Below are 57,671 nucleotides of genomic sequence, written 5' to 3' on the forward strand. Positions count from 1 at the left end.
ATAAGCACCGAGGCCTTCGCAAACACTTTAGCTGAAACAGCATAGTCGGGCAGAGTTTGCGCAACTAAATCCAGCATTTCTCGACTCGCTGTTACATCCTGCTCCAGAATATTAATTGTTATAGCGAGAGGGGCAGTGCGCTGTTTTCCCATAGTTCGGGGGCCTCTTTTTATTCGTTTCAAAGCAGCACAAGCTCTACACAGTTGAATCAGATGGGCTTGCGTTGGTACGAACATTTTGTTGCAAACAGGGTTAACAAGTTCTTATTAGAATGTGTTCACGACACCTCTCAGGAATTAATGTTGTTAATTACAGTGTAAATATTCTCGCAAACTGAGGGGCTTAGTGTCTGATGGTGGCCCTTTTATAAAAGTGCAATCTGCAATCGCGTAGGTGCGATTTATATAGATTATTAATTTTCACCTAGTCCTATTAAAAGTGAATGCATGAATACAGGAAAGTGTCAGTTTGGAACAATTGCTGTTTTCTGTGGTTTCCTTTGGGCAAACCGCCAAGAAATCCCATAATTCCTAATAATCAATTGCCTTAGGTTTCACAGGGCACTAATGATGCATGTACAGTATTGCAATTTAATTCTGTTTTGAAAGAATGAGAATCATAGAATTAATGCCTTCTACGCATTACTGAAAACTATCAATGTTCAGAGAGTACCACGTTCGGAATGAAGCGCGCTGCAACTACCATAATCGTCCTTAGTATGGTGATAATCTCCACTAGTATTGGAATCATTTTATCGACGCAGCTCGGCCGCCCTGCATTCGAGGCCATTGCTATGGCTATGGCTATTTTCTGTACGATGCTCATCATTCAACTGATGCTCACCCGAAGCCATGATGCCCAGGAAGTTGCCCGCAATCTCAATCGAATCGAGAGCCGTGTCGGTGAAATCGATGACGATGTTCTGAATCTTGAAGGCCGGGTGAATTCGGTGGAACTTGAGGCTCCACGACAATTGCAAAAAGAGGTTGACCCCTTGTATGCAGAGGTCGAGGTTATTGGCTCGCTTGTAAAGCAAATGGCGGAAGCCATGGCGGATATGGAAGAGCAGATTGAAGACCAAGGGCTGAGCCTTGAGGAAACACGTCGGCGGCAAATGGCCCTCCCCGCTCAACCCCAACAACAACTTGGCTTATCTCATTCAGCCAGTTCACAAGGTGTCGAGCCAAGCCATTTACAGAGCAGGAGTAGCGTAGATTCTGCGCAACAACCAGTACAGCAACCGGCAAGCCAGTCCGCGGCCTATTCGGCCATGCTGGAAATGGATGCGGATGCGACTCTTGAAGATATGGCACTTAGCAACAACAATCAAAGTGAGTTTAACATGGCAAGCGATATTCGCTCTGCCATTGATGCCAGCCGCATTGACCTTTACTTGCAACCAATAGTTAGTTTGCCGCAACGTCGTGTACGATATTACGAAGCACTAACGCGGTTGCGCACTGTGGACGGGCGTATACTTGAGCCAATCGACTTTTTAAGCGAAGCTGAACGTATAGGCCAGATGCCGGCAATCGACAATGTTTTGTTGTTCCGCTCACTACAAATATTGAAGCGCTTATCATCACGCAATCGCGAAGCAGGCCTCTTTTGCAATCTTTCGCCCAGTACGCTTGTTGATGACAGTTTCTTTCCCGGTTTTCTGGAGTTTATCAAGGCGAATGAAGCGTTTAGTGACCTTTTGATCTTTGAATTCACACAGGCAAATGTGGCTGCCATGGGCTTGCTGGAGCACGAAAGCCTTGCTGCCTTGGCCGAATTTGGTTTTCGCTTTTCAATAGATCACATAACGGATTTGCGAATGGACTTTAAAGGGTTGGCTGATAAAGGTTTCCGGTTTGCCAAGCTTAATGCTGCCCGCCTGTTGCAACAGGATGAAACATTAACACACGGCAATATTCACCCTGCTGATTTTGGAAGCTTATTAAAGCGATATGGTATCGAACTGATTCCGGATCATGTAGAAGTAGAGAGCACCGTTTTAGAGTTGTTGGATCTGGATATTCGCTGTGCGCAAGGTTTCTTATTCTCACCGCCCCGTCCGGTTAGAGCTGAAATATTGCAAGGAGCGCCAAGTCCACGTGCTCGCACAACGGCATAAGGCCCGCATTGCTACGGGCCTTCCAACTACATTTTCTAACTAAATAGCAACCTATTGTTTTTGCGCTTCTTCCTTAAACGGATTTTGCGCCCCAACAGCGACAATTGTTGGTTTTGTGTTGGCGAATAAATCCTTTGCAACTGCATTTACTTGCGCCAAACTCACCTTTGCAATGTTATCATTGCGCGTGGTTACATAGCTACGGTCAAAGCCAACCATCTGTATACCAAGCAGCTGACTTGCAATGGCTGCTGAGCTATCGAAAGAAAGCGGATAAGAGCCAATCATATAGTCCTTGGCTTTTTGCAGTTCTTCAGTACTCGGGCCTTGGTTCGCCATGCGGTTTATTTGCTCAAGCATTACTTTTATTGCGGTTTTTGTTTGTGCGGTGCGTGTAGAAGTAAACGCATTCCAAACTGCACTATGATCACGCGGGAGTTGATAACTCCCAACGGAATACGTTAGCCCACGCTTTTCGCGTACTTCCTCAAACAACCAAGAGGAGAACGTCCCCCCACCTAAAATATGGTTCATCACTTCCGCAGGCACATACTCTTTAGTTTGACGTTTATACGAAGGTACCGACATCATTACGGTTGTTTGCGGAATATCCATTTTTACGAATATGTGTTGCCCCGCTTTTGCTTTCACTTCAGGTATCGTCTTCAGGTTGGCTTTTGCTGGTAAATCCGCAAATGTTTTATCTAAGAGCTTCGAGAGCTCTTGCGGGCTTATTGCACCAACAACCCCAATATACATGTTGTCACGGGCGATTACATTTTTAAGATAAGCCTTAAGGTCATCGGCACCAATACGTTTGAGCGTTTCTTCTGTTCCCCGCAAGGGCAATGCATATGGGTGTTTGCCATATACTGCTTTGTTCATGGCCAAAGCAGCTTGATAACCGGGCTTTTTAACAGACTGACGGTAGCTTGCGATAAGAGTGGACCGCATGCGCTCTAATGCTTCACTATCAAATCTTGGCTGTGTTAATGCGAGGGATAGCATGGCAAACGATTGTTCTTTATTGGCTGCAAGTGTACGCAGGCTGCCAGAAAAACTATCTTTACCGACCGAGAAGCCCATGGACATGGTCAACTCTTCTTCACGGGTTTGAAAGGCTTTCGACTTTAACTCCCCCGCACCTTCATCAAGCATTGTACTTAAAAGGTAGCCAAGGCCCTGTTTATTCTCGGGGTCTTGAGCAGCACCACCTTTCCATGCAAAATTCATTGCAATAATTGGTACGGTGTAATCTTCTACCAGCCAGGCCTTGATACCTTTTTTAGAGGTTACTTCTTGTATCTCAAATGCTTGAGCCTTGATTACAGTAGCAACCAGCAGAGATATTAATAGGAGCAGAGATAAGAAAGAGCGAGAGAGTTTTGCTGGACTTATCATTATTTTACGGCCCCTTGCTCTTGATTAGTATTGGCTTTTTCAGGTTGCAGCAAGCTGATAACCGGTTGCTTTGCAAACAACTGTTTTGCCACGTCCTGTATGTCCTTAGTACTTACCGTTGCAATCCTTTGCGGATAGCTTTGTATTTGCTCAACAGTTGCGCCGGTGCTGAGAGATGCACCGAATAACTGAGCCAAGTTTCTTTGATTATCTTGCGCATAAATAGTAGCAGCCAACTTTAAACGCTTATTTCTCTCCAGCTCTGCCTCTGTCACGCCGTTTTTGGCAATCTCAGCTAAAATCCTATTGGTTTCTTGTTCAACCTGCGCTTTTTGGGTGTCATCTTTCAAGCTGGCATAGATAACGAATTCACCGGCATCCAAGTTTGTTGCTCTGTAATAACTCCCAATTGATGTTGTAATAGGATGTTTTACGGCTAACTCTTGATAGAGCCGTGATGTTGCGCCACCACCCAAAATATCAGAGAGCAAGTCCGCTGCGGCGGCTTTTTGAAGACCGAATTCACTCATTGATGGGACGAGCCAACCAGCTTTATACTTTGTTTGCCCTACTTGTTTATCGTGAAGAATAACTTCGCGCACGCCTGGCAAATATTGCACTTGTGGGCGTTGTCGTTTACCTGGCTCGGCGCGTCGCTCCAACTTTCCATAGGTCTTATTGGCCAGTTCCATAACCTTGTCGAAAGTTACATCGCCTGCAACAACCAGTGTAGCGTTATTTGGGGTATAATACTTATTGTAGAAACTTATTGCATCATTAAGAGACAATTGCTTGATTTCATTTTCCCAGCCAATAACCGGAGTGCCATACGGGTGGTTAACATAGAGCATCTGGTCAAAACTCTCCGAGAGGCGAGCGGCGGGGTTTTTGTCGGTTCGCAATGCGCGCTCTTCCAACACAACTTCGCGCTCCGGGTCCACCTGTTTTTTTGTCAGCACTAGATTGGCCATGCGGTCCGCTTCGTACTTCATCACCATTGGTAGGTACTGGCTTGCCACTTGCTGGTAATAGGCTGTATAATCTTGCGAAGTAAAAGCATTTTCCTGACCGCCGATATCCGCGACCTTTTGCGAAAATTCTCCTTCTGGTGCATTTTTAGTGCCTTTGAACATCAGGTGCTCTAAAAAGTGCGCAATACCAGATTTGCCAGCAGCTTCATCTGCGGCCCCCACATGATACCAAACCATGTGTGTTACTACCGGCGCTCGATGATCGGGAATCACAACAACTTGCATACCATTGGCAAGGTGGCCCGATTTTACCTGATCTCCGCCCAAACGCGTTTTTGCAAGCTTTTCTATTGAGACAAACTGGTTATTTGTTGCTGCCTGGACATTCACTGTTGCAACACTGAGACCCATAATAAACGCTGAGCTCATGCATAATCTTGTCAGGGTATTCACAAAGATGCTCCCTTAAATAGATGCCTAGCCTTGGATTAAGCCATTGCGGCCAATACCATACTGCTTCTATATCCTAGGTAAATACACGATATTGTATTAAACCTATAACTGCATATTCGCAGTTCATGGCAAAGAAAAGGCGCGGAAACCGCGCCTTAAAAGAATACGAATATTGACTAGCCGATTTTGCGGCCTGTTATGTCGCCTTAATACTTGCTCATATCAATGCGCTTGCCTTGGTCAATTTTTTGCTCTTCACGCTTTTTTTCAGCTTCTGCCTTTTTATCGGCTTCACTTTCACCCACAGGATATCCCGGCTCTGGTGCGCTGTAGCTTAATGGTGGCTCTGTTAAATAGCGGCGCTGTGGCAAACATTTTTCTTTATCTACAGCACATTCATCGCCCTGATCTTTTGCAATTTGGGCTTTTGCTGCACGATATTTTTCTTGGAGTGCACGCATTTCACTTGGTGAGAGTTGTTCACCATCAGCGATCTGTGCTTGACGCCTTTCGGCTGCGAAGTCCCTATCGCGTTTTTGTTGCCTGGCCTTCATAGCGCGTAAAGCTGGGTGGCCTTTTGCCTGCTCTGGCGAGAGCGGTTTACCGTCTTCTGTTTTGTAGAAGTCCTGAATTTCTTTAAGCTTTTTGGCCCTTTGGTCCACTGGCCAGTTTGTCGCCAATTCCACCAATGCTCTTTGATCGGGTTCAGGTAGCTTGGATAGATCGGGTGGCATGACCAATGGCGCACGTTTTTTATAATCTATCTTATCTTGCGAACCACTTTTACCGACAAGAAAGCTCATGAGAGCGCCGGTAGTTTCGCCTTTCGCCGTGCTTTGTGTCCCGTCATCGAAGCTATCAACCGCACTGGCACAGGCTGAAAGCGACAGAGCCACAATAACTGCGGAAATAATTTTGCTATTTACAATCTTTGTTTTCAAAAACATCATCCCTGCGCCGATGCCTCAACTTCATCTTTACTTCAGATCTGTAATTTGCCCTTGGCAGATCATACCTATGACCCTGACACTTTGCCGGTTCCCAACTTAATGAGAGGCCATAGATACCTTCCTAGCTATATGGCGTTATAGACCAATAAAACCATTTATTTACCTTGCGCAAAGCTTACCTTAAGCATTCATAATGAGCAAGGTCAAGCAATAGCAAAGTTTTAAGCGCTTTATCGTGCGAGCTAGACCATTTTAAGGCAATTTTATTTTATGTTTTTTTCGTTTTGCCAATAATTAAGCTTTCAAAGATAAGTCCTGCCGCACCAAGAACAATCCACACATCAGCCGCATTAAAGACATACCAAGAAAAATTACCAACGTGAAAATGAATGTAATCGACAACCTGACCGTACACGGCACGATCTACACCATTTCCCAAAGCACCGCCCAAGATAATGCCTAGGCACCATGCCTCAAACCTATTATCGCTTTTGGCGGACCAAACCCATATGGCAATGGAAGCCAGTATCGTGAAGCCAACCAAAGCCCATTGGCCAAAGGCTGAATCTTGTTGGAACAATCCGTAGGAAACACCTTTGTTCCATACCAACACAATGTCTAAAAACGGCGCGAGAGAGATAGGAGCATTCTCAGCCATATTGTAGGCATGCACCAACCAGATTTTTATTGCCTGATCAATAATCAACCCGATAATCGCCAGTTTGGCAACTACCGGGCTGTGTGCACCCCAAAGCTTTTTCAGCTTCAGCACTTTGTTTTTCCTTTATTATGCAACCGCATCCAGCTCACGTAGCGCTGCAGCATCGCGCAATGTGACCTCTGGATAATCGGCATCTTTTCCAACTTCTGGCAATATTTTCCAAGAGCGTGCGCACTTATTACCTTCAGCAAGAGCTGGTACAACACCAACACCCGCAACATCTTCCAGTAAGAAAGCTTCAGCTGGTGCGACTTGTGAACTCAAATCCAATTGTGAAGTAATGGCAATTTCAGCCATATCTAAACCTTCAAGCGCCGCCATCAATTCAGCATCGCTGACAAAGACTTGCGGATGTGCTTCCAGTGACGAACCAATGCGTTTTTCGCGACGCTCTATTTCCAGCGCACCGGTGATAACACGGCGAACTGTCTTTACCTTATCCCATTTGGCGGCCAGCTCATCGTTGCGCCACTCGGTTGGGATCATGGCAAATTGCTGCAAGTGGATAGAAGCGGCTGCCTCACCGTAGCGATAACCCCAAGTCTCTTCCATGGTAAATGGCAGGATTGGTGCCATCCAAAGAGAAAGATTGCGATAGAGTTGCTCGATAACAAACAGGCAAGCTTTGCGCTTTACGGATGATGGTGCGTCACAATAGAGCGAATCCTTACGCACATCGAAGTAGAATGCGGAGAGTTCAACAGTCATAAAGTTGAACAGCGCGGCAAACACTTTCTTGAAGTTAAACTCGCCATAGGCTTCACGTACCAACACATCCAGTTCGGCCAAGCGGTGCAGCATCAACTGCTCCAGCTCTGGCATATCTTTCAGTGCAACTTCCTCACCCTTGTAATGACCAAGGGAGCCGAGCATGAAGCGCAGGGTGTTGCGCAGTTTACGGTAAGCGTCCACATTTGTTTTGATGATTTCGTTACCGATGCGCTGATCTTCGGCATAATCGACAGAGCCAACCCAAAGGCGCAGGATATCGGCACCATATTGCTTGATGACATCTTGAGGAGCCACTGTATTGCCCAAGGATTTGGACATCTTGCGGCCCTGCTCGTCCATGGTGAAACCGTGGGTCAAAACCGCATCATAAGGGGCGTGGCCACGGGTGCCGCAGCTTTCCAGCAAAGAGGAATGGAACCAGCCGCGGTGCTGATCGGTGCCTTCCAGATACAACACATAGTCGTCACCACCGAGGCCCTTACGGCTCGGGTTGAGGTCTTCGCGTTGTTCCATACAAAATGCGTGGGTTGAACCGGAATCAAACCACACATCCAAGATGTCGCGAACCATTTCATAATCGTCAGCGGCGTAGTCAGCGCCCAAGAAGCGTTGCGCGGCTCCTTCGGCGAACCAAGCGTCAGCACCTTCTGCACTAAAGGCTTCGAAGATACGGGCATTGACGGCTTCGTCTTTTAAGACTTCGCCATTCGCCTTGTTCACGAATACAGTGATTGGCACACCCCATGCACGCTGACGGGACAGCACCCAATCCGGGCGGCTCTCGATCATGGCGTTGATGCGGTTTTGGCCTGTGGCTGGTACAAAGCGGGTTTGCGCAATAGCATCCAGCGCCCGCTTGCGCAGGGTATCCCCTTCGTTTGCCAATTCCTTGTCCATATAAACAAACCATTGCGGCGTATTACGGAAGATCAGCGGGGCTTTCGAGCGCCAGGAATGCGGATAGGAGTGTTTGACTTTACCACGTGCGATCAGGCCGCCCACTTCCGCCAGTTTTTCAATCACCGCGGTGTTGGTGCTGCCTTCACCACCTTTGCGGTTCAAGATATAATGGCCTTGGAACAGTGGGACGTGCGGGTAGTAAGAGCCATCTTCCTGAACGGTGAGCGGCACTTGCTCGGTACCTGCCTTGGCAAACACATCGCGGTTGTCAAGGAACACCTGAAAGTCATCGGCACCATGGCCCGGCGCGGTATGCACAAAACCAGTACCGGCATCATCGGTTACATGCTCACCGGCAAGCAGCGGCACGTGGAAATCGAAGTAGCCATCAGTGCCTTCAACGCCGTTAAACGGGTGCGCACAATATTCGATATCGGCAGGGTTGATATCCCCCACGCGTTCATAGGTATCAACACGCGCGGCCTTAAACACATCTTCGGCCAGTTTGTCGGCAAGAATCAGCTCGTCGCCTACCTTGGCCCAGTTGTCGTCTGCGGCCTCGGTTACCTTATAAAGCCCGTAGTTGATCGAGTTGGAGAATGAGATGGCGCGGTTGGCAGGAATTGTCCACGGGGTCGTGGTCCAGATCACCACATACTTGCCTTTAACCGCATCAGAGCCGGAAGTTACCTTAAAGCGCACCCAGATCGTGTGCGAGGTGTGGTCTTGATACTCCACCTCGGCTTCAGCCAGCGCGGTTTTCTCAACAATCGACCACATCACCGGCTTGGAGCCGCGATAAAGCTGGCCCGACATGGAGAACTTCATCAGCTCTTTGGCGATATACGCCTCGCTGTCAAAGTTCATGGTCAGGTATGGGTTATCCCAATCGCCCTCGATGCCAAGACGCTTGAATTCTTCGCGCTGCACGTCAATCCACTTGCCAGCAAAATCACGGCATTCCTGACGGAATTCGTTGATCGGCACTGCGTCTTTGTTTTTGCCTTTTTTGCGGTACTGCTCTTCGATTTTCCATTCGATCGGCAGACCATGACAGTCCCAGCCCGGCACATAGTTGGAATCAAAGCCCTGCATCTGCATTGAACGGGTGACGATATCTTTCAGCACCTTGTTGAGTGCATGGCCGATATGGATGTTGCCGTTTGCATAGGGAGGGCCGTCATGCAGGATAAATTTCGGCTTACCGTTCGCCTCTTGACGCATTACGCGATATAGATCGGCGTCTTGCCATTTTTTCAAGATTTTCGGTTCATTTTTGGGCAAACCGGCACGCATCGGAAAGTCGGTTTTAGGCAGGTTCAGGGTTTGGGAATAGTCGCGTCCCGCAGTCTCAGTCATGATAGTATCCGTAGGTCTGGCCATTTAATCCGCATGGCCGAGTATGTTCTTTGTCGCAGGCTGCAGGCTTGTCATCATTACACAAGTATGCAGGCCAGCCATTATTTGCTGGTTATTCCCGGTCCTTCAGGGCGCTTTACAGCGTCTCAGCCGAAGGCCGGGCCAATAATTCGCCGTATCTTATGAGCGTAGGGCATGGCCTGTGCGCGATCGAAACTCGTCATCTGCTTTTCATTAGTGCAATATGCAGGATATACCCAGCGGTGGCCGCTGAATAATGAGTGTTGCTTTTAAAATAGAAATCCGCTGCTGCCAACTGCATTTTTAAAAGATTGCGCAACTATTGAGTTTTTTTGGCTATTTTTGCTCTGTACGCTCTGCCGGTAAGCAACAACACGGTTCACAATTATTCTTAGGGTGCGCATAACTATACACCTTAGTATTGTGGTGAGGCCAAAAGCGTTCTACGCGAACCTTGGAAGTTGATGGGCAAGCTTCGCAATACGCCGGTGTTCGGATTTTCTTCTCATTATGCAAGTAATTATCCAGGAGGCATTGCAAAGTGAAAACTCAGCTAGAAGTATGCGTTGATACTGTTGAAGGTATTCAAGCAGCTGTTCATGGAGGGGCTGACAGGATCGAGCTTTGCAGTGCTCTTGCTTTAGGTGGCCTATCACCAAGCCACAGCTTGATTGAAGCCGCGCGGCGCTTTGCATTACCACAAGGCGTCCAAGTTTATGCCATGGTTCGGCCGCGTGCTGGTGACTTTTGCTATTCTAAAAACGAAATCGATTGCATGAAACTTGAAATACAAACAGTTGCTCGGGCTGGCCTTTCCGGTGTTGTGCTCGGGTGTTCCAAGGCTTTTAAACAACAGCAATTAACTGGTTGCATTGAAAGGGAGCTGTGCTCTTATGCGGCGTTGGATACGGAAGTATTACAGCAATTGCAGGAGGTTACACAATCATCGGGTTTGGGAAGCACTTTGCACCGCGCCTTTGATCTGGTCTATGACTTTGAGGAGGCACTTTTACAAGCTATCGAGTTGGGCTTTGAGCGCATATTAACCTCAGGCGGTGCACCCAAAGCCATTGATGGTTTGCAGCGCTTAATAAAACTACAAGAAATCGCAGGAGATCGCATTGCCATTATGCCCGGCTCAGGTATCAACTGTGAAAACATTAGAGCCTTTACTGAAGCAGGGGTATTTTTGCAATTTCACGCCTCTTGCCGAGTACCTTTTGAAGAAGAGGCATTACTAACCAAATTTGGTTTTACCGCGACTAACGGCTTTCGAACAAACGCCAAGAAAGTAGAACTATTAAAGGCACGCATTTGACCTAAGGCAATACACCGGATCAAAACAAATACATTTAAAGCACAACAGAAGATCATAAAGTGAACATTGTATTTCTTTCCTAAACTGATATGTTTGAAGGCAGCTCAGCAAGAATCGCAATTGTGCATCCATTCTATTATTTAAGGTTTTTGTGATGTCAGAAAACGACGGACTTTATCGAGATGATGAAGGCGCCTGCACCTGCTGGTGGCATGGAGGTGATGCCTTTTACAAAGACTACCACGATAACGAATGGGGCCGCCCGGTTTCGAGCGATATTCGATTATTCGAAAAGATATGTCTTGAGGGTTTTCAGGCAGGGTTGTCCTGGCTCACCATTTTACGAAAACGCGAGAATTTCCGCGCGGCTTTTGCCGGCTTTGATTTTGAAGTAATCGCCCGATTTACGGAAGATGATGTGGAGCGCCTTGTAAAAGACGCCGGGATTATTCGCCACCGCGGGAAAATTACCGCTACCATTAATAATGCTCAACGTGCTTTGGAAGTGCGAAAGGAGTTTGGAACGCTTGCGACTTATTTCTGGTCATTTGAGCCAACAAGTGCGGATAGACCGCAACAGTTTGATTTTGAGACCTTGCGCAAAATAGCCACAACCGAGGCTTCAGCCGCCCTTTCTAAAGACCTTAAGAAACGGGGATGGCGCTTTGTAGGACCGACAACCGTTTACGCATTTATGCAAGCAATGGGCATGGTTAACGATCATCTTGAAGGCTGTGTTTTTCGAGAGGTTGTTGAAAAAGAGCGCAACGCATTCATACGCCCCCTTAAGGCCCCTGCTCTTTCCTAATTATTTATTCGCGTGCAGCGGCTCTACCGCTGCACATTGTTGTTATCACAATATACCGTTCCATAGGATTTGCTGATTAACCTATTCTACGCTCCGGCTTTATGCACCTTATTGAAGAGCGGATTAAACAGGATATTCTCTGGCGCAAATACATAGTCTAAAGCGCTAACTGTGACCATAACTGCGCCCTGCTGACGCAAGAAATCGGCACATTCTGGCGCTGTACTGGCCGGACAATGCAAGGTAAGCGGTACGCCTTGGCTTGTTGGCACCCCGAACGGGGCGTGTGCACCAAACTTTTCTTGCAACTCAGCAAGTTTATTCTCTGGCCCAGCCATCATCAAACGCAGTTCTTTCACCTTCTGCGCTTGTTGGCGCGAAGAAATCCGGTCCAGCATCAAGCGAGCCGCTTCCATTGCCCCTTCATCCCAGTTGGCCGTTGTCGAAGCCACCAAGTGCGCTTGGGATTTAAAAATCACTCCATCATGAGGAATTTTCAGATTGTTTGCCTTCAAAGTTGAACCGGTTGAGGTGATATCTACAACCAGCTCGGCAGAGCCTGCCGCCGGAGCCCCTTCTGTCGCGCCAGCACTTTCGACAATGCGATAATCGGAGATGCCGTGATCTGCGAAGAATTTACGGGTGGTATTGATGTATTTGGTGGCTATACGCAGCCTTGAGCCATGGCGGGCGCGAAAATCGGAGGCAACATCTGCCAGATCGGCCATAGAGTGGACATCAATCCACGCAGAAGGCACAGCAATCACCACATCTGCATGACCGAAGCCAAGTGGGGCAATGACATGGGTTTTCTCTTCTGGCTGATCAATATTTTCCATGATCAAATCGGTGCCAGTCACACCGAAATGCACTGCACCCGAAGCAATTTCACGGGCGATTTCCGAGGCAGAAAGGAACGCAATTTCAATGTCTTCAACACCCGCTAAAACCCCCCGGTAATTTCTATCACCGCCCGGGCGCTTAACTGTTAAGCCTGCTTGCTTGAAGTAGGCATGGGTGAGCTCTTGCAAACGCCCTTTTGAAGGGATCGCTAGAATTAACTTGCTCATTGGCCGGCCCCTTTTTGAATACGATCTAACCAGATGGTGAAGCCAACGGCTGGCACGCGTTCCGGAGCTCCCAAGCGCTCGATGAGCCGATCATAGCGACCGCCACCCATCACTTGCTCACGTCCTGTTGCGTTTTGGTGGTGCATTTCAAACACAAAACCGGTGTAATAATCGAGACGGCGGCCAAAATCACCCGAGTATTCAAGAGAAGCAACATCAATACCGCGCTCAGCCATGAGCGACGTTCTCTTGGCAAGGCGCTCTATCGAGCTATCCAAGTTAAGACCGGTTTCACGCGCAAAGGCATGCAATGTTTCTACCGCGCGCAACGGTGGTGGTCCGGAGATATTCAAGTAGGCTGATAAGCGGTTGGCAGCATCTTTGCTTATGCCATCACCTGAAGAAAGCGCGGCTTGCTCCATAAAGCGCTCGGCGATCTCATGGGCGCTGCGGCCCCCCACTGCGGCAATACCAGCAAGCGAGAGCACATCCTCGATGATAGCCACGGCTGCCTTGCTGTCTTGACCTTCCAGAGCGGATAGTAGGCCTGTCTGAGATGCCTGCGGTGTTTTTTCCCCAGCCATACGCGTGATCATTGTATCAATGCGTTCTCGCTCACCGAAAACATCACGCAGGCGGCGCTGCCAAACCTTGGGGATTTCCAATGCCTGCATTACGGCAGTGAACAACCCCTCATCGCCGATGCGAACACGAAGGTTACTTGCACCAAGTACATCCGCACTGGTTAAAGCTAAGGACAGCATATCTGCATCAGCCGCTTCGATATCTTTACGGCCAATGGATTCCACACCTGCTTGCATGGTCTCACCTGTATGCCCCGACTTTTGCCGAAACACAGGTCCTGCATAAGAATAGGCGGCAATTCGACCCGTAATTCCCGACTGCACATAATGGCGTGCAATCGGAATAGTGAAGTCCGGGCGTAAACATAGCTCTTGACCGTCTTCTCCCGATGTCAAAAACAAACGCTTTTTTAGGTCTTCACCTGCCAAATCCAAAAAGATATCCGCAGATTGTAAAAGCTGTGGACTGGTCTCTTCATAGCCCGCATCGGCATAAAGCTTTGCCAATTCGGTTTGCTGTTGATCGTAACGCCCCATTCTTAGCCCTCGTCTTGACGGTCAGCAGCCTGTGCGGACAATAGTTTTTGTACTTCACTCACCAAATCTACACGTTTTACCGCAAACTGGGCCGGACGGCTTTCACGCCATGTTTTGTTGTCTTCAATTTCTGCAGATAAACGCTTGCCTTCAATAAGGTCTTTAATTTGCACCTCACCAGCATCGCGCTCTTGCGAGCCTTGAATGATGGCACATGGGGCATCGCGTTTGTCGGCATATTGCAGCTGCTTACCAAACTGTTTTGGGTTGCCCTGGAACATCTCCGCCTTGATACCGGCAGCACGAAGCTCCTGAACCATCTTCTGGTAATGGCCGAGGCTTTCGACATCCCTATCCATCACGCAAACCACAATGGGACCGGCAATGGCTTCATCGCCAAGCTTACCCAGTACTTTGAGTGCAGCCATCAAGCGAGAGACACCAACAGAGAAACCAGTTGCAGGCACCGGCTGGCTCATGAAGCGGGAAACGAGACCATCATAACGGCCGCCGCCGCCAACCGAACCAAAGCGAACAGGACGCCCCTTCTCATCTTTCACTTCAAAGGTGAGCTCTGCTTCATAAACCGGTCCGGTATAGTATTCCAACCCGCGCACCACTGAGGGGTCGATCAAAACGCGGTCATCCTCATAACCAGCTGCTGCAAATAGTGCTGCCATATCGGCAAGCTCTTGCACACCTTCACTGCCTGTTTTGCTGTCTGCGACCAGTTGGCGTAGATTTTCAATGGTTTGCGCGGTTTGCTCTGCCCCAGCGCCAACAAATGCCAGTACGGTTTCTGCAGCTTGGTCTGATAAGCCAGCGCCCTTGGTATAGTCGCCGCTCTCGTCCTTACGGCCTTCACCCAAAAGAAGCTTTACCCCTTCCATGCCCAAACGGTCGAGCTTGTCAACGGCACGCAAGACTGTCAGGCGTGTTTCGGCATGTTCGTCACCAGCAAGGCCGATAACTTCCATGACACCATCCAGCACCTTACGGTTGTTTACTCGGATCACATAGTTACCGCGCTCAATACCCAAGCGCTCCATATTATCAGAGGCCATCATGCACATTTCGGCATCGGCTGAAACACCTGGCGCGCCAATAGTGTCGGCATCGAACTGCATAAACTGGCGGAAACGACCAGGACCGGGCTTTTCATTACGGAACACATAACCATTGCGGTAACTGCGGTATGGTTTTGGCAATGTTTCAAAATTCTCAGCTACATAGCGGGCGAGTGGCGCGGTGAGATCGTAACGCAAGCTCATCCATTGCTCGTCATCATCTTGTAGCGAAAACACACCGGCATTCGGGCGATCCTGATCTGGCAGGAACTTGCCCAGCGCATCGGTGTACTCAAACAATGGCGTTTCGACCGGCTCAAAACCGTATAGCTCGTAGGTCTGTTTAATGACGGAGAGCATATGATGCAGCGCCTGAAGCTCAACCGGTTCGCGATCGACAAATCCGCGTGGCAGGCGGGCTTTCAACTTGGCGCTTTTCTTTTTTGCCATGACTCCGTCTCAATCCTAATTTACTGCGTATAACTACATTTAGCGATATGGCCTGCAACGCAATTCTCATTGGCCATCTTCGCCGAATTTACAGAGCAAGTTCCTAGACCATTGCGCTGCTTTGGGCAAGATGCGAAGGCGCGGCAATCTACGGCATTTCCCAATCAATACTTGCAATGAAAACAATTGAGACTATGTTCGCAAAATTAAATGAGAGAATGAATAAAATTTCAACTAACGCGGAGACACTCCATTGAGCTCAACACTTGTGGCTGATTCAATTCGTAAAGCCGATAGCCAAGAAGGGCAGACTTCCTTGGAACTTGATGCTGTTGAGCTTTCTCTGGTCCTGCCCACTTATAATGAAGCTGAAAACATTCCGCTTGTTGTTGATCTTGTTGGCCAAGCATTGGCAGGCGTGAACTGGGAAATCATCGTTGTTGATGACAATTCCCCTGATGGAACCAGCCAAGTGGCGCGGCATATTGCCCAAGAAAATCCACGGGTGCGGGTGATAAGGCGTATTGGTCGCCGCGGGCTTTCCGGTGCTTGCATTGAAGGCATGCTGTCTTCTTCTGCCAAGTATGTGGCCGTGATGGATGCGGATTTGCAACATGATGAAAGTTTACTGCCGCGAATGCTCGCGGCCATGCGTAGCGGTCACTACGATATCGCTGTTGCCTCGCGCCATGTGGAAGGCGGCGATGTGGGCGACGGTCTTTCTAAAATCCGTAGCTGGGGCTCTGACTTGGCAAACAACTTGGCGCGCAACCTTTTGAAAGTAACCCTTTCTGACCCTATGAGCGGTTTTTTCATGGTGTCGCGCGAGAAAGTTGATGCTTTAGCTCCGCAGCTTTCATCTCAAGGCTTTAAAATCCTACTGGACCTTGTTGCCAGCGCTAAAGGTTCCATGCGCATTAAAGAGTTGCCTTTCGTTTTTCGTGAGCGCCAGCATGGCGAGAGTAAACTGGATACGTTGGTGACACTGGACTATCTTGGTCTGTTGGTAGCCAAACTATTCAATGACATGATTTCTGTGCGCTTTTTGATGTATTCAGCAGTTGGCGCAACAGGTGTTGTTGTGCACTTGATTGTTTTGAAGCTACTTCTTGCCTCTGGCGGTTTTGTTTTTAATCAAGCACAGTTAATGGCAACCGTTGTGGCAATGACGTCGAACTTTATTTTGAATAACAGGCTTACCTATCGCGATCGACGCTTGAAAGGTTTTGCCTGGCTGAAAGGGCTATTGACCTTCTATTGCATTTGTTCGGTTGGTGTGCTTGCCAATGTGGGCGTTGCCAGCTTTATTTATGACGCCAGCCCGATTTGGTGGTTTGCCGGAGCGGCCGGTGCCGTAATGGGGGCTGTATGGAACTTTGTTGCCAGTAATGCGCTCACATGGCGGCGGGCGTGAATAGAAATGCACAGTTTGCTGGACACGGTTATAAGCCGATAATCATATAGAACACCTTTGCCGGAGACTTTCTTGCGCCCTCAACCTAATCTCTCTCTTCCTTCGTTTTTGCGCCCTACTAGCTTATTTTGGATCGTTACGGGCTTAACGTTGCTGCGTCTATTTACGGCCAGCCAAGCCAACTTCGTAGAAGATGAGGCCTATTACAGATTGTGGGGGCTTTATCCGGCTTTAGGTTATTATGACCACTCCCCGATGGTAGGTTGGTGGATTTGGCTGGGGCAAACGCTTTTTGGTGACACAACTCTTGGAGCTCGGTTTTTATCTGTATTAAGCGCTGCTATTGGCTCTGCCATTATCTGGCGCAGCGCTACTTTGCTTTATGATCGGGTTATTGCTGGCTGGACAGTTTTATTTTTCAACGCCACCCTACTCATCGGTGTGGGTGCTGTTTTAATTACCCCCGATTCACCTGCGGTCTTCTTTTGGGGGCTCACGTTTTGGGCACTTTGCGAGTTAAGTGCTTCTAAAAACGCGAACTGGTGGCTTTTGGTCGGGGTTGCTGCGGGCTTTGGCTTGCTTTCCAAATACTCCCTCTTCTTTTTAGGGGGCGGAATAGTGTTATGGCTGCTCTATGTACCAGAGAATCGGCGCTTCTTTACAAGCTGGCAATTATGGGCTGGCGGCCTGATAGCGGTGGTGATGTTTTTACCGGTCGTTTACTGGAATATGCAGCATGATTGGGTGTCATTTAGCAAACAGTTTGGCCGTGTTGCTGCGAGCCACTACACCTTCAAGTACATTGGTGAATATATCGGTGCAGTAGCGGGATTGCTTAACCCGTTTGTTTTTGTGCTGGTTGTAGCTGGCAGTATTCCCTTACTAAAACAGTTTAGGCAACGTGAAGCATCTGCCAGCTTGATCGTTTGTACCGGTCTACCCTTTTTCTCTTACCTGCTGTTTCACTCGTTCCATGACCGTGTACAAGGTAACTGGCCTGCTCCGCTCTACCCCAGCTTTGCCATGATCGCGGCCGTATTTTTGGCTGATAGGATTCACTTGACAAAAACCTGGGTGCGTGGGTGTGGATACAGCGCACTAGTTGTAGGGTTATCGGCAAGCGTTCTGGTCCTTAGCCACGCGGTTTGGCCGATTACGACCAGCTTTGGCCGTAAGGACCCAACCCACCAAATGCGGGGCTGGCAACAGGTTGGAAAAGAAATAGAAACGATTGCTAAAAAAGAAAATGTTCACTGGGTTGTCACCACAAGCTATGGGCTTACCGGGCAACTCAGTAATGCACTGAAGGGGAGCGGTATTAAGGTAACACAGCTTAACCAACGCATGCGTTATGCAATGGTTCCTACCTTCGAGAAATCCCCCGGAAGTTCACCCGTTTTATACGTGGCAGAATCACGGCGCAATAATATAAATGGTGTTTCGAAGGACTTCAGCTCTTCAGATTTACTAGCTGAAATACCGAGGAGTAATGGCAACAATATCCTTGAAAATATAATGGTTTATCACATGGGTGCCCCTTTAAAACCCATAGGAAAGCCATAGTTACCATTGCTTATTCTGCACGATCGACGTTAGCCTGACCACGTTTCTTAGAATTTGGTTTCGGAGACGTATGCTATGAAACGAATTATGCTAACCAGTCTGAGTTATGGCAGTAGTGAAGCAGAAAACCGTGCCATTAATGATTTGATTATGGCTGGCCGGTTATCTGCCGTTGGTTGTTTGGTAACAACCCCGTTATGGGAGCAAGAATACTACCAGCTAAGAGATGTCGCTAACTGGGCCAACAAATCACCACAAGTTGGCCTTAGCCTTAGCTTTACTGCTCCTTTCTCCCCATTAAGCCAGTTTGCCCAACAAAACTACGGAAAAACATTCCCGCCTCCTTGGTATGTTCAATTTTGCACGTTAAGCAGACGCCTGCAAAAGCAAGTGGTGGAAGCTGAAATTGCTACACAAATTGACAGGTTTGAGGAGATTTACGCCCAAGCGCCCCAGTTTCTGGCAATACATCCGCAGACACCAAAGAGCAGTATTTTTTATGATGCTATAATTAAAGCAGCACTCTTAATGTCCGATAGGCAGCCCTATATTATTTTGCCAAGCCAATCGCATCATACCGCAAAATATCGAAAACTCGCCCAAGTCTTAGATATTTCCTTATTGTTTAGCCGGTTTAGCTTACCCGTGCACAAGGCAAAGGCAGGATACAAAACCGTTCTTTGGGAGGCATTAAACCATTGCCAAAACGAAGAGGTGGTTTATTGCTCTCCTTCCTACGAGCACCTTTATAATGGCTATGTTCCCAAGCCACGTCCCAAGGCTGTTCAATTTGAACAACTTAACTTCTTAATGAGCGATCAATTTCAAGAGCTTTTGAATGAAAAGGACATTTATTTATTCTAAGCCCACCTAGCCCTTACTCTATGGTAAAAACGCTAAATTCCCAGTCTCTGATCAATAATAGAATGACAAATTACGTTTTATTTTCTTGTCTAAGGTTTAAATCATTGAATTTTCAACAGTCCTTTGCGTTTTAATGATGTATTTCAAATTCGACACAGTTTTTTCTTTTTTTAGCCTTGAATGATGTTTACATGCCTCACGTAAGAAAATATTAAAATACTCAAGGTCACACCCTGATGCGGGACTTTAAAGAACTACTCAAAAGCAGTTTTTCGCTTTCAGCGCTTAATGATAAGCAAGTAGAGCAGCTTGCAGGCATTGCCCAACAAATGACCTTGAAGGCGGGCGCAACGCTTTTTGAAGCTGGCGACCCGGCAAATGGGTGCTACGCTATTTTAGATGGGTCGCTTAAAGTTTCTGTCATTTCTATTGATGGCAGCGAGCAACTGCTTGCAGTGCTTGGCCCAAACAGCTTGGTAGGTGAGTTGGCCTTGCTGGACGGGCGAGATCGCTCTGCAACCGTTACTGCCCTAAAAGCTAGCCGACTGGCTTTCATTTCTAAATCACAATTTTATAAGTTTGCCGATGCAAACCCTGAGGTCTATCGTCACATGCTGTCGATCGTTACCAGCCGGTTACGCAACGCAAATGATGCCTTGGCAGCACGCTCATTTTTGCCTTTACCGGGCCGCGTTGCACAAACTTTACTACAGTTAGCTGAAACATTTGGCATGGAAGTAGATAATCGTAAACTATTGATACATTATAAAATATCGCAGACAGAGATTGCCAATATGGCCGGTGGTGCACGTGAAAATGTTAGCCGAATTCTGAATAGTTGGAAACGTGAGGGCGTTATCACCCGTCTGTCAGGCTATTACTGCCTAGAGAAACCCGAGGTGCTACGAGCTGCCGCAGAGCTCTAAGTAAAATAGGCAGTATAGTTACCAAACCCCCAAATAAGAAAGGCACGCCAATAATGGCGCGTTTGGTAAAATGTACTATACACTCTATGAAATCAGACCGGAACACGAAGCAAACCCGGTTCACCCTAGCATAAATCACGCCCATGTTCGTGAACTTGTTAATCAATTATATCAAGAGCTGCAAGAAGATCCCTTGCTAGAGCCACACTATACTCGTGAACTTGGCAATGATTGGCAGGACGATCTAGAGCGCGCTATAGACTTTTGGCAATGCGCCCTTTGCAAAACTCCAAGTTACCAAGGACGCCCAGTGCCGCGCCTGCTCGCACAAAGAGACCATATCAGTGAAAGCGAAGTTGATCGCTGGCAGGAGCTTTTTGCAAAAGCTGCACAGCAAAGTGTACCAGCCGAGGCTGTTATGCCTGTGATGAATGTCGCAAACTTGCTAAGCGATAGCATTCGTCAAGCCATGAAGGCTGCATAAGGCATCTCGTTTTTGCATAGTACATGTGCTGTTCGGTCTCTTTTTAATTCTTTAGAAATGCCTTAGAAAACTTGTTAGTTTCAAATTGCGTGTTTGTATTTTTGCGCATAAAGAATAATAGAATGGAGACTGGCGAATGGCACAACAAAGCTTGCCAACAGAGGATAAAGAAGCTCCTCAGGGTGAACTAACCACAAGAACAATGGCAATGCCAAAGGATACAAATGCAGCCGGCGATATTTTTGGCGGCTGGGTTGTATCTCAAATGGACATTGCCGGCGGCATCTGCGCTAGCCAATGTGCGCTCGGCCGTGTCGTTACCGTTGCCATTGATTCTATGACTTTTATTCGCCCGGTCAAAGTTGGTGATGTTATGTGCGTGTACACTGATGTACAGCGCATTGGTAAAAGCTCAATGAAAATTGCTATTGAGGCCTGGGCATTGAGAAACAGAACCGGACTACGAGAAAAAGTCACAGAGGCCATTTTTACCTTTGTTTCAGTTACCGACGAAGGTGTGCCAATGGCCATTAGTGAAGAGCGCCACGCAGCCTACCCTAACGCCACCAGATAACGAGGGGGGCATTTTGCCCCTTTCCTTCTACTTGAGAGTACTTCATGCAAGAGACACTTCCCATTCGGCCAGTTGGATCACGAGCCCCCGTTGATGAGAGCATAACCATTCCACAAATCAATGAACTGGTTGATAGCTTTTATAATGAAATTCAAAAGCACGAAAGTTTGGGACCTATTTTCGCGCGTGAAATTCAAGGGGATTGGGGACCACATCTTCTCAAAATGAAACACTTTTGGGCTTCTGTCCTGTTAAAAACAGGGAGCTATAAGGGGAAGCCAGTTCCAGCCCACTATAGAATTCAAGGATTAACAGACGCGCATTTTCATCAATGGATGGATTTGTTCTACATTGAAGTTCAACGAATTTTCGCAGCAAGCGCTGTTCCTGCAATTATGACAATTGCACAGCGCATAGCACAAAGCCTTTGGCTAGCCATTTTTGCAAGCCCGTTCAGTCAGCCACCAAAACAGTTTGGAAGCTACAAGCTAGATCGTTAGCTCGCCTTTCCTCACACTCTGTTTGCAATAGCGCTGCTTTAATGCACTGTATTCATTCGGACGGCGCATAACTGTGTCCCAAAAAAGCTGTTCGTTAATAGCCATTTTTGCTCCTGAAGACCACAATGCCAAAAGCTCTGAAACAAGTTCTTGTCGTTGTTGCTGATTGAGAATAGCAGCGCGGGGCTTATGAGCCTTAGAAGAGAGGCGACTTTGTATTCCACGCTCTAATATGAGGCAATCTAGCAGGTAGTTTGAATTTACATCCTCAGCCAAGTGAGCAACCACTTCTTTTATTGCTGTTGTTGCCTGATGCGGCAAATGGGGCCAAACTGACTGTGACACTTGTGCTTGATCCAACAAAAAATCCTCCACCGGTTTCCCGAGGAGGACTGGCGCAAAATCTATGTTACATACCGCTTTGTTATTGCAGTTGGCTTTACAATTGCCAAGCTTGCAATCACATCCCTTAATGCGGAAACCACCTTGCCCGGTTTGGCAGGTTGGCGAGGGCGCCAGCCCTTCTCTTGATGATGTTGGATATTTGGCACGAAAATAAGGCAAATGCAAGCTTTCTATTTGCTTTCATAGTTAGAAAAGCTCAATATTATGCTTACATATAAAAAATGATAATTCGTTAAGCCGGGTGCTTTGATCGTGGTATGCGCTCAGATTACTCCTGAGCGCACAACGGATGATGCCAAACCATTATATGGCTTTATTCCAACATGTATTAAGCGAACAAAGCGTCAATATCATCTTGTGTTACAACACCATCATCAGTATCCCGCGCAGGACCATTTAGCAAAGAGCGCTCATCGTGTGGTTCGTACTCTGGAGGAACATCGATGGTCTTGAATGTATCAATTCCACCCCAAATCTCCATCATACGTACAATACGCTCTTCAACAAAGTTAAGTGTGCTTACAACCTTCGTGATACGCTGGCCTGTCAAATCCTGAAAGTTACAGGCCTCGAAAATAGATACCACACGCTCGTGGACATCAGAGGCCAAGCCCTCGTGTTCTGGAGGCAATAAAGACCCTATTGTTGCAACAGCCTGATCGATTTCCTCGGTAGCGGTGAGGATTTGCTCAGTCGCTTTTTCAGTGCCGGAGACAATTTCATCCAGTTCATAGGCAGCACGCCCCTTGGCGGCACCAAATTCCCCACTAGCTTTGTGATGTAAAGCAGCTATTTCGGTTTTCGTCTCACCTATTGCATCATACATAGCATCAAGTTCAACCTTGAGCTTAGCTGCCTCGCCAATTTCACTGCGCAGCTCGGCTGCAATTTTTTCTGATAGATGTGCGGCATTCGACTGCTGCGGGTCGAGCATTCGTTTGAGTGCCGTAATTTCCTGGATAATTTCGTAGTGTCGGAGCTCATCAACATTTGCAGGATCAACGCTTTCAAGTTGACGCTTGCCAAAGTGTGCTTCTGCGCGAAAAACTTTCTTTGCTGTTATCATCCTAACTCCGTATGCCCAACACACCTAAAGTGGTGCTAGCGAAAACTCTATATAGAATAAGCAGTAGTCACTTGCTACAACCAGATACTCGAAAGCACAAGTAGAGAATCGTGTTTACTATCATTTTTAATAGCGTAATTTTTTTTATTAATTATGATTAGTAAGCAATGAATAATATATATACCCCATCGAACTTAAGCCAGCAAAGCTAGTTTCTACAGCCTCATGCCTTAGGCTTACTAAAAGTGACTATCTCTAAATATGAATAAATATCGTTTATAAAAGTATTGTTCACTTTAGTATTAATAATCATTTCGCAAGTGCGATAAAAAGCAAAGTTTTTAATCTAACATAAGCAATAGTTCACCAATTAATGCAATATTTACAAATTTAATTATTTATAATTCATAGTGATTATTTTAACTAATTGAGTGATGAGATGAAAACTTGTTCTAGAATTACTTTTGTGCTTGGTGGTATATTATCTGCCGCCATAGGCCATTCAAGTGCAGCTGAACAAGCTAGACGTTTAGCACCAGCTCCGCCCATCATTTTAAGTCCCGATATTCCAATTTACTCCCAGCAACAAGTTGAAAGACAAAGTGCGATTCTCAATAGGGAACGCAAAAAGAGACGTACTAATGATAAGCAACAGCGAAAGGTTGCGGACAGGTTTTTGCCAAAAATTATTCGGATCGATACAGCTCAAAAGGCTGGCACGATATATATCGATAGTCCCAATAGATACCTTTATTACTATTTAGATACCAATAGAGTAATAAGGTATGGAATTGGTATTGGGCGACCGGGTTTTGAATGGTCGGGACAACACAAGGTAACAAAGAAGCGCGAATGGCCCGACTGGAATCCACCAAGCGAGATGTTAAAACGCCAACCTGATTTACCTAGATTTGTACCTGGCGGCCCACAGAACCCACTTGGCGCGCGCGCACTTTACCTTGGCTCTACACTCTACCGAATTCACGGCTCAAACCAGCCTTGGACTATTGGCGGCGCTGTTTCTTCGGGCTGTATCCGCATGCGTAACCAAGACATCATTGACTTATACGAGCGCGTTTCCTTAGGTGCGACGGTTATTGTGCGATGAAGAGAAATTGGTATGAAACTAATTGCGAAGAATTTGTAACTGGCAAAGCTAATAATTTACATATATTATATCTATAGAGCCTCAATAAAATCGCCAAAACGAAATAACTGTGCACGCTAAACATCCTTTTACATTAAGGGGGAAATTCGCGTGTTTTGTAACAACGCCACTCAAGAGCCGACAAAAGAAGAGGTACTTGATGCGTTAAAGAGAGTTAGCGTATCGCAAAATTTTCTACGCTCACCAAAGTTAAACAAGTTTCTTGATTTTATTGTAAAGAAGAAATTAGATGGAAAAAGCAGCGAACTAAAAGAAACCATTATTGCCCTTAATGTATTCAATCAGGACAATACATTTAAACCAAAATCAAACCCCGTTGTTCGCGTGAATGCTTCAAGATTACGTAGTTTGTTAAAAAACTATTATAAAACACAGGGTGCTCATGACAAAGTAATCATCAAACTGGCAAGCATTGGTTATATACCTTCATTTCAGTATAATAATAATGCCATTCAGGATGATGATAAAACCCCAGTTGATGCTGAGCTTTTGCTCGTAAGCGAAACTGATGTCAAAGAAACGGAAGTAGTCCAGCAGCAACCCGCGAGTAATAGCCATTCTAGATTTAACAAGAGCGCCAGGCCGCATTTGAGCGCTCACCTCGTACATGTGGCATTGCTTTACTTGTTTATTTTGGCATTAGGTCTAACAGTTGCTCTTTTAAGCTCAAACAGGCTTAAGGAAAGTAGTGAAGCACAAATGGCTCGCCAACCAATAAAGAGCATAACCGCCAAAAAGCGTATAGTTTGCAACTATTCCTTAATTGAAGGAGGCAAAGCCATACTCACTTGCCCCCCAATTATGCCCAATAGCTCTCACTCCCAAGTCAACTAGTTTGTGCGCTTTTAGGCTATATTGTTGCTTTCTTTAAAGTCGTTTAGTGACTTAGGCTTCTCACCTCCGTAAGCCCAATTCAACAGTTCGACACTATGAACAATTGGCGCATCAACCGCATCTTTTAGTTGGGCTATACAACCCAGATTACCCGTTGCGATAACCTGGGGGGTCTGACTGTTGATGTTATTTGCCTTCCGCTTTTTAAGCTGCTCGGCAATGTCAGGCTGTAAAATATTGTAGGCTCCAGCTGAGCCACAACACAAATGCCCCTCGGCAATCTCTCTTAATTCAAGTCCTACTGCAGTTAAAAGTTGGCGTGGCTCTTTGTCGATTTTCTGTCCATGCTGCATTGAACATGCAGAATGATAGACGGCCGGGATTTCAACTTTCCGCGTTGGCTCTGGCAGTTTAATAGAACTGAGAAACTCCGTTATATCTTGCGCTTTGGCGGCAACTTCGCCAGCTTTTTCGGCATAATTTTCATCATTTTCAAGCATGTGAGCATAGTCTTTAATTGTTGTACCACAACCTGATGCGGTAATAATGATAGCTTGTAGCTGGTTTTGTGTTATTTCCTGATGCCAAATATCAATGTTATGTCGCGCTTGGTCTAAAGCTGAATCCTGTTTACCCATATGTAACAGGAGAGAACCACAACAGGCCTCTTTCGCAGGTTGACTAACCTCGTAGCCCAAACGTGTTAGCAAGCTAATTGTAGCGTCATTGATTTCCGGATTTAGGACAGGTTGAGCGCAACCTTGCAAGACAACAACGCGACCTTGTTTTTTATCTTTCGCGCTCACCAGTTGCTGCGCACGAAAACGAGATTTAGGTATATTGCTCTTGGGTACCAACGAAAGCATCGCAGCCATCTTTTTAAATGGCCCACCCACTTTTCTTAGAATAGGTGTAAACGGCCTTGCAATCCGGCCAAGCTGTAAAGCCCAAGCAAACCGTTTAGGGTAAGGTAGAATAGAAGCCAGTAATGCACGCATCAAACGATCACTCAGTGGTCGTTTATATTCACTTTCTATTATGCTTCGCGCATGATCAATCAAGTGCATATAATGCACACCTGAGGGGCAAGTTGTCATACACGAAAGACACGATAAACAACGATCAACGTGCTTAACAAACTTGCTATTGACTGGCCGGTTGTTTTCCAAATGATCTTTTATCATATAAATCCGGCCACGCGGACTATCTAGCTCATCTCCCAATACCGCAAAACTAGGGCAAGTTGCAGTACAAAAACCGCAGTGGACGCACTTGCGAAGGATTTTTTCAGAATGCGCAATTGCATTATCCGATAATTGCTGCTGCGTGAAATTGGTCTGCATATCAAAAACTCGCGTTCATACGGCCAGGATTTAGAATGCCAGCGGGGTCAAATTGGTGCTTTAAACTACGTGATAAGGCTTCCAGTGGCTGCAACTGCGGCTGGAAAACAGGTACTTGAGACCTAATTGCCGCGGAGGCTCTCACTAGAGTTGCATAGCCCCCACCTGATTTATCTAAATATTCACGTATGGGAGTGGCATAATCATCATCGCCCTCAACGCTAAGCCAGAGCAGCCCCCCTGCCCAATCGCGCAGGATTTGTGCTGGTAAATCACTGCGAATTGCTTCTACAAAATTCTGGGCATGTGAAGGTGCCATAGATATCCGCCATAACGGATTGCTTTCACGTGCAAAAACAGAGGCATTGCTGATTTCATTCCATAAACTTATTGAGTTTTCAGCTTCCATGACTTCAATTTGCGCATAATGCTTTAACTCATTTATCAATTTATCACGGCGGTAGCGCACGGAAAGTGGCGTTCCCTCAAGGCGCAATAACGTGCTTGAGCCATATTCTGCAAGTGGGTTGCCACGGCATAGCTCTGCCAGTTTGCTTGTTAAATATGCCGCTGACGACACCTCGCAAGTACTTGCCATAGCTTGTGACATGGCGCTTGTTGCTAGCTGGCCACTTAAACCTAGAAGTGCCAAAGTACATTCTGTTTCCGGCTTTGGCAGAACTTTGAAAGTGATTTCAGTTGCAACAAACAACGTTCCCCAGCTACTGCAAAACCCTCTTGCAATATCATAGCCGGTCACATTTTTTTGTACTTTGCCACCTGCCTTAAATCGTTCTCCACGCCCCGAAACCGCTTCCAAGCCTAAAATAAAGTCACGGGCCGCTCCTGCTTTCAATCGCCTTGAACCAGATTGGTTGGTTGCAAATATGCCTCCAATGGTACTTGGTCTGGTGGTCTCATGCCAAAAGTGGCACGCCTGCAGGGGCTCAAAAGCCAACATTTGATTGTGTTTATCTAAGAGGCTTTCTATTTCCGAAACAGGCGTCCCCGCCTTTGCAGTCATGATTAGTTCATCCGGCTGATAATCAACGACACCGCTCAGCTGGTCAGTCGAAAGTAAATGTGCCGCTTGAACCGGACGCCCCCAATTGCGTTTCGTGGCATTGCCTATTATTTCAAGTGGCTCATTCTCTGCTGCGGCCCAAGCGATTACTTTTTCCAAGTCGCAGCTTGTTTGCGGGTGATAACTTTCTTGGGTGGCTGTCATAACAGCTCCTGATTAGCGTAATTTATTATGATCCGACTGAATGTCTCTGGCTGCACACTAAAAGCGCGGAATATCGGGAAAAGGAATTTGCCCTTGATGGATTTTCATCATCCCCAGCTCTGCACAGCGATGAAGAACAGGAAACATTTTACCTGGATTCAACAGTTGCTTTCCGTCGAATGCGCACTTAACGCGTTGCTGATGGGCCAGGTCAATTTCTGTGAACATTTCCGGCATTAAATCGCGCTTTTCGATACCAACTCCATGTTCCCCCGTGAGTACACCGCCCACTTTTACGCATAAACGCAGTATATCCGCACCAAACGCTTCGGCTGCTTCCAGTTGCCCCTCGGCATTGGCATCATAAAGTATCATCGGGTGCAGATTACCATCACCGGCGTGAAAAACGTTGGCATATTGTAAGCCATGTTTTTCGCTTAAACCTTGCATTGCATTTAGAACATTTGGCAGCTCTTTGCGTGGTATAGTGCCATCCATACATATATAGTCGGGCGCGATTTGACCAACTGCAGGAAATGCTGCTTTTCTGCCTGCCCAGAACAACTGTCTTTCAGCTTCTGTTTGCGACACTTTCAGGAAAGTTGAACCATTCTCCTGTCCATGATGTGCCACTTCTTTCAAAAGTCCATCAACTTCGTCTTCAGGGCCGTCCAACTCTACAATCATCAAAGCTGCAACATCCAGCGGGTAGCCAGCATGAACAAAGTTTTCTGTCGCTCTGGTGGCAAACTGGTCCATAATCTCCATTCCACCAGGTATAATACCTGCCGCGATTATATCAGCCACACATTGACCTGCTGCCTCAATAGAAGAAAAACCCAGTAGTGCTGCGCGTGCAGTTTCCGGCTTTGGTATAACTTTTAGCGTGGTTTGAGTTATCACGGCTAAAAGCCCTTCTGAGCCGGTCAATAACGCAAGCAAGTCATAGGCATCACTATCCAGATGCTTGCCTCCTAACTGGATGATGTCACCATTCATCAGCACCATTTCAAGACCAAGCAAGTTGTTGGTTGTCAGACCATATTTTAAAGAGTGCACACCACCTGAATTTTCTGCCACATTGCCCCCTACCGAACAGGCAATTTGTGATGACGGGTCCGGGGCAAAGTAGAAGCCCTCCCCTTCTACGGCACGTGTAATGGCAAGGTTGGTCACTCCTGGCTGAGCTACGACCGCCCGGTTTTCCAAGTCCACATCTAATATGCGATTAAACTTCATCATCGACATGAGAATGCCATCAGCCAATGGCAGCGCACCACCGGAAAGAGACGTTCCTGCGCCTCTGGGAACCACCTTGATATCATGCTGATGGCAGTATTTAAGAATGCGGGATACTTCCTGTGTCGTCTCGGGCAATACGACACAAAGCGGCATTTGCCGGTAAGCCGTTAAAGCATCGGTCTCATAGGGGCGAAGTTCAGTGTCGTCATCCAAAACATGATGACGGTTGATGAGCTGTTTAAGATCTGAAACAATTTTCTGTTTATTATCGATAATTTCTTTTGAGGGGGCTGGCATTTTTATAGCTGGCATACTGATCCTCCAGAGCAAGCGCAACAAACGTCACTTTAGCCTGCTTTACCCGATTGTTTTTACAAGCCTGTAGAGGCTGTTGCCTTTAACTTAAACAGAGCACCAATACATGAATCTAATGCATTTATTGCGCCCACTGCGACAAATCATATCATCTATACGAGAGTACAGCCAGCAACATAACCGATGGTTGCAACTAAAGTATTGGGGAAACTATGCTTTCTGATCTTTTCCTGCTACAATATGCGACAGATCGACACTGTAGGCTATTAATGATTTTTGCTTATTTAGCTACAGAAGATATAAATAACTAGAGAATCTACGGCTTGTAGATGGTGGATCAAATTCTGTTGTAGGAGACAGGAATGAAAAAGCTTGGACTAATCGCAACTACCCTTTTGCTCATTGCCACAAGCAGTGCTTTTGCTGATGGTGATATTAAAAAGGGCAAGAAGGTCTTTACTAAGTGTAAGGCGTGTCATGCCGTTGGTGAAAAAGCCAAAAATAAAGTCGGCCCACGTCTGAACGGTGTTGTTGGCTCAGGCTGGGGAACTATCGAAGGTTTTAAATACTCCAAAACCCTTCTTGCTGGTAAAGAAGAAGGACGTGTTTGGGACATAGAAACACTAACTGCCTACCTCAATAAGCCTAAGAAAGTCATCCCAAAGGGTAAAATGGCTTTTGCCGGATTGAAAAAAGACAAAGACATTGTCAACGTGATTGCGTATCTGAGCCAGTTTAACAAAGACGGTACAATGAAGTAATCTATCGAGTGATATAGAGAGTTGTCCTTTGCATTTAAGGGCAACTTTCTTTCTGCAACTACATTTTTTGCTTGGTTATATCCAAACGTCTTGGCATAAATGATTGTCACCGTTAGTGCTTTGCAATAACCAAGAGCCTGCCATTGTCGCTTACTAATAACCAAAGAAAAAAGACCAGCCCACATACAATTGGCATCTTCACGACATGTTCTGAACGGTTATTTCGCCCTAGTGTTATTGATGCTGTTCGTGTTTTGATCGACCACAAACGCTTTCAAATAAATAATGCCATTGATATTGGATGTTGCGGGCTAAGTGACATAAAATTTTCAGAGACCGAAGCCGCTCTTAAAAATGTTCAGCAGGTTGCATCTCGCTTCACGCATACTGACTATATTATAACGACCTCACAATACTGCCAGGACACTCTTTACCAAGGGGCAAAAATTCTAGCCAAGAATAACCCTTCGCAGGCACAACACTACAAAACGTTTGCAAGAAAAATAGTCGGCCTTTGTCCATTCCTTATGAAAAACGACATGGTGTTGAACTCTCCTTGCAAGAATATACGCACAAAGCTGGCAGTTTTGAGCCTCTCGTCTACACCTCACCTATTTGGTGGCGTACAACCAATTTCCTTGCTTTTTAAATCATTCGATCATGTAAGTGTTATTGATGTCCCTGAGGTGCTGGCAGAGCACATAAATTTTGATAATAAATCCATTCCCACTCCAGCAATGAGTAAACAGCAAGTCAAAAAGTATGTACGTGATTTGATTGCGAGTGGTGCCGGTTTGTTGGTGGGTGAAGAAATATCATTGCTTTTCGAAGTTGCAAGTGAGTTAAAACGACAAGGCTCCGCAATTGAAGTACGCCATTACGCTGAAGTATTAGCAGGAAAATTCGATTTACCACCATTAGGTGCAAGGCGAAAAGCTACAGTCGATAAAGATTGAATAAGCTAAAATTATTTTTACACTAGAATCATTCATTGATATTCCACTTTTTCATAAAGATGATTTACTTCTACCTGTCAAAGAATGCTGACATATTGACGCGCACCCTACGGAAAATGCATTTTTTTTGCCCTTTGAAAAAAATATCGCACCGGTTTTAGTTGCCAGTTTCTTTTCTCGGGACTAGTGTGCATTGCGAACGGAGTTATCCGTAATCTTTTGAGTTCATTTATTGGGTCGCGACCCCTCCTCGCGGCCTTCTGCAAATTAAGGAGCACTACGCTAATGGGAAAGCTTAAGCCAGGCGTCGTTTTCGGTGATGACTATAAAACTCTGATCGAAGCTTGCCGGGAAGGCAAATATGCTCTGCCTGCAGTCAACGTTGTTGGTACGAACTCTGCAAACGCAGTTATGGAAGCTGCTGCACGTAATAAGTCCGACGTGATTGTGCAGCTCTCTAACGGTGGTGCACAGTTCTTTGCCGGTAAAGGCATTAAAGACGATCTACAAGCAAAAATCCTCGGCGCTGTTTCTTGTGCCCGTCACGTGCACATGCTTGCCGAGCATTACGGCGTTTGTGTTGTACTGCACACAGACCATGCGAACCGCAAGCTGGTTCCTTGGCTTGAAGGCCTCATCCAGCATGGTGAAGAATTCTTCAAAGCCAACGGCAAGCCTTTGTTCACATCTCACATGCTTGACCTTTCCGAAGAGTCTCTTGAAGACAACCTTGCTGAAAGTGAGCGCCTGCTGAAAATGATGGCTCCATTGCAAATGAGCCTGGAAATCGAACTGGGTTGTACCGGCGGTGAAGAAGACGGCGTTGGCTCTGATGAAGATATCGGTGCTGATAACCCGAAACTTTACACACAGCCTTCAGAAGTTCTTGAAGCTTATGACCGCTTGAACCCACTGGGTCATTTCTCGGTTGCAGCATCTTTCGGTAACGTTCACGGCGTTTACAAGCCAGGTAACGTGAAGCTGCGCCCTGAAATTCTTCGTGAAAGCCAGAAGCTGGTTGCTGAAACACACGGTCTGAAAGCAAACCCACTGCCATTGGTATTCCACGGCGGTTCAGGTTCTGAAAAAGACAAAATTGAGGAAAGCCTGGGTTACGGCGTGTTCAAAATGAATATCGATACCGATACTCAATTTGCATTCTCCAAGCCTGTTGGTGATTACGTAGAAGCAAATAAAGCTGCATTCCAACACCAGATCGACCCAACCGACGGCACACCTTACAAGTCCAAATACGACCCACGTAAGTGGCTGCGCGCAGGTGAAGAAGGTCTTATCGAGCGCCTTAGCGAAGCTTGTGCCGACTTGCGTTCTACAGGTAAATCTTTGGCTCAATAAGCTTGAGTACTTGCAAGATATTAGCCCGGCTATCCAGCCGGGCTTTTTTTTAATTTAAATAATATTTATTTCAAGTAATTACATTTTAATACGGTTTTGCATAAACAATTACAAGATTCAGCCGGATAGCCATAAATACGGGGTATTTTCATAGTTTACTCTCAAGAAAAGGAGAGTAAAATGTTAACCTTGTTTGGAATAACCAGCATCACTTATGGCCTCACACTCAGCCTTAGGTTCTATTTTGATAGTATACCTAGAATAAATCACATAATTATGGAGTATACTGGCCTTTTATCATTTGTGTATTTATGTGCGGTCATGGTTACCGGAACAAGATGGTCATTTGTTACTTCAATATACGAAAATAAGACTAAACAAATGCTTGCCCACAAGTACTTTGCAATAGCCGCGGTACTTTTAGGCGTCGTACATTATGTTTATTTTAATTACGGGCGGTTTTTATTTGATTTTTCAAACAACCAACGAGGTCAACGCGGTTTGCATCACGCCCATGAGCAGGGTTTCTCATTAAAAATGCTAAGCCACCCTGTTGGTGAAATCGCGCTTTTCATTCTTATTGTTATTTTGGTGATTGGACTAAACCGACGCCTTGGCTTTAAGACTTTGAAGAAATTTCATATCATAAGTGGATTGGCTTTCTTGCTCGCTGCATTCCATAGCATTGTGCTTTTGCCTGATCGGTTTACATATGTTCCTGTGTGGCTTCTTTGCCTCTTGGCCCTTGCCCCTGCTGGATACTGTGCCGTTATGCAGATCACTGGTCGTTTAAACAAAAAGAAGCCACAAAGTCGATTAGGTTAGACTACGAGTTCTTACTGGCAACAAGTTTGAGCCAATTGCGGGCAATTTCCAATCCCAGTCTTTCGGCTTTCTCGCCGTGTTTTTTGGCCTGCTCGCCAATAATTTGTTGCCAGTTCGGTAATAACACTGTGAATTCGCTGTGAAAGCAGCTGGTCCAGTTTTTGACCTCATCAATTCCGCATTCAAAGTGGAACTGTATAGCATAGCAGGCTTTGCCGATGCGAAAGGCGTGATTTGGGGTCTGTGGTGTTGAAACCAGCCGAACTGCCCCTTCTGGAAGCGAATATGTATCGGTATGAAATACAAAAAGATGATCTCCCTCCTTTAGGCAAGAGAGAACGGGGTCTGTTGCCGCTTCCATTGTAGGAGATAGAGGCAACCAACCTGCCTCGACAGGCTGGTCAAGAATTGATTGTGCCCCAAAGGCTCGAGCCATAAGCTGCGCACCCAAGCATATTCCCAGTACCGGCAAATCTTTCGCATGAAACTGCGTTATCAGACTGCATAAGTTTGACAAATACGGATGTTCGGCATCTGAGCGAGCATTTTGCAGACCACCAAGTACAATAAGTGCATCAAAGCTTTCAGGGGAGTTTGGCAGTTCCTGGCCCATATAGGGTTTCAAGTATGACTGCCTTGCCTTCACTTCTTGAAGCGCAGTCTCGACAATTCCTAGCGTCACATTCTGGCAATTTTCAATAATAAGTATATGCATTTTTCTACTTTTATATGTATTTTTACCAGGCTAACCTTTTCACTGTTCATTGTCAAAGCTCTTGGCTTTAAACCTTGCTTCCATTGCACGGACGATAAGAGATAGGGAAACGGTCATGATGAGGTATAGATAAGCAACTGTGTTATACGTTTCAAAAAACAAGAAAGTAGAAGAAGAATAGACCTTACCCAACTGGGTGATATCTTGCACCCCTAGTACCGAAACCAGCGCACTATCCTTAATCATTGCAACAAAGTCATTCCCTAGTGGAGGAAGAATATTTTTAAGCGCCTGTGGCCAAACAATAAATCTGAAGGTTTGCCAAGACGTCAGCCCTAAAGAACGGGCAGCTTCGACTTGACCTTTTTCGACACTTTCTATCCCTGCCCGGAATATTTCTGCAATAAAAGCTGAATACCCAATAGTGAGTGCTATTATTGCCCGCCAAACCATTGAAAAATCGCGAAGTTTAAGCGGGTCCCAGCCAAAAAGCTCCTGCATAGGTTTACCCACAAAGTTGCACAGCGCAACAAGTTGCGGGGCACCGACAAAAGCCACATAAAACAGCAATACAAGAATGGGAACACCGCGGATTACCTCAGTATAAAAACTGGCAATTTCTTGTAGTACGCGGTTAGAAGATAATCTTGATTTGGCCACGGCTAAACCGAGCAAAGCTGCCAAGCTAAATGATATAAACGTTACGTATAGCGTTGTCGCGACACCATGAATAAGGCTCTTCAAAATTAGTCGATAGTTATGATCGACAGCAATATACCAAGCAAATAGTAGCGCCAGAACAAATGCCAGCAGCAGCCAATATGGTATACTCGTATTTTTTTGGGTGGCAGAGTGCCTTAGCTTTTTGAGCTTAAACATGCATTAAGCTCGCTTCAAAAATGATCATGGCTTTATTGGGTGACCCCTCTTGAAATTGCCGCCATGTTGGTAAAATTCATTGCAAAAGAATGCAAGTGCAGAAACTATGTTTTCTGCACTTGTTTATTTTAATGACTGGATTTGTAGTCGTAGAACCACTTTTTATTCAACGCTTCTAATGTGCCATCAATGCGCATAGATTTTAACGCAGCGTTGATTGGTAGGGTCAGGTCTGAGCCGGGAGTTAGTATAAAACCAAACTGCTCTGATCCCATGGCTTCGCCTACCACTTTAAAGCTGCCAGGCGAAGCGCCAATATAGCCTTTTGCAGATGTAGCATCCATCAGTACAGTATCAACATCGCCTGCTTTGAGAGCCATGACAGAAGCGCCAAAAGTTTCGAAGAGCTGAATACGTGGGTTGTTTTCGTTGCCATCCAGCAAGTCATAGACCGCAACGTAAAAATTCGTCGTTCCCGTTTGCGCACCGACAAAAAAATCCGCATTTTCTTTAAAACTATCTTTGCCGTTAAATCGCGTTTCGTCCGCACGTACCAACATAAACATTTCCGAGGTCATATAGGGTTCGGAAAAGTCAATTTGCTTTTGGCGCTCATTGTTTATGGTAATGCCATCCATACCCACATCGAACTGGCCCTGACGCACGGCTTCAATCATCGTGTCCCAAGAGGCAAGTTTCCACTCAACTTTGGCATTAAGGCGTTTGGCGATTTCATTAAATGCATCATATTCCCACCCGATACCCTCGCCGGTTTCAGGATCAACAAAATTCAGTGGTGTGTAAGCATTTTCTGTCACAGCAACGATCACACGACCTTGTAAGTCGGGCAGTTTTTCTTGTGCAATAGAACCAGTTAAACTTGCTAGGACAAGTGCAACTGTAACACACGCTAATCTAAATAATTTCATATAAGCCCTCTTCAATTACTATGCGTTTTATCTTTTGTTTTTGGTTGTTGCATGGAAGGGGTTTACCTACCCTTGCCTGAGAATCTTTCATTCTTGAAGTTTTCTATGTATAATACAAGAGTAAGCATGGATGCGTAATATTTTATAGCCTTCAAAAATAATATTTCTTACTCCCTCATTTTCTCTTGGCGAGTTTTAGGCAAAATGTTACAAGCTGATGACATGTGAAATCATTAATAAAAATTACAATCTGGCATTTGCTTTTACTTGTAAATATTTGCCGTTTCAAACAACTTAAATGGGTAAACTTGTGGCCGACCAAAACTACCAAGACGAATTTGTTGAAAGCCATAATTCCATTGGTATTGGTATATTCAACTGGGTTAGTGCTGCTTTTGTTGGTTATTTTCTTCTGTGTGCTGTCGGGCTAATAGAGGCAGGATTTAAAAGCCTTAGCTTCAACGATATCGATAGCCTTTTTAGCTTTGCACAAAACCCCTTCTCCGGTCTATTGGTTGGTATTGTGGCAACGGCACTGTTGCAAAGCTCTTCTGTAACCACAACCATACTGGTTGGACTCGTTGCCGCTGGCATGCCTGTTGCCATTGCCGTTCCCATTGTTATGGGTGCCAATTTTGGAACAACACTTACGAATAGTTTTGTCAGCCTCGGCTTTATAAGGGACCGCGAGGCGTTTAAGGCAGCAATTAGCGCCGCTAGTGTACACGATGCGTTTAACCTGCTTTGTTTGCTTGCATTTTTCCCTCTTGAACTGGCGACTGGTTTTCTGGAAAAACTCGCTAAATGGGTCACTGAGGGGTTTAGTGATTTCTATTCTTTGGCTTTCGAGAGCGTTCAGGTTAGCGGATTATCAATAACAACACATTTTGTTGAAGCTGTTAGCCACGGGCTTTCTGCTCTTCTTCCAATCTACAGCGGCGTTGGCGTTCTAATCGCTGGCTTGGTTATATTAATTGTCTCAATACATTTTCTCAATCAACTGTTGAGGCTATTGCTTGCGGGAACAATTAAGCATCGTGTTCAGGCACAAGCTGAAAAAAGGCCATCAGTTAGTTTTTTTGCCGGGTTAATTGCCACTGTTACGTTGCAATCATCATCAACTGTTACTTCCTTACTGGTGCCATTCGCTGGTACACGTATTTTGAACACACAACAAATTTACCCGATTACAGTTGGTGCCAATGTGGGTACGTGTATAACTGCACTGCTTGCAGCTTTTGTTGTCACAGGTCATCAAAATGAAGCTTTTATCCTAGCATTTGTACACTTGTTTTATAACTTAGCCGGAGCAATACTTTTCGTTTGTACGCCGGTATTCAAAAGAATGCCGATTGCTTTAGCCCAAGGCATTGGTGCGTTTGCAAGCCGCTCTGTAGTACACGTGTTTACTTACATAACACTTTGCTTCTTTATTTTACCGCTGATGGGTTTATATCTACTATTCGATTAATTAATTGCAGTAAAATTGTACTTATAACAATTATTAGTTCACTATTTGTTATGTAAATGTTCAATATTATTTGTTTGTCTTGTTGGTGCTTCTTTCGCTATCTTTCATAGATAATTAAAGATGGAATTTATTATGGGTACGCAAGAAATAATTGAAGAGCTGGAAGCCAGACAATTACAACCAAGTCGTAACAACGCCTCAAAAGCATTTGCCCTCACCAAGTTAGATTATGGCTTATATGCCGCCACGGTTCTTGCTTGGGGGTTTAGTTGGTATTTTATCAAACTCCAAGCAGCAGTACCTTCAGAACTTGCTATTTTCTGGCGGTTCCTGTTGGCTGCTCTTATCATGGGTGGCTGGGCTTATTGGGGAGGACACAGGCTGGTGTTTTCCATTAAAGAACATGCCAGCTTTGCTATTATCGGGGCTTTGCTCTTTTCAATAAACTTTATGTTTTTCTATAATGGCTCAAGCTATTTACCATCTGGCCTTGTATCCGTCATTTTCTCGTTAGCTTCAGTTATAAACCTAGCTCTTGGCTTTTTGTTATTTCGGCAAAGACAAGATAAAAAAGTCCTTATTGGCGGTTTACTCGGCTTTGCTGGCATTGCGCTGATGTTTTATCCGCAAATCATGCAAACAGGTCTTTTGGGAACGCAAAGCTATGGTTTGCTGCTTTGCTTTGCGGGAACACTCTGCTTTTGTTTCGGCAACATGGTTTCGAGCAAAATGCAAAGCAAACAGCTCTCCGTAGTTTCCAGTAGTTTTTATGGAATGTTATACGGCAGTTTCTATTTAGCTTGTTATTGCCTGTGGCGAGGCACAGGCTTCAATATCCCGATGGATTTTAGCTTTCTTGCAAGCCTCATCTATCTTGTCGTGGTGGCCTCAGTTGTGGCTTTTGGCTCATACTTAACACTTCTTGGGCGTATCGGGTCTGCACGTGCAGGTTATGCTACTGTAATGTTTCCTGTTATCGCCCTTAGTGTTTCCACCTTATTAGAGGGTTACACCTGGACATTACCTGCTTTCGTTGGGCTTAGCCTTGTATTGTTTGGCAACCAGTTGGTACTTCGCTATAAATAGGAACTATGAAGATGGGGCGTACTCCTGCTTTTTGCAGCGCTTACCAAAAGCAGTGTTTGCTTTTCAAAGAACTTTACCGACCAATTACTCTGCAGCCAGCTCATAAGTGACATTACCGATCGAAGACACGATATGATGGCACAATGCATCGTGGGCCGCTTCAGTAGCCCCCGCAGATTTAATGAGAGTTATATCGCAGGGGGGCAGTTCTGGAAGCCCCTCTTGTTCCCCAAGAACACGATGGGTGGTTCGGACAGCACTTGCAGGCAAAACGGCAATTGCCAATCCGGCTTGAACAGCGCCAGATAAAGCGGCAGCGCTGGCGCTTGAAAATACCACCTGGTACTTTAACTGGATACGGTCCAGCGCCCTGACAGCTACATTGCGCCATGAGCATGTTACCGGTCCAACAGCAATAGGGAGCGGATCATGCTTATGGAGAATCACATCCTTAGGCCCAACCCAACGCAGAGCTTCCCTTCTGATAATGGTTCCCGGTATATTTGCACAGTCGCCATCCGTCACAATCGCGATATCCAGCTCACCACGCTTTATTCTTACCCCCAATTCTATCGAGCTTTCACAGATTACTTCTATGCTTGTGGAAGGATTGATGCGGTTGAATGCCGCAAGTACTTGCGGTAGTAAACGCTCTGCATAATCGTCGGGCAAACCAAGGCGTATTGTGCCGGTGACAGGCATTTCCTTGAATGCCGAAAGGGTTTCATCGTTTAGCGCGACCATCCGCCTTGCATATTCAACAAGGCGACGTCCATCTTCCGAAAGCCTTGAATTTCTTCCATCTTTTACGAATAGCGGTTGCCCTATGCGCTCTTCAAGTTTGCGCATTTGCATTGAAACTGCAGATTGTGTTTTATGCACCGCTTCACCTGCTTTGGCAAAGCTACCCAATTCCGCTATGGCCATAAATGTTCTCAATTGGTCCACATCTAAGGAATAAGGCATAAGGTATTCTCCTAGGGCAACTAGATACATCACGTTTTTCGATCAATATCAATCAAAAACATTATCTTGAAATATGCAAGTAAAGACCAGATATTTTAATCATCAACCACTGATGATTTCTTATTTTGAAGTTAGACTACTAACTTCAAGGTCTGGCGCATTGTGCCAAGCCACTGGAGAGACACACCATGACACTTGCTTTCCCTACCCCTGATGAGCGCTGCAACGCCAACCGTGCAAACGCTGGTAGTTTTGAGCCCCTCACACTGACAACCACACTTCGCGCTGTAGGCAGCTACTTCCTACGTGTTTATCGTCACTTTGAAAACAGGCGTAATATTGCGCGACTGGCGGCGATGGAAGATAGAATGCTCCAAGATATCGGAATAACACGCGATGATGTTTTAAGCTCTTTAGAAGCCCATGACGGCATCGACGCTTCAATTCATTTGCAACTGCGCGCAGAAGAAAGGCGCGAAGCTGATATTCTGCGTCGCCAGCAAGATTGGCATTGGAAAGACGGCGAGCTTTAAAGCAAAAGTTGACTTCATGGTGGATTGGAACAGGCAGCTATTGCCTGTTCTTTTTTCATTTAGTAATCCATTATAAACTATAAGTAAAAAATATCGTTCAAATAATACTTGAAATGTATTTTATACGTCACCTCAAGCAGGAAGAGATTGCAAGCTAATATTATCAAGAGATGATTTGATATGATCGGCAAGTGCATCTGCCACTACGGAAGGTGTCGTCCAATTCTGGAGCAATGCTATTTCGCAGATTGGTAACCTCGGAAATCCTTGAGATTCATCTAAAACGCGCATACCGGTTCTAATTGCTGATTCAGGTAGTACCGTTACCGCAAGCCCCGCTAAAACCGCGGCACAGACTGCTGTTGAATTCCAGCTGGTATAAAGCACACGATGCTTTCGTTTTACATCTTCCAGTGCCGATATAGCCGCTATTCGCCAATCACATGTGACACGACCCAATGCAAGCGGTAATGTATCTTCCTGTTCAACAAAGTGACGCTCAGAGCCAACCCATAGTAATGGTTCACGGCGTATAATTTGCTCATTAGCAACTGCGTTCTTCTTAACGTGCGTGACTATGGATAAATCAAGGTCGCCCTTTTCGTACATCTCTTTCAAGTTTGGTGTTGGCGCACAAACAACCTGAACCTCAGCTTGGGGATGAGAACGAGAGAAGCGGGCAAGTATCTCTGGAAGAAATCGGTCGGCATAATCGTCAGGAGTACCAAGACGCACCGAGCCTGAGACGACATTTTCATCAAAAACAGAGAGGGTTTCGTCATGTAGTTGAACAATGCGGCGGGCATAATGCAATAACCGCTCACCATCCTCCGTCAACTTTGAATTGCGCCCATCACGTTCAAAAATCGGCTTACCGATGCGCTCTTCCAAACGGCGCATTTGCATTGAAACAGCTGACTGCGTTTTGCTTACTTTTTCAGCTGCCCGCGTAAAGCTACCACAATCAATAATTGCAACGAGCGTTTTTAATTGATCTAAATCGAGAATTTGCGCCATTTTGTGTTTTCCATCACAATTTTCAATCTTATATATACAAAACATTTGTTTTTTTAATCAATTAAAGGCTGTAAAATGTATCAAGAGTCCTGAACTGTTACATTTATGCCATACAAGAAGTAGTAGTCCTTGCCAAACGCTCTTGAAAACTAATGTTTTTTCTAAATTTTTCGCAGGTGCACTTGTGAAAAACAATCAATCAATCAAAGATTTTCAGAAGTATACATAACATGTTAACTAATTCATCCTTGAAGCTTTCATCAAACAAGACGATATACTTTCATCGGTTGCTCTCGTCCTCGTAATTGAAACTCGCCAACTATTTTAAATTCGTTTGGCGCATGTCTTTCAGTCGTACTGATTGATGTTTTATTGAGTTCCTCAATCGTGCTCTCGCTCGCAAGGACAATTATCTTCGCCTCAGGATCAACTGTTTTACCCAGCTCCTGCAAACGTGCTGCAACATTCACGTTATCGCCAATAACAGTATAGTTCATGCGCTCGGATGTACCAATATTACCCACCACAACTGTCCCCGTATGCAAACCCACACGAAGACGAAAAGCAAAACTATCTTTTTGCTTATCTATATGGTTACTTTCAATTCGCTCTGCGATTAATTGCACAGCTTGTAAGGCCGCTTGCGCGTGGTTATCGACGTCCTGGGGCGCTCCCCAAAATGCCATAATGCCATCACCTATATACTTATCGATAGTCCCATGGCTTTGGGATATGCACTCGGCCAATTCTTGAAAATGGGCATTTAGCAGTGATGTTGTATCTTTTGCAGATAAATTGGATGCAATACGTGTAAAGCCAACTATGTCTGTAAACATAATCGTTAGTTTTCTTATGTCAGTACCTTTTAAGCCTTCAAAGTCGCTTTGCAATAAAACTTTTACCAAATCTTGCGGTACATATCTTGCGAACGCAGCTAAAGCTGAGCCTGCTGCGTTAAATGTTTCGTTCGCCTCATGTATTTCTTTTATGTGCGAGTTTGGGAGTGGCGTTAACCTATCTAATTCAAGGTGACGAAGTGCCTGTGCTTGCTTTGCTAGTAAGCTTACAGGACGACTGAGTTTATTTCCAAGCCACATGGTTATGAGTGTAGCAGCAAGCAATATTATCGCAGCTATTCCAGCAACCTCTTGCAAATTACTCATAGGAGAAGTGAGTGCTTTTGCTGGCAAGTACGAGCCAACGATAAGCGGTAGGTGAGGCCGTTCATTTTCTTTTTTGCTTGCAACTGGCGTGTAAAGGTACAACGTTCTTACACTTTTAGTCGCCTCTTTGTTAATTGTTGCCCAACTAACATCACTTAGGTGCGCACCAAAAACAACGGGCACACGCGCAAAGGAGCGATCTTGCTGCCATATCTTATTCAAGGGGCTATTTATTTGTAGGATCTTAAGGCTTGGCGATTTGGCTGAGGGCTTAAAATTTTGCTCTGGAAGTGTTGCGCTGGCCAATATCAGGTTTTCACGAAACAGAATGAAGGGTTGTTGTCCTTCACGCCATACCATTCGCTTTAATAGGCTTTGAAACTGGCTTGACGGGTAGTCAAAAGTTATTTTTTCATACCCATTCCCCTGCCTTTTATAGAGCGTCAACCTTAGGTAAGTTTGTTGAAGTTCACTGTCGTAAAACGGTGGGCTCCAAATCATATTGTTTTGCAGGTTCTTTTGTTGTGGTCTTGGCCTCGTTTCCCACTGAACAATTGGGGGCTTACTCAGGTTGCGTAAGTTAACTGATATAAAACGCCCATGCCTATCTGTGTAAGTTATACGGTGTATATTCGTATGTTTTTTTAGAGCTTCTTCGAGATGTTGACGTACTGTGCCTGGCACAATTTGCTCTTTACTTGTAACAACGATATCAGCAATTAATTGCGCATTTTGCTCTTCATGTTCGACATACTCGGCAACAACTGCTCGGCTTCGTTCAAGTAGTAGTTCGCCTAACTCCCGCATTATTTTGACTGTTTGACGTTCAGCCGAGCTGTTTAGAAGCCAGATGATGGCACCAGCACTAATAAAAAGCAGCAGGCCAAAACCACCGCCCAAAACCATGCCAATTGGAATTCGCGCCTGTTTTCTGCGCTTTTTCTTATTGTTTGCACCAATGGTATTGTTTGGGCGGTCATTCATTTTACAATCTCCAGCTCGACTGAAGATGAGTTTAGAACCAATCTCCCAATTTTGACTGAACAACAGCAAGGGCCGCTACGGCCGCCGTATCCGCCCTGAGAACACGGGGACCGAGTGGAATGGGGGTCACAAAGTCTTGAGCACGTAGCAAGCTTCGCTCTTCTTCAGAAAAGCCGCCCTCTGGCCCAATAAGAACAGCAAGTGGACGGCCTTTTTCGATAGGCTCCAATGCCGCCAAAGGATTTTGTGAGCCTTCGCCTTCATCACAAAAAATCAACTGGCGATCGGGGTCACATTCGCGCCAATTTTTGATCACTTGTTTTAAGGGGGTTAACTCGTGTAGCTGAGGAATGTGAAGTACGCCGCATTGTTCGCAGGCTTCCAGCATATTGGCGCGCACTTTATCGATCTTGATATTGCTGCCTTGGGTGTGCTGGGTCATTACCGGGCGCAATACCCCTGCCCCCATTTCGACGGCCTTTTGTGCCATATAATCCAGCCGTGCGGCTTTAATGGGCGCGAACAGATAATGTAGATCCGGTGCTTCGCTTTGTGGGCGGGTTTGTTCGTCTACCACAATATCGCAGGCCTTACGTCCTGTAGGAGTGATATGTGCAAGCCACTCGCCTTCTTTGCCATTAAACAAGAGCAGAGGACTGCCCTCGCCCATGCGAAGAACATTTAACAAGTAGTTTGCTTGCGCCCGGTCCGCAGAAAACTGTAGGCCGGCGTTTAGTGGGGCATCAACGTATAAACGCTGCATGCGAAATTCATATCTAGGCATTTGTTTAATCTACAGTGGTTGAGAAATGTGCGCTAGTACCAGCGGTTTTGTTATCCAGCCCTGTTTGCTTTAAACTGGTTTGATTGCTTGGCGATTAATTTGCGCTCCCCTATAACAGGTGTGGTTTGCAAATCACTTTCAGGAGGCGAGCTTGAGCGCTTTGGATACAACGGAAAAAACGAACATAACCGAGTATTCTGTATCAGAAATTTCTGGCGCGATTAAGCGAACCGTTGAAGACAGCTTTGATTATGTGCGCGTTCGCGGTGAGCTTGGGCGCGTTTCCAGTCCCGCTTCTGGCCATGTTTATCTGGATTTGAAAGATGATCGTTCTGTTTTGAACGGAGTCATTTGGCGCGGGAATGCTGCCAAAATGAAAGTAAAGCCCGAGCAAGGCCTTGAAGTTATTGCGACCGGCAAAATAACTACCTTTCCCGGACAATCAAAATACCAGATGGTTATTGACAGTATGGAACCAGCTGGTGCCGGGGCACTAATGGCTTTACTGGAAGAGCGTAAAAAGAAGCTCGCAGCTGAAGGCCTGTTTGCACCCGAGCGCAAGCAGAACTTACCCAAAATACCCATGGTAGTTGGGGTTGTGACCTCGCCAACCGGTGCAGTTATTCGAGATATTTTGCATCGAATTCAAGACAGGTTTCCGCTGCATGTTATGGTTTGGCCGGTACGGGTGCAAGGTGAAACCTGCGGCGATGAAGTGGCACGCGGTATTGCCGGATTTAACAGCCTATCTGTTGATGGCACCCTGCAACGGCCAGATGTTATTATTGTGGCGCGCGGTGGTGGCAGCCTGGAAGACTTATGGGGCTTTAACGATGAGGTCGTCGTGCGTGCAGCAGCAGCAAGCCAAATCCCGCTCATTTCAGCTGTGGGACACGAAACGGACTGGACCTTGCTGGATTATGTTGCAGATGTGCGGGCTCCAACTCCCACTGGGGCAGCCGAATTTGCTGTACCGGTAAAAAGCGAACTACTCGCAAGCCTAGATGACTACCAACGACGGCTTTTCGCCGGTACCACGCGCTATTTACAAAGCAAGCGCACTGAACTACGCGCAGCAGAAGCTTACTTGCCCTCACTACGCGATTTACTAGCGCTGCCTCGGCAACAATTTGATATGACCTGCGGGCGGCTTGGGCCCAGCCTTGCCATGAATACCCAAAGCTTACGCAGTCGCTATATTGCCGCAGCGCACCAACTCTCTCCTTTCGCGCTAAAGCAAAAAATTACGCATAGCCGTGAACATGTTGGTTCTCTCTCGCAGCGCTTGAGCCAAGTGGCACGCAATGATATCGCGCAGCGTAAAACCGGTTTGTCCAGCATGAGCCAGCTACTGCAATCACTTTCCTATCGCAGCGTTTTAGAGCGCGGCTATGCAATTTTGCGCGATGCTGATGGACAAGCTATTCGCACTACGAAAGCCATTGCAAATGGCAGTATTGTTGAAGCCGAATTGAGCGATGGCAAACGGACTCTTTTGGCTGCGGATGTTTTGGAAGAAACTGAACAAGCAGGAGGGGCAATGTTACCTACTCCTACCAATAAAGGTGCTGGCCTAGCAGATCGCACTGACCCACTGGAAGCGCATCGCCAAGAGCGCCTACAGCAACAAAAGCCCAAAAAGCGAAAGAAAAAAGCAGCAGATGATAGTGGAGCGCAAGGTAGCCTTTTCTAGTTGCTTTTGAGGCTACGAAAATAAAGACCCACCAAATTACCTAGGCAATTTAGTGGGTCTTGTCTTTTTACAGGTAATTAGAAGTGATGGGTGATACGACCCATAGCAGCGGCACCGGTTTTACCTTCGATATGCCCTTCGTTCAGTGAAAGCACACCACCTAAGCGCATACTTGTTGATTCACTTAATGACATTTGATAGTCGGCCGCGAAGTCAAACTGGCGGCTTTGAGCCGAAAGATCCACTTCAATATCCGCGAAAGTTAAATCACCTTGTTTGTTGCGCATGCCTGATTGACGCAATGTAGCACTACCCGCTTCCATGTGCATTGGCTGGCTGAAACTCAGTTGCAGCTTATCGCCTGTATCGAGCAAGTTTTGTGCCTCTAAACCCAATGCAAAACCTGTATATACGCCCCGATCAAAGTTAGAGACAATACCAGCTGATTCTGCTTGGCTAACACCTAGTTCAGCTGTTGCGAACAATGAGATTGAATCTAAAGGCATACTCGCGCTTGTGTTGAACAGGGCAGTCACAGCGGAAAACTTATCGCTACTATTTTTTTGCATCGCGTTCATTTGCATGCCCAGATAGGCCGCAGTCTCGTTGAGCGCTGTCGCACCAACAGCGACTTTGGCCCCATTATCAAAGCTATAGCCCGTAGAAGCACCAGCACCGAATGTGTGCGCGTTGGCATCCGTGAAATCGCCAAATGCAAATACCCCTGTAGAGGCTTTGCCATTTTGTCGGGTTGCCGCAAAGCCAAGGCCGTTTTGGGCTAAAGAAAATGCACTCGTTTGACTTTCAAGCACAGTTGCAAAGCCCATACCAAGACCTAGCGTTTTGGTCAGTTCGCCTGTTTGGGCAAATCCTAAAGACCAATCACCCATAGGAATTGCTTGTGATTGATTGCTAAAGTTAAAGCTGGCGAACTGGTTGGCCTGTGTTGACGCTGAAGCTTGTGTGCTGAATCCTGCAAAGCGCGTAGTAAATGTACTGGCTTTCTCAGATACCAGCGCGTCACCTTTCACAGCGAATGGTGTCGCCAAAGCATCATAGGCAATGAAGTCTTTGTCTTTCAATGCTGTTTGTAGCGCGCCATTGTTGGCCGTTGATGCGGTAATAGCTACCTCTTGTAAACCGATGCGTGGCCCCTCTGACCTTGTTGATGTTGGCAGGCCAATTGTACCAATTGGTTTTAAGGCCGCTTCAATATCTAAAAAGCCGTGCCCATAGACTTTGCTATACTCGTGATAAACACCATTTTTAATGAGAATACCATTACGTTTGAATGCACCAAAACGGTTATTTGCTGAGAACAACAAACGGGTCACAATTTCATCGTTACGCAAGGTGGGGAAGGCTTGCGCCATAATCGCGGTAGCACCAGCGACTTGGCCTAATGAGTAGAAAAATGAGAAATCGGTTCTATATCTGGAGGTATCCGTTTCTGATTCCATATAAGCCGTTTTCATAATTGGCGATGCCGACAAGCAGTAAGCAGCAGCTTCCAAGCATTGGCTTTGTGGAAATGTTAGTGCTTTCTTGATTTCGCCTTTATCATCAACAAGAGGAATAATATTTGCAACTGCAATTGTTTTGTTTTCAAACTCCTTAAGGACCTCAGGTAAAGCACTTGCTAATGATTGGCTGTAAATACCTTTATCATCTTCTTTTGCTAAAGCAGGTGCAACAAATATACCTTCTGCCATGTAGTCTTTCATAGCCTCTACAAAGTTTTTAGTATCATCCGGGCCATGGACTTCGACAGAACCTCTATAGGCTCTAGTATTTTCTAATGTTTTTATGAAATCGCCGCTGTATTTTGATAAATTTTCCTTAAACTTCGCTAGGGTATACAAATTCCTGCTGCTTGTTTTATCATCACGAAAAAGCCAGATGCTATCATAAACGAACGCGACAGCTTTTTTCTTTTTCGCTTCAATGAAGGCAGGAGCAAACTTACTCATATTGAAGTCCATACCACTAAACTGCAGGTCAGCACCTGGAGCAAGCCCTGACATTTCCTTGCCCTCGACACCAGCAATAACCGAGCCGAGAATGGTAGAAGTATCTATTATTCTTTCGTAATAAAGGTTTGATGGTTTACTGACTGTAGTTATTTTTTTACCTTCAAAAACTTCATGCTTTAGGCTGTCGTAACTACCAAAAATGGCAACAGTTTGCCCTCTGCCCGTGAGGCCAAGAGCACGTGCATAAGCCAGATTAATCACCTTATATGCATTAGGAAGGAGATAAGAGCCTATGTTTTTATTTATGAAATCATTAAATTCTATAGTATTGTTTTTTTGCAGAGCAGAAAGCGTTAAATCTTGTGATGTAATGGTATTTGATTGCTCTACTTTTTTAAGCTGAGAAGCAGTTGGCCTTGGCTTATACTCAATTATGCCATCATGCGAAGTGATATATTTCATTTTATTGGGGTCAGAACCTCCAATGGTCACCCCTCCGCCTGAGGTACCCGGCTTGCTTGGAGTGCTGGCTGCTGTTCCGCCGCTAGAAGTGCCTGGCTTGCTGGATGCGCCACTTGGCGCCCCCCCACCAGATCCGCCACCGCCACAGGCGGCAAGCGTGAGAGTGAGTGCTGTTGCTGTTAATAGTTTTTTCATAGGAATACCAGAATTATTAGAATACTCTGGTAAAATATTCATTATTCTTAAAACTATAATTCAACCAATGTTTAAATCGAAGTTATAATAATAACTCGTCGCATTAATACAATAGATTTTATTTATTATTTTAAAAAATTCAAATAGATCAATTTGATAAAATTAATCCTTAGAAAAATATATAATTACATGACGCATCGAACTACTCACCTAATATTTAACTAGGGTATTATTAAATGTAGCAACTGCGGTTTTGCATGATTTACTTTAATCTCTTCGAAAATAGCGGTGAGAGCATCCGCAAATTCACTCGTTGTGGTTATCCTGTAGGCATTTACTCCATACGCCTTAGCCAGTTCGGCAAAATCTGGGTTTTGGAGGGTTGTCGCACTGACCCGTCCGGGATATTCGCGTTCTTGGTGCATCCGAATTGTGCCATATTTGCTGTTGTCAATGACAACGATAATAATACCCAGATGCTCTTGTACTGCAGTTCCAAGCTCTTGCATGGTCATTTGAAAATCACCATCACCCGTGAAGCAGACAACCGTTTTTTCTTTATCATTCAGCTTAGCAGCAATGGCGGCAGGCAAACCGTAGCCCATTGAACCTGAAGTGGGAGCCAGTTGACTACCAAAACCTTGATACCGGTGATAGCGGTGCGCCCAAGTGGCAAAGTTACCCGCCCCATTGGTGATACAAGTATTTTCTGTCAGGTTTTCCTCTAACCATTGCATCACCTCCCCCATTTGTAATGAGCCTGGTTGCTTTTGAAAGCTTGTGGACCAGCCTTCATAGGCATGTCTATCTTGCTGACGCTGTTCACTCCATCTGCTGTGTTTTATGGGTGTTAAGCTTTGCAGGGCTCTGCAAAAAGCCGAAGGGCTTGCGTTAATTGCCAAGTCAGGTCGGTATAACCGCCCCAGCTCTTCAGCGCCTGCGTGAACATGAACAAGCTTTTGTTTTGGCTGGGGTATGTTTAGCAGGTTATAGCCTTGGCTTGGCATTTCAGAAAGCCTCTCACCTATGAGAAGCAGCAGGTCCGCCTCTGCAACACGTTGTTTTAAATATGGGTTAATTGCAATGCCCACATCGCCAATATAGTTGGGATGCGCGTTATCAAACAGCATTTGCCTTCGTAGAGCACAAGCGACCGGTAAATCATAATTTTCGGCAAATTGTTGTATTTGATTTACAGCTTCTGCTGACCAGCCTTGGCCACCTAGTATGGCCAATGGTTTTGCAGCGCTCTCCAGCATTTGACCAAGCTGCGTTATTTGCTCTTGTGACGGGTGCGTTAAAACTGGCGCGACATAGCTTGCAGGTTGCACACTGGTTTTACAAACGAGCATATCTTCTGGCAGTGATAGAACCACAGGGCCAGGACGGCCATTCATTGCCACATGAAAGGCTCTTTGTATGTATTCGGGTATACGGTTGGGGTGATCGATTTCGGCAACCCATTTAGCCATGGTGCCAAACATTTGTTTGTAATCAACTTCTTGAAACGCATCCCGGTCACGCATATGCGTGGCAACCTGACCAATGAACAATATCATGGGTGTTTCATCTTGTTGGGCCACATGCACACCTGCTGCGGCATTGGTTGCCCCTGGGCCGCGGGTTACAAAACATATGCCCGGGCGGCCAGTGAGTTTACCAGTTGCTTCGGCCATCATAGCCGCCCCACCCTCTTGGCGACACAGAACTGCTTTTATTTTAGAATCATAAAGACCGTCCAATACTGCCAGATAACTTTCGCCTGGCACGCAAAAAACCCGCTCCACCTGCTGCGCTTCTAGGCATTTTACCAATAAATGACCTGCTAAAATCTTCTGTTGCTCATAACTCTCATCACTTTTAGTGGATCGGAGGTTATGCTGAGAGAAGTTTGCTTGTTTTTTGGTGGTCATGAACGAGCTCCGCAACTTATGTGTTGCACCAGAAATACCGAGCGGATTTACCAACTCCTAATAACTTCTGCTCATGATATCATCACAGATATCACTCAACCGTTACGTCGATATCTCTCAAACCCCCCTATTTAGCTCTTGGTGTTATTACTAGTCTTTAATTGCTTTGGATTTCGCTCGTGATAAGGAGAATAGCCCTGCAGAGACAACCATAAGCGCGCCCACTAATGTCGTCCATAAGGGGATATCACCAAAAACAATGAGTCCGATTGGAATAGACCATACTAGCTGTAAGTAATTGAAGGGTTGAATAACGATAGCCTCGGCGAGCGATAGGGCCTTTACGATTGAATAGTGCGCCGCGGCACTCAGCAAGCAAACCGCCGCTAGTAAAAGAATATCAACATCACCCCAATTCGGCAGATGCTGCAACCCGACAATTGTTGTCACTATGAGACCAAAAGCACCAACATAAAAATACGAGGTGAGCGGACTATCATGCCTTGAAACCATACGGGTTAGTATTTGATAGGTCGCAAAACTAAGTGATGCGCCTAAAGCCAACAGGCCGCCAAGACCCCAAACATTGCCTGTGGGCTGTAGTATGACTAACAAACCAAGCATTCCCATTAGCAAGGCTAATATACGCCTCCAGCCAATGCTTTCTTTGAGCAGCACGACTGCCAAGGCTGTAACCAGTAACGGATAGGCCATAAGAATTGACGTTACATCAGCCAGTCCCAGCATGCTAAAAGCCATTGTGATTAAAGCAATTTCACTAAGTAAAAAAAGGCCTCGCAACAATTGTAGGGGGATACTTTTTGATTTTAGTGCCGTGCTTATAGTGCCTGTAGCAATTTGCGACCAACAGCAAGCTACAATAAAGTGGGTCCAATACCGCACCATCAATATGAACCAAACAGAGTGATTGGTTAGCAATTGCTTCGTTGTTGCATCTTGAAAAGCAAAGAGTAAAGTAGCCAGGCAAGCGAATATTATTCCATAGGTCGTTCTTGTTGTTGCATGCACTGAAGTATTCCTGAGCCAGAGATTTAGCGGTTCATATGTTTACCAAGTGGCTTTTTACTTTAACGACACCGCCATAACTCGAAGACTATTACAAATTCATGCAGGTGTATACTCACTGTGAATACTCATGGGATTCATCGCATTGCGCTTTATTCTTTTGTTCTCAACCTTACCTAATTCAACTTCCACCCAGTTCAATAGGCCAACCAGCGCATTTGTATCGTGTCGTTTAGCGCGGCCCAACGACGCATCGCATGCACTTATTGGCTATCTACGGTAATAGGCACTGACCTCCTTACCTCAACATCTTTTGATGATATCGCCATAAAGAAACATTTAAATCAATAGGTTAAGAGATATACAACCGCTTAAATTCAATTTTTAACCTATATGCGCAAACAGCCATGTGACTAAATACATTCTTGCTACACCAATTCTAATAAATTACACCTTGATTTTGACAGGTATCAATGCGAATGGTTCGCAGTTGCACTTTATTGGGTGTAGATTTAATTGGAGCCAGGAATGTCCGAGCCAGTCGTCGAAAGTTTCGACCAGCCAATTCACGTTAGCGTTTTTCAGCCCTTTAAAGATGGCTTTGAATTTCCAAAGGGTACACAGAGCCTACTTGATGCTCGCAGGCATACTCCCCTCAGAGTTGTGCGCCTTGGTGGTACCCAAGCAGAATCTTTAAAGTTACGCGCTCTAGGGCTTTCTGAGACACGAGAAATTGTGATCCTTGAAGGCATTAGCAGTCGGCCTCGTGTCATTGCGTGTGGTGCTGTGCGTGTCGCGCTATCAGCAAAAATTGCGAATAACATCTTGGTACAGGAAGTTAATTAATGTCTTGTCATAGTGTGCAAGCCTCTAGTCAATCCAATTTACCAAGTGCTTTTCTCTTGGGTACGGCGAACTCTGGAAAGACTTCCCTTTTCAATGCCCTTACGGGTGATCGGCAACAAATTGGCAACTGGCCTGGTGTCACAGTGGACCGCAAGAGTGGTATTGCACGCTGTAACAATCAAGATATTTCCATACTCGATTTACCTGGTGTGGCAACGCTTTCATCTCCTGAAGATGAACGTATTGACGAGAAAATCACACGCCAAACATTACTTACTGAACGCCCTAGTATTTTACTATGCATACTGGATCCAACGGCTTTAGAACGCTCTTTAGCCATCTTGCTTCAAGGGCTTGTTTTAGGTCTTCCTACAATCGCGGTGTTGACAAAAGCCGATTTGTGGGAGGCGGAAGTTATCGACCGTGCGGCCGACCATCTTTCTGCTGCTCTTGGTATTGCAGTCGTGACGGTATCCAGTATCTCTCAGCGTAATTTGGAAAAGCTTCATGAAGAAATCTGTGCTTGCTTAAGCGAGCCGAATAACGTTCCAGCCTTTCATACCGATCCTTTTGAGCTCAAAGAGCTGGTTTCGAACCTTAGCAACCAGCTAACTAAAAAGAACCTATGTTCCGCAGAGGTTGCTCCTGCATGGGCATGTCGCCTGCTTGAACAAGACTTACTCGCCCAAAAGCTTGCAGGCCCTGAAATGAGCACCTATGCTCAGCAACTAGCCAATGACGCGGCTGAAAGGCTTGGAGATTCAACTGCTCTGATAATGGCGGCCAGTTATTACAACCGAGCATATTCACTTAGCGAATTAATGGAGCTGCCAGAGCCACAACAGGTACGGCAAACATCTGACCGTATTGACAGGGTGTTGCTATCCAAGTGGTTCGGCTTCCCGATTTTCCTCGGTATCATGTACTTGATGTTTTTTATCGCGATTAACTTTTCCGCAGTATTTATTGATTTGTTTGATGGTTTAGGCGATGCGCTGTTTGTACAAACGCCAAGCCTGCTGTTCTACTCTCTTGGAATACAAGATAGCTTGTTTGCTTTGATGACAAAATCAATTGGTGCCGGATTACAAACTGTGTTGACGTTTGCGCCAATTGTTGCCCTGCTATTCTTCTGTCAAATATTCCTTGAGCAAAGTGGCTATATGGCCCGTGCTGCTGTGGTTACCGATAACCTCATGCATAAATTGGGTCTTCCGGGGCGCGCATTTTTACCTCTCATTTTGGGTTTCGGCTGCACAGTTCCTGCTGTTATTGCCACGCGAACGCTTGAAAGTAAACGCGAACGCGTCATGACAGCTATGATGTCGCCATTCATGTCATGCGGAGCTCGATTGCCCGTATATGCGTTATTCGCTGCGGCCTTTTTTCCGAGCAACGGTCAAAATATCGTTTTCGCTTTGTACATACTTGGGGTTTTGGTTGCGTTGTTTACCGGCCTTATCCTTTCGCATTCGATTTATCGGAACCGAAGCTCATCTCTTGCTATTGAGCTTCCCCCCTATCAGTGGCCTAAGGGCAAAGATATTTTTCGTGCTGTTGCAGCTAAAGTAAAGAAATTTATTAGTGGTGCCGGGCGAATTATAATTCTTGTTGTTGCTATTCTCTCAGTTTTAAACTCGGTCGATTTAGAAGGAAATGTCGGCAACGAAACCAATGGCACTTCGGTTTTGGCCCAAGTTTCAAAGAATGTGACACCAATCCTCTCTCCAATGGGAATTCGTGAACAGGACTGGCCTGCTGCGGTTGGGTTGGTTACCGGCCTATTTGCAAAAGAAACCGTTGTGAGCACATTGCAAGCTTTGTACATCAATACTGACGAGACTGAAGAGCGCCCCGAGCCACTTGCTGTTGCGGGCGATGCCATTAAGGGCTTCTCGGCAGCACTATTTGATTTGAGTAGTCAATTGCTTGATCCGCTTGGTATTAATATTGGCGATACATCAAACTTTATTGCTGCCTCTGAGGAGCAAGAGGTGGAGGTTTCAACCTTTGCGGCGTTGGTCGCCCATTTTGACGGCAAAGCGGGTGCCTTTGCTTATATGGTTGCTGTTTTGCTCTATATACCTTGCTCGGCTGCCTTGGCGACAATATGGCGGGAAATCGGGCGCAATTGGGCCTTATTCTCTGCATTCTGGACTACACTTCTCGCATACTCAGGGTCAACTATTGCCTATCAGGCCGGTACTTTTACCCGTCATCCCAGCAGTAGTTTTTTATGGATTGCCGGATTGCTCATGATTATTGCTGGTGTGTTTGCGCTCATGCGAAATTTCGCCGACAAAGATAGTCCGGTAACCGGTATACTGGCCACAGCGGAGTGTAATGATGCTCAAGTCAGTTGAAAGAGTTATCCGCACTAAAGGAAGCGTCACAGCACGCGATGTGGCGCAAGAACTGGGTATTTCTCAAGATTTTGCAATGATGATGCTTTCACAGCTCAAAGCGTTAAAAATAATTCACGATGAAGATTGCACGAGCAGTTGCTCTTCAAAGAGTGGTGGTTGTAATGGCTGCACGTTCACCAAAGAAAAGAAATTTTCTTTAATAACCGATCGTCACTCGGCATAACATCTGAAATATTAGCTTCTTTTTTGAAAAGATATTTCTATGTATATTAGTTATTTTATGCCATTCTCTATAAAATATACTTAGTATCACATTGTAATTATTTATTAATTAAAATATTTTGGGTATTTGACAACTATAGATAGAATTATTTCAATCTACAGTTTAAATATAGTTTAAATCTAATAAGCAATTCCGCCATGTTCGAGCGGAAGCCTGATTAAACTTTAAACTGGAGTGGGTTTTAATGCTATCTAAGAGGCTTGGGCAAATAGTCGCTTTGCTATTTGCCATAATACTTTATCCTCAATACACTTTGGCGGTTGATTTAAAATCTTTAAAAGAAGACTATAAACGCCCCCTTTTTGTTCCTTTTCCTCAGAGCGCTGCTTACACACCCCAACGCGCGACACTAGGAAAAATGCTATTTTTTGACCCTCGTCTCTCAGGGGCAAAAGACATGAATTGCGTGAGTTGTCATAACCCATCTTTTGGATATGAAGTGCCAGTTGAAACACCAATTGGCGCGGCTAAAACACGCTTAGCCAGACAAGCACCAACACTTTTAAACGCAGCGTGGGTGAAGCCATTATTCTGGGATGGTCGTGCCAAAACTCTTGAAGAGCAAGCGCAAGGGCCGATTACAGCCCCAGTAGAAATGAATGCTAAATTCGATGATATTGTCGAAACCTTGGAAATGATACCAGAATACACACGCTGGTTTGATATCGTTTTCCCTAAACGTGGTATTTCCAAAGAAACGATATTGCAGGCTATCGCTACTTATGAACGTACGATTGTAAGTGGCTGGTCACCGTTTGATCGCTGGATTGAAGGTAACGAGGATGCTATCTCTGAATCTGCAAAACGTGGCTTTCAAATCTTCAATGGCAAGGGGCTTTGTGCCAAGTGCCATAGTGGCTGGAATTTCACCGATAATGAATTCCACGATATTGGTGTTTATACCGAAGATATCGGCCGCGGCGCGATTGAAGCTGCGTATGTTAAGATGCAGCACGCCTTTAAAACACCCGGCCTTCGGAATTTAATTTACCGCGCACCATTTATGCACAATGGGAGTTTACCAGACCTTGATGCTGTCTTAGCCCACTATAATAGTGGAGGTATGGAGCGCCAATCCCGCTCTGAGCATGTGAGGGCACTTCATTTGAGCGATGGCGAAATCGCTGATTTAAAAGCGTTTTTGCTAACTCTTACGGCAGAGCGCATTGAAGAACCCATGCCAACTTTACCCAACTGAGGCCAATAATGAATATTCGCGGTAAAATATTAACTCCGGTAATCGGGCTGATCTTACTGTCTGCTACCTTGATTGGTGTCATAGCATGGCAAAATACTAAAAACCTAAACCACGTTCAACAAATATCCCAGGAAGCGCTTACAGCACAACAGTATGCTTTTTCACTGGCTGATGAACTTGTTGTTGCCCAAGAGCTCGTTGAGAGTGCTATGGCGATGACAACATTTATCACCCAAGAGGAGTACGAAAGAAAGTTCAATGAGTTAGACGAACGACTATCTAAAAAGCTAGATGATGCCATTGCGCTTTCCTTAAATAAGAAAATGGGTGCCGCCACCATGCAGGCGCGCAACAACTATCAAGTTTGGAAGTCAAGTACCGAAGTTTTGCTTGGAATTACTCCCTCCGATTTAGTTCCTACCCATGAAAAAATAAATCGAAATACTGCTAATCTTAGCAAGTCAATCAAGTCAATCGTAGAAACAACACGTCATGCCAGTCACGAAATAATTTCCCAAAGTAGTGAGAAAGCTTTCTTTGTCAATGTTATCAGTATAACTGCAATAGCCATTTTGAGTATTGCCGGTTTTGGTATTGCCTGGTGGTCTGCCAACAATATTAGTAAGCCAGTTACATACTTAACAGAGAAAATGAATAGCCTGACAAAGGGAGACCTTGATATTGACCTGGACCTTCCAGACCGTAAGGATGAAATTGGCAAGATTTTTGATGCAGTCGTTATTTTCCGTGGCAATGCCATTCAACAGCGCGAGCTTGAAGAACAGAACCTGAAAAAGCTAGAGACTGAAAAGGTTATTCAGGTCAAAAAAGAAAAAGCTATCACGAACTTTAGAAGCGCGTTAGAGCAAGATATGGCTCGCCTGCACAACCAATCAACGGAAATGCAAGCTTCCTCACTTAGCTTGCACCGTATGGCTGATAAAGCAACACAAGATGCACAAAGTGCTGGCTCTGCAGCTGAAAGTTCACGTGATAATACTCAAACGGTGGCTATAGCAACAAAACAGCTTATCGTCTCAATTAATACAATTGGTGAGCAGTCTAGCCGCGCCAACGACCTTGTGAATACAACTGTAAAAACGGCTCAAAATACAGATCGACAAGTTACTGCTCTTTCAAATTCAGCCGAGCAGATTGGTCAGGTCCTCGAACTGATTAGGGATATCGCAGACAAAACAAACCTATTAGCACTAAATGCAACTATTGAAGCTGCACGTGCAGGTGAAATGGGCCGCGGTTTTGCTGTGGTTGCAACCGAGGTGAAATCACTTGCCAGCCAAACTGCAAAGGCAACTGAAGACATTTCAAACCACATCACCGGTGTACAGAGTTCCACGACAGCTGCAGTTGATGCCATAAATGCAATTAGTGAAGCTGTACAGGAGGTTAGCAGCCTAACACAATTAATCAATCAAAGTGTAAGCGAACAGCAAGATGCAACACTAAGCATTGCCAATGCTGCAGAAGCTGCACACGGCCAATCAGAGACAGCTGCTAATAGCTCTGACGAGGTGAGCGCTTCAATTTTGCAAACAACTAACGAGGCAAGCACGGTTAGCAAGTCCTCTGAGTTACTAACGGAAGTAACGAATAGCCTCTCCAAAGAGGTTGATCTGTTCTTAACAACAGTAACAAAACTGGATAATCACGCTTAATAATAGTTATCTCCCTATTATATTATAGTAATAGGGAGAAACACAATTCTATTATCTTTAAATTTCTTTATTATTGTATAAATAATCTACACCATCAATTTTATCATCTTAAATTCGCTAAACTATAGTTACTTTTACATCTGAATTTCAGGCAAGGAACCTTGTCTATATACGCGGAAAGAAAACAGGTAATTACGCGCCGGGAATGCGATAAAAGCGCTATCTCGA

Annotated in this window: 49 protein-coding genes and 1 riboswitch (1 of these 50 cut by a window edge); of the genes, 25 read left to right on the forward strand and 24 right to left on the reverse strand. The window is 45.6% G+C overall.

Annotated features, from left to right (window positions below):
* Nucleotides 1-152, reverse strand: the 5' end (the start) of a protein-coding gene (locus AYK67_RS01070; RefSeq protein ID WP_068081031.1) for a sigma-54-dependent transcriptional regulator. 1,372 nt of this gene lie to the left of the window's left edge; the window shows 152 of its 1,524 coding nt (coding positions 1-152); it begins with the start codon at nucleotides 150-152; its stop codon lies beyond the left edge, outside the window.
* A gap of 530 nt (nucleotides 153-682) precedes the next feature.
* Here AYK67_RS01070 and AYK67_RS01075 point away from each other — a divergent pair.
* Nucleotides 683-2,119 carry an EAL domain-containing protein gene (locus tag AYK67_RS01075; RefSeq protein WP_068081033.1) on the forward strand — a complete coding sequence of 479 codons (1,437 nt, stop codon included), beginning with the start codon at nucleotides 683-685 and terminating at the stop codon, nucleotides 2,117-2,119.
* A 51-nt stretch (nucleotides 2,120-2,170) separates the two neighbouring features.
* Here AYK67_RS01075 and AYK67_RS01080 read toward each other — a convergent pair whose 3' ends face one another.
* From AYK67_RS01080 to ileS, 5 genes are all read right to left on the reverse strand, one after another.
* The gene (locus AYK67_RS01080; protein WP_068081035.1) at nucleotides 2,171-3,520 is read right to left on the reverse strand and encodes a M16 family metallopeptidase; all 1,350 of its coding nucleotides are present in this window, start codon (nucleotides 3,518-3,520) and stop codon (nucleotides 2,171-2,173) included.
* On the reverse strand, nucleotides 3,520-4,920 hold the full coding sequence (locus tag AYK67_RS01085; protein ID WP_068081039.1) for a M16 family metallopeptidase: 1,401 nt from the start codon (nucleotides 4,918-4,920) through the stop codon (nucleotides 3,520-3,522). Before AYK67_RS01085 ends, AYK67_RS01080 begins: the two co-directional genes overlap by 1 nt.
* Nucleotides 4,921-5,150: 230 nt before the next feature.
* On the reverse strand, nucleotides 5,151-5,885 hold the full coding sequence (locus AYK67_RS01090) for a hypothetical protein (protein ID WP_156453007.1): 735 nt from the start codon (nucleotides 5,883-5,885) through the stop codon (nucleotides 5,151-5,153).
* A 277-nt stretch (nucleotides 5,886-6,162) separates the two neighbouring features.
* A complete protein-coding gene (lspA, locus tag AYK67_RS01095) occupies nucleotides 6,163-6,666 on the reverse strand; it encodes a signal peptidase II (RefSeq protein WP_244266856.1) in 504 nt (167 codons plus the stop codon).
* A 15-nt stretch (nucleotides 6,667-6,681) separates the two neighbouring features.
* Nucleotides 6,682-9,606, reverse strand: a complete 2,925-nt coding sequence (gene ileS / locus AYK67_RS01100) for an isoleucine--tRNA ligase (RefSeq protein ID WP_068081312.1) — start codon at nucleotides 9,604-9,606, stop codon at nucleotides 6,682-6,684.
* A gap of 562 nt (nucleotides 9,607-10,168) precedes the next feature.
* Between ileS and AYK67_RS01105 the strand changes: the two genes are divergently transcribed.
* On the forward strand, nucleotides 10,169-10,945 hold the full coding sequence (locus AYK67_RS01105; protein WP_068081045.1) for a copper homeostasis protein CutC: 777 nt from the start codon (nucleotides 10,169-10,171) through the stop codon (nucleotides 10,943-10,945).
* A gap of 154 nt (nucleotides 10,946-11,099) precedes the next feature.
* On the forward strand, nucleotides 11,100-11,753 hold the full coding sequence (locus AYK67_RS01110; protein ID WP_068081048.1) for a DNA-3-methyladenine glycosylase I: 654 nt from the start codon (nucleotides 11,100-11,102) through the stop codon (nucleotides 11,751-11,753).
* A gap of 86 nt (nucleotides 11,754-11,839) precedes the next feature.
* Here the strand turns inward: AYK67_RS01110 and hisG are convergent, their stop codons facing one another.
* The 3 genes from hisG to hisS are packed head-to-tail and all read right to left on the reverse strand — an operon-like array spanning nucleotide 11,840 to nucleotide 15,461.
* Nucleotides 11,840-12,823, reverse strand: a complete 984-nt coding sequence (hisG, locus tag AYK67_RS01115; protein ID WP_068081057.1) for an ATP phosphoribosyltransferase — start codon at nucleotides 12,821-12,823, stop codon at nucleotides 11,840-11,842.
* A complete protein-coding gene (locus AYK67_RS01120; RefSeq protein WP_068081058.1) occupies nucleotides 12,820-13,944 on the reverse strand; it encodes an ATP phosphoribosyltransferase regulatory subunit in 1,125 nt (374 codons plus the stop codon). The genes hisG and AYK67_RS01120 overlap by 4 nt, the downstream gene beginning before the upstream one ends.
* 2 nt (nucleotides 13,945-13,946) lie before the next feature.
* Nucleotides 13,947-15,461 carry a histidine--tRNA ligase gene (gene hisS / locus AYK67_RS01125; protein ID WP_068081059.1) on the reverse strand — a complete coding sequence of 505 codons (1,515 nt, stop codon included), beginning with the start codon at nucleotides 15,459-15,461 and terminating at the stop codon, nucleotides 13,947-13,949.
* A 280-nt stretch (nucleotides 15,462-15,741) separates the two neighbouring features.
* Here hisS and AYK67_RS01130 point away from each other — a divergent pair, with 280 nt between their 5' ends.
* The 7 genes from AYK67_RS01130 to AYK67_RS01160 all read left to right on the forward strand — a co-directional run bounded on the left by AYK67_RS01130 (nucleotide 15,742) and on the right by AYK67_RS01160 (nucleotide 21,786).
* Complete coding sequence (locus AYK67_RS01130) at nucleotides 15,742-16,875, forward strand: glycosyltransferase (RefSeq protein WP_068081315.1); 1,134 nt, start codon at nucleotides 15,742-15,744, stop codon at nucleotides 16,873-16,875.
* A 72-nt stretch (nucleotides 16,876-16,947) separates the two neighbouring features.
* Nucleotides 16,948-18,438, forward strand: a complete 1,491-nt coding sequence (locus tag AYK67_RS01135) for an ArnT family glycosyltransferase (RefSeq protein ID WP_068081318.1) — start codon at nucleotides 16,948-16,950, stop codon at nucleotides 18,436-18,438.
* A gap of 75 nt (nucleotides 18,439-18,513) precedes the next feature.
* Nucleotides 18,514-19,302, forward strand: a complete 789-nt coding sequence (locus tag AYK67_RS01140; protein ID WP_082735564.1) for a ChbG/HpnK family deacetylase — start codon at nucleotides 18,514-18,516, stop codon at nucleotides 19,300-19,302.
* Nucleotides 19,303-19,538: 236 nt separating this feature from the next.
* The gene (locus AYK67_RS01145; RefSeq protein ID WP_068081065.1) at nucleotides 19,539-20,228 is read left to right on the forward strand and encodes a Crp/Fnr family transcriptional regulator; all 690 of its coding nucleotides are present in this window, start codon (nucleotides 19,539-19,541) and stop codon (nucleotides 20,226-20,228) included.
* 70 nt (nucleotides 20,229-20,298) lie between these two features.
* A complete protein-coding gene (locus AYK67_RS01150) occupies nucleotides 20,299-20,712 on the forward strand; it encodes a group III truncated hemoglobin (RefSeq protein ID WP_068081067.1) in 414 nt (137 codons plus the stop codon).
* Nucleotides 20,713-20,848: 136 nt separating this feature from the next.
* Complete coding sequence (locus tag AYK67_RS01155) at nucleotides 20,849-21,286, forward strand: acyl-CoA thioesterase (protein ID WP_068081070.1); 438 nt, start codon at nucleotides 20,849-20,851, stop codon at nucleotides 21,284-21,286.
* A 44-nt stretch (nucleotides 21,287-21,330) separates the two neighbouring features.
* Complete coding sequence (locus tag AYK67_RS01160; RefSeq protein ID WP_068081073.1) at nucleotides 21,331-21,786, forward strand: group III truncated hemoglobin; 456 nt, start codon at nucleotides 21,331-21,333, stop codon at nucleotides 21,784-21,786.
* On the opposite strand, the gene AYK67_RS01165 is transcribed toward AYK67_RS01160, so the two are convergent.
* Nucleotides 21,775-22,149: a hypothetical protein gene (locus AYK67_RS01165; RefSeq protein ID WP_068081076.1), complete on the reverse strand. Its 375-nt coding sequence runs from the start codon at nucleotides 22,147-22,149 to the stop codon at nucleotides 21,775-21,777. The genes AYK67_RS01160 and AYK67_RS01165 overlap by 12 nt on opposite strands.
* Before the next feature lie 68 nt (nucleotides 22,150-22,217).
* A riboswitch (SAM-I-IV-variant riboswitch) is annotated at nucleotides 22,218-22,325 on the reverse strand.
* 194 nt (nucleotides 22,326-22,519) lie between these two features.
* Nucleotides 22,520-23,257: a protein phosphatase CheZ gene (locus AYK67_RS01170; RefSeq protein WP_068081078.1), complete on the reverse strand. Its 738-nt coding sequence runs from the start codon at nucleotides 23,255-23,257 to the stop codon at nucleotides 22,520-22,522.
* Nucleotides 23,258-23,696: 439 nt separating this feature from the next.
* Between AYK67_RS01170 and AYK67_RS01175 the strand changes: the two genes are divergently transcribed.
* Nucleotides 23,697-24,365, forward strand: a complete 669-nt coding sequence (locus AYK67_RS01175; RefSeq protein ID WP_068081081.1) for a L,D-transpeptidase — start codon at nucleotides 23,697-23,699, stop codon at nucleotides 24,363-24,365.
* A 150-nt stretch (nucleotides 24,366-24,515) separates the two neighbouring features.
* Nucleotides 24,516-25,259 (forward strand): hypothetical protein, encoded by a 744-nt coding sequence (locus AYK67_RS01180; RefSeq protein WP_068081083.1) that lies wholly within the window; start codon nucleotides 24,516-24,518, stop codon nucleotides 25,257-25,259.
* Between the two features lie 11 nt (nucleotides 25,260-25,270).
* On the opposite strand, the gene glcF is transcribed toward AYK67_RS01180, so the two are convergent.
* The 3 genes from glcF to AYK67_RS01195 are packed head-to-tail and all read right to left on the reverse strand — an operon-like array spanning nucleotide 25,271 to nucleotide 29,384.
* Nucleotides 25,271-26,602, reverse strand: a complete 1,332-nt coding sequence (gene glcF / locus AYK67_RS01185; RefSeq protein ID WP_068081085.1) for a glycolate oxidase subunit GlcF — start codon at nucleotides 26,600-26,602, stop codon at nucleotides 25,271-25,273.
* Between the two features lies 1 nt (nucleotide 26,603).
* Nucleotides 26,604-27,830, reverse strand: a complete 1,227-nt coding sequence (locus tag AYK67_RS01190; protein ID WP_068081087.1) for an FAD-binding protein — start codon at nucleotides 27,828-27,830, stop codon at nucleotides 26,604-26,606.
* Nucleotides 27,831-27,887: 57 nt separating this feature from the next.
* Entirely contained in the window at nucleotides 27,888-29,384 is a 1,497-nt protein-coding gene (locus AYK67_RS01195; RefSeq protein ID WP_068081092.1) for an FAD-linked oxidase C-terminal domain-containing protein, read from the reverse strand.
* Nucleotides 29,385-29,749: 365 nt separating this feature from the next.
* Between AYK67_RS01195 and AYK67_RS01200 the strand changes: the two genes are divergently transcribed.
* The 4 genes from AYK67_RS01200 (at nucleotide 29,750) to AYK67_RS01215 (ending at nucleotide 33,285) form a co-directional block, all read left to right on the forward strand.
* The gene (locus tag AYK67_RS01200; RefSeq protein ID WP_068081094.1) at nucleotides 29,750-30,148 is read left to right on the forward strand and encodes a c-type cytochrome; all 399 of its coding nucleotides are present in this window, start codon (nucleotides 29,750-29,752) and stop codon (nucleotides 30,146-30,148) included.
* Between the two features lie 143 nt (nucleotides 30,149-30,291).
* Nucleotides 30,292-31,104 (forward strand): heterodisulfide reductase-related iron-sulfur binding cluster, encoded by an 813-nt coding sequence (locus AYK67_RS01205; protein ID WP_068081097.1) that lies wholly within the window; start codon nucleotides 30,292-30,294, stop codon nucleotides 31,102-31,104.
* Between the two features lie 285 nt (nucleotides 31,105-31,389).
* Nucleotides 31,390-32,460 (forward strand): class II fructose-bisphosphate aldolase, encoded by a 1,071-nt coding sequence (gene fbaA / locus AYK67_RS01210; RefSeq protein WP_068081100.1) that lies wholly within the window; start codon nucleotides 31,390-31,392, stop codon nucleotides 32,458-32,460.
* A 180-nt stretch (nucleotides 32,461-32,640) separates the two neighbouring features.
* Entirely contained in the window at nucleotides 32,641-33,285 is a 645-nt protein-coding gene (locus AYK67_RS01215) for a ferric reductase-like transmembrane domain-containing protein (RefSeq protein ID WP_068081103.1), read from the forward strand.
* Nucleotide 33,286: 1 nt separating this feature from the next.
* Here the strand turns inward: AYK67_RS01215 and AYK67_RS01220 are convergent, their stop codons facing one another.
* From AYK67_RS01220 to AYK67_RS01230, 3 genes are all read right to left on the reverse strand, one after another.
* Nucleotides 33,287-34,000, reverse strand: a complete 714-nt coding sequence (locus AYK67_RS01220) for a type 1 glutamine amidotransferase (RefSeq protein ID WP_068081106.1) — start codon at nucleotides 33,998-34,000, stop codon at nucleotides 33,287-33,289.
* 39 nt (nucleotides 34,001-34,039) lie between these two features.
* Nucleotides 34,040-34,879, reverse strand: a complete 840-nt coding sequence (locus AYK67_RS01225) for an amino acid ABC transporter permease (protein ID WP_068081108.1) — start codon at nucleotides 34,877-34,879, stop codon at nucleotides 34,040-34,042.
* 128 nt (nucleotides 34,880-35,007) lie between these two features.
* The gene (locus AYK67_RS01230) at nucleotides 35,008-35,808 is read right to left on the reverse strand and encodes a transporter substrate-binding domain-containing protein (RefSeq protein WP_068081111.1); all 801 of its coding nucleotides are present in this window, start codon (nucleotides 35,806-35,808) and stop codon (nucleotides 35,008-35,010) included.
* Nucleotides 35,809-36,106: 298 nt separating this feature from the next.
* On the opposite strand from AYK67_RS01230, the gene AYK67_RS01235 reads away from it, so the two are divergent.
* Together AYK67_RS01235 and AYK67_RS01240 are read left to right on the forward strand one after the other, a co-directional pair.
* A complete protein-coding gene (locus AYK67_RS01235; protein WP_068081114.1) occupies nucleotides 36,107-37,279 on the forward strand; it encodes a Na/Pi symporter in 1,173 nt (390 codons plus the stop codon).
* 132 nt (nucleotides 37,280-37,411) lie between these two features.
* Nucleotides 37,412-38,365 carry a DMT family transporter gene (locus tag AYK67_RS01240; protein WP_082735565.1) on the forward strand — a complete coding sequence of 318 codons (954 nt, stop codon included), beginning with the start codon at nucleotides 37,412-37,414 and terminating at the stop codon, nucleotides 38,363-38,365.
* An 84-nt stretch (nucleotides 38,366-38,449) separates the two neighbouring features.
* Here AYK67_RS01240 and AYK67_RS01245 read toward each other — a convergent pair whose 3' ends face one another.
* On the reverse strand, nucleotides 38,450-39,331 hold the full coding sequence (locus AYK67_RS01245) for a LysR substrate-binding domain-containing protein (protein ID WP_068081116.1): 882 nt from the start codon (nucleotides 39,329-39,331) through the stop codon (nucleotides 38,450-38,452).
* A gap of 188 nt (nucleotides 39,332-39,519) precedes the next feature.
* On the opposite strand from AYK67_RS01245, the gene AYK67_RS01250 reads away from it, so the two are divergent.
* Nucleotides 39,520-39,864, forward strand: coding sequence for a DUF1127 domain-containing protein (locus AYK67_RS01250; protein ID WP_068081123.1), 345 nt, complete (start codon nucleotides 39,520-39,522; stop codon nucleotides 39,862-39,864).
* Between the two features lie 132 nt (nucleotides 39,865-39,996).
* On the opposite strand, the gene AYK67_RS01255 is transcribed toward AYK67_RS01250, so the two are convergent.
* From AYK67_RS01255 to AYK67_RS01265, 3 genes are all read right to left on the reverse strand, one after another.
* Nucleotides 39,997-40,881, reverse strand: a complete 885-nt coding sequence (locus AYK67_RS01255) for a LysR substrate-binding domain-containing protein (RefSeq protein ID WP_068081127.1) — start codon at nucleotides 40,879-40,881, stop codon at nucleotides 39,997-39,999.
* 260 nt (nucleotides 40,882-41,141) lie between these two features.
* Nucleotides 41,142-43,028 carry an adenylate/guanylate cyclase domain-containing protein gene (locus AYK67_RS01260; protein ID WP_068081130.1) on the reverse strand — a complete coding sequence of 629 codons (1,887 nt, stop codon included), beginning with the start codon at nucleotides 43,026-43,028 and terminating at the stop codon, nucleotides 41,142-41,144.
* Between the two features lie 31 nt (nucleotides 43,029-43,059).
* A complete protein-coding gene (locus tag AYK67_RS01265; protein ID WP_244266857.1) occupies nucleotides 43,060-43,791 on the reverse strand; it encodes a 16S rRNA (uracil(1498)-N(3))-methyltransferase in 732 nt (243 codons plus the stop codon).
* Nucleotides 43,792-43,963: 172 nt separating this feature from the next.
* On the opposite strand from AYK67_RS01265, the gene xseA reads away from it, so the two are divergent.
* Nucleotides 43,964-45,505, forward strand: a complete 1,542-nt coding sequence (gene xseA / locus AYK67_RS01270; protein ID WP_208976177.1) for an exodeoxyribonuclease VII large subunit — start codon at nucleotides 43,964-43,966, stop codon at nucleotides 45,503-45,505.
* A gap of 77 nt (nucleotides 45,506-45,582) precedes the next feature.
* Here xseA and AYK67_RS01275 read toward each other — a convergent pair whose 3' ends face one another.
* The 3 genes from AYK67_RS01275 to AYK67_RS01285 all read right to left on the reverse strand — a co-directional run bounded on the left by AYK67_RS01275 (nucleotide 45,583) and on the right by AYK67_RS01285 (nucleotide 51,077).
* Entirely contained in the window at nucleotides 45,583-48,135 is a 2,553-nt protein-coding gene (locus AYK67_RS01275) for a S8/S53 family peptidase (protein WP_156453010.1), read from the reverse strand.
* 221 nt (nucleotides 48,136-48,356) lie between these two features.
* Complete coding sequence (locus AYK67_RS01280; RefSeq protein WP_068081138.1) at nucleotides 48,357-50,048, reverse strand: thiamine pyrophosphate-binding protein; 1,692 nt, start codon at nucleotides 50,046-50,048, stop codon at nucleotides 48,357-48,359.
* A 150-nt stretch (nucleotides 50,049-50,198) separates the two neighbouring features.
* The gene (locus tag AYK67_RS01285; protein ID WP_068081141.1) at nucleotides 50,199-51,077 is read right to left on the reverse strand and encodes a DMT family transporter; all 879 of its coding nucleotides are present in this window, start codon (nucleotides 51,075-51,077) and stop codon (nucleotides 50,199-50,201) included.
* Nucleotides 51,078-51,602: 525 nt separating this feature from the next.
* Between AYK67_RS01285 and AYK67_RS01290 the strand changes: the two genes are divergently transcribed.
* From AYK67_RS01290 to AYK67_RS01310, 5 genes are all read left to right on the forward strand, one after another.
* Complete coding sequence (locus AYK67_RS01290) at nucleotides 51,603-51,920, forward strand: ferrous iron transport protein A (RefSeq protein ID WP_068081144.1); 318 nt, start codon at nucleotides 51,603-51,605, stop codon at nucleotides 51,918-51,920.
* The gene (gene feoB / locus AYK67_RS01295) at nucleotides 51,920-54,283 is read left to right on the forward strand and encodes a ferrous iron transport protein B (protein ID WP_082735566.1); all 2,364 of its coding nucleotides are present in this window, start codon (nucleotides 51,920-51,922) and stop codon (nucleotides 54,281-54,283) included. Before AYK67_RS01290 ends, feoB begins: the two co-directional genes overlap by 1 nt.
* The gene (locus AYK67_RS01300; RefSeq protein ID WP_082735574.1) at nucleotides 54,267-54,509 is read left to right on the forward strand and encodes a FeoC-like transcriptional regulator; all 243 of its coding nucleotides are present in this window, start codon (nucleotides 54,267-54,269) and stop codon (nucleotides 54,507-54,509) included. Before feoB ends, AYK67_RS01300 begins: the two co-directional genes overlap by 17 nt.
* Nucleotides 54,510-54,753: 244 nt before the next feature.
* On the forward strand, nucleotides 54,754-55,767 hold the full coding sequence (locus tag AYK67_RS01305) for a cytochrome-c peroxidase (protein WP_068081150.1): 1,014 nt from the start codon (nucleotides 54,754-54,756) through the stop codon (nucleotides 55,765-55,767).
* 8 nt (nucleotides 55,768-55,775) lie between these two features.
* Nucleotides 55,776-57,443: a methyl-accepting chemotaxis protein gene (locus AYK67_RS01310; protein ID WP_068081157.1), complete on the forward strand. Its 1,668-nt coding sequence runs from the start codon at nucleotides 55,776-55,778 to the stop codon at nucleotides 57,441-57,443.
* Nucleotides 57,444-57,671: the final 228 nt, after the last annotated feature.

The organism is Polycladidibacter stylochi (genome assembly GCF_001562055.1).
Classification (GTDB): domain Bacteria; phylum Pseudomonadota; class Alphaproteobacteria; order Rhizobiales; family Stappiaceae; genus Pseudovibrio; species Pseudovibrio stylochi.

Coding starts and splice junctions, on each gene's coding strand:
- AYK67_RS01075 (WP_068081033.1), top strand. CDS start 683: ATGAAGCGCGCTGCAACTACCATAATCGTCCTTAGTATGGTGATAATC.
- AYK67_RS01080 (WP_068081035.1), bottom strand. CDS start 3,520: ATGATAAGTCCAGCAAAACTCTCTCGCTCTTTCTTATCTCTGCTCCTA.
- AYK67_RS01085 (WP_068081039.1), bottom strand. CDS start 4,920: ATGAGCTCAGCGTTTATTATGGGTCTCAGTGTTGCAACAGTGAATGTC.
- ileS (WP_068081312.1), bottom strand. CDS start 9,606: ATGACTGAGACTGCGGGACGCGACTATTCCCAAACCCTGAACCTGCCT.
- AYK67_RS01110 (WP_068081048.1), top strand. CDS start 11,100: ATGTCAGAAAACGACGGACTTTATCGAGATGATGAAGGCGCCTGCACC.
- hisG (WP_068081057.1), bottom strand. CDS start 12,823: ATGAGCAAGTTAATTCTAGCGATCCCTTCAAAAGGGCGTTTGCAAGAG.
- AYK67_RS01120 (WP_068081058.1), bottom strand. CDS start 13,944: ATGGGGCGTTACGATCAACAGCAAACCGAATTGGCAAAGCTTTATGCC.
- hisS (WP_068081059.1), bottom strand. CDS start 15,461: ATGGCAAAAAAGAAAAGCGCCAAGTTGAAAGCCCGCCTGCCACGCGGA.
- AYK67_RS01140 (WP_082735564.1), top strand. CDS start 18,514: ATGAAACGAATTATGCTAACCAGTCTGAGTTATGGCAGTAGTGAAGCA.
- AYK67_RS01145 (WP_068081065.1), top strand. CDS start 19,539: ATGCGGGACTTTAAAGAACTACTCAAAAGCAGTTTTTCGCTTTCAGCG.
- AYK67_RS01150 (WP_068081067.1), top strand. CDS start 20,299: ATGTACTATACACTCTATGAAATCAGACCGGAACACGAAGCAAACCCG.
- AYK67_RS01155 (WP_068081070.1), top strand. CDS start 20,849: ATGGCACAACAAAGCTTGCCAACAGAGGATAAAGAAGCTCCTCAGGGT.
- AYK67_RS01160 (WP_068081073.1), top strand. CDS start 21,331: ATGCAAGAGACACTTCCCATTCGGCCAGTTGGATCACGAGCCCCCGTT.
- AYK67_RS01170 (WP_068081078.1), bottom strand. CDS start 23,257: ATGATAACAGCAAAGAAAGTTTTTCGCGCAGAAGCACACTTTGGCAAG.
- AYK67_RS01175 (WP_068081081.1), top strand. CDS start 23,697: ATGAAAACTTGTTCTAGAATTACTTTTGTGCTTGGTGGTATATTATCT.
- glcF (WP_068081085.1), bottom strand. CDS start 26,602: ATGCAGACCAATTTCACGCAGCAGCAATTATCGGATAATGCAATTGCG.
- AYK67_RS01190 (WP_068081087.1), bottom strand. CDS start 27,830: ATGACAGCCACCCAAGAAAGTTATCACCCGCAAACAAGCTGCGACTTG.
- AYK67_RS01195 (WP_068081092.1), bottom strand. CDS start 29,384: ATGCCAGCTATAAAAATGCCAGCCCCCTCAAAAGAAATTATCGATAAT.
- AYK67_RS01200 (WP_068081094.1), top strand. CDS start 29,750: ATGAAAAAGCTTGGACTAATCGCAACTACCCTTTTGCTCATTGCCACA.
- fbaA (WP_068081100.1), top strand. CDS start 31,390: ATGGGAAAGCTTAAGCCAGGCGTCGTTTTCGGTGATGACTATAAAACT.
- AYK67_RS01215 (WP_068081103.1), top strand. CDS start 32,641: ATGTTAACCTTGTTTGGAATAACCAGCATCACTTATGGCCTCACACTC.
- AYK67_RS01220 (WP_068081106.1), bottom strand. CDS start 34,000: ATGCATATACTTATTATTGAAAATTGCCAGAATGTGACGCTAGGAATT.
- AYK67_RS01225 (WP_068081108.1), bottom strand. CDS start 34,879: ATGTTTAAGCTCAAAAAGCTAAGGCACTCTGCCACCCAAAAAAATACG.
- AYK67_RS01230 (WP_068081111.1), bottom strand. CDS start 35,808: ATGAAATTATTTAGATTAGCGTGTGTTACAGTTGCACTTGTCCTAGCA.
- AYK67_RS01235 (WP_068081114.1), top strand. CDS start 36,107: ATGGGTAAACTTGTGGCCGACCAAAACTACCAAGACGAATTTGTTGAA.
- AYK67_RS01240 (WP_082735565.1), top strand. CDS start 37,412: ATGGGTACGCAAGAAATAATTGAAGAGCTGGAAGCCAGACAATTACAA.
- AYK67_RS01245 (WP_068081116.1), bottom strand. CDS start 39,331: ATGCCTTATTCCTTAGATGTGGACCAATTGAGAACATTTATGGCCATA.
- AYK67_RS01250 (WP_068081123.1), top strand. CDS start 39,520: ATGACACTTGCTTTCCCTACCCCTGATGAGCGCTGCAACGCCAACCGT.
- AYK67_RS01255 (WP_068081127.1), bottom strand. CDS start 40,881: ATGGCGCAAATTCTCGATTTAGATCAATTAAAAACGCTCGTTGCAATT.
- AYK67_RS01260 (WP_068081130.1), bottom strand. CDS start 43,028: ATGAATGACCGCCCAAACAATACCATTGGTGCAAACAATAAGAAAAAG.
- AYK67_RS01265 (WP_244266857.1), bottom strand. CDS start 43,791: ATGCAGCGTTTATACGTTGATGCCCCACTAAACGCCGGCCTACAGTTT.
- AYK67_RS01275 (WP_156453010.1), bottom strand. CDS start 48,135: ATGAAAAAACTATTAACAGCAACAGCACTCACTCTCACGCTTGCCGCC.
- AYK67_RS01280 (WP_068081138.1), bottom strand. CDS start 50,048: ATGACCACCAAAAAACAAGCAAACTTCTCTCAGCATAACCTCCGATCC.
- AYK67_RS01290 (WP_068081144.1), top strand. CDS start 51,603: ATGTCCGAGCCAGTCGTCGAAAGTTTCGACCAGCCAATTCACGTTAGC.
- feoB (WP_082735566.1), top strand. CDS start 51,920: ATGTCTTGTCATAGTGTGCAAGCCTCTAGTCAATCCAATTTACCAAGT.
- AYK67_RS01300 (WP_082735574.1), top strand. CDS start 54,267: ATGCTCAAGTCAGTTGAAAGAGTTATCCGCACTAAAGGAAGCGTCACA.
- AYK67_RS01305 (WP_068081150.1), top strand. CDS start 54,754: ATGCTATCTAAGAGGCTTGGGCAAATAGTCGCTTTGCTATTTGCCATA.
- AYK67_RS01310 (WP_068081157.1), top strand. CDS start 55,776: ATGAATATTCGCGGTAAAATATTAACTCCGGTAATCGGGCTGATCTTA.